The following is a 47,877-nucleotide window of genomic DNA, read 5'->3' on the forward strand; positions in this document are numbered from 1 at the left end:
GCGGCCACCGCCCTCACCCGGCGGAAATTTGACCCTCGTCGAACTGCTGATCGCTTACAGACGCGACTGCAAGCGGTCTATCAGCGCAGACAACACGATTGGCGACGCCAACTACAGATACCACCTGCACCAGTTGCTTCCTCGTCCACCACCGCAGCCGCCTCGCCGACCCTGCGCAACAACTCTGCCGCGACTGCGCCTGAGAACGTCGGAGCATCCGAGAAGCTCGGCGTCGTCAGATTGAGCGGAGTCCGCCACAGTCACTGCATCGCCACACCCTCGAGCCGACACCACGGTCTAATTCGCCCCTCTACGGACCTCCCTGCGGACCCGAGGCGACACGCGGTGGGGCGGGCGGGGCTCGAACCCGCGACCAATGGATTATGAGTCCACGGCTCTAACCGACTGAGCTACCGCCCCATCACCGCACTACCCCGCTCTCGCGGGACCTGGCGATGGTATCTCCACACCGCCGACCGTCCCCGCTCACGCTCCGGGGGAAGGTCTTCACACGCGGCCGAAGAGCTGCCGCACCCCACCGTTGCCATCGACGGCATACAGCGCCATCCCCAACAGATCCAGAATCCGTTGCGGTGCCCGCCCCGCAGCTTCCACCGATCCAGGCTCGTCACGCACGACCAACACAAACGACACCGACTGATCCGCCTCGCTCGGCATCCGCCGCACGAGCTGCCCGATGGCGGTATCGACATCCAAACCCGGCGCGGAGCTCGCAGCCTTGACCTCCCCTCCATTTCCGAGTCCGCCCTCGGGATTGGCCGGTCTCGGTAAGAGTCCCTTCCACATCATCGACAGGAGCCAGTCCGCATGACCTCTGCGACAGAACAGCCCGGGCACGGCAGCAACTCGAACCCCCAGTAAGCGCCCTCTACCACCCCACTCTCGGAGTTCATGATCTCGAGGCCGCCCGCACGTGGTTCAGGCGGGTGTTCGAACTTCCCGATCTGCGGTGGGAGGACACCCTCGATGTCTCCCTCCTCGAACCCGACTATCCGATCAACTACTCATTCTTCATGTTCATCAAGGACTTTGACTTCGTAGTCTTGTGCCCAGAGCTCCACGCGCGAGGGTCACTCGCGGGACAATCGCGGGGCGGGCGTACCGGACGGAATGATCGGCATCGGCTGGTACACAAACGATGCCACGGCGTTGTTCGGGCGCCTCGCGCAGTTCGGCTTCCCCGCACACGATAAAAAGGTCGAGAGATCACCTCGTCGAATCCCCGGTGTCGTCGATCGCGCCCGACATCCTGGTTGGATTCACCTTTCCCGAACAGGCGGGGATGCGCCACGAGTTCGAAGAACTCGGGAAACGCCATCGGGACTTCCACGCACAGAAGGCCGATCCCCGACTTCGGCCCGGATGGACCACACCCGGGGTGGACCCAGCCGACCCCCTCGGAATCGTCCGCAGCAGCCACCATACGATCCTCACCCCCGACCTTGCGCGTGCATCGCGTCTGTCTGTCGACGCAGCGGGTGGACGCATCATCGGCAAGCAGCGGAACCATGAACCGGACGCCAGTACGACGTTCATGCAATTGGGCGATGCTGTGGTGGAGTTCGCCGTGCCCGACGCAGACACGATGCACGAAAAGCGGGTATCCGAGGGAAACGATCACTACCTCGGGATCAGTCTGGAGGTCGCGAACCTGGACAACGTGAGCGCCCACCTGTCTTCGGTGGGCCTGACACCGCGTCGCCCAGACCGCGACGTGGTCACCATTGATCCGGACGACGCCTTCGGAATGCAGTGGCGGTTCATCCGCACGCTTCCCTACAAGCAATCAGGGCGCACTCGTGCCGGTCAACTTTTACCGGTTGCGCGCCGAATTTGGTGCTTGAGCAGGTTCAATCGCGGTCCATCTCCTCGTTTCCCGCACTGAGAGGGCGAGCCTATCGGTGGGGTGGTGACGTAGACGACCGGGATGCGATCGCCGGAGCGCACCGCACCCAATGGATCCGCGACGACACCCCAAGCAGTGACCGCCGCACCCGCCTCCAACCCGGCGACGTCATCATCCGGATCAGCGAGACGACACCTGGCTGCACCTGCCGGCCGTCGTCGACGCCGGCCCGGTCCGCATCCCAGACACCCGCCACGCCGTGGTCTACCGAATACGCGCCCGCAGCGATCTCGAGCCCCTGCCCGTAGCCGATGCCGCGCACGCCCTCGCCGACCGCGGTCATCCCAATCCGCGCCCGCACCTCGACCACCGCGTCGTCTCCCCCGGCCTGCGCGCCGCGCTGCTGCGCCTGTGGAAGCTGTGACCAGCCCCTGGAACCGCTGATCGGACGGCCGCGCCCCCGGGGATGGTTGATCGCGCTCTCTGTCTCGGGGCCGGCGACGGCCCGGACCGCGGTGGTCGATCGGCACGGTAGTCAGGCGTTGTCTATGTCATAGCCTTCCTCACGCGCGATGATGACCGTGACCTCCGCGAAGGTGATCACGCCTCGGATCAGGTCGACGAGCAGATCCTTGTCCCGATCGCTCATTTGCCGGCCCTCGATGGCCATGATCGGTTCCATCGCGGCCACAGCCGCGCGGGCCTCGTCCTCGGTCTTACGCGGGGATGTCACAACCACCAGCACATCACATCTCACCGACCGGCAGGCGAGGCGACGGTGCGCTCCCCTGGGTGCGTCGGTGGCCGGTGGATAGCGTGTGAGCGTGGACGAGGCGAGACTGGCGATCGAGGATGCGGCCCGTACGGCGAACTTCGGCGAGGTGACTATTGACGACGGTCAGGGCGATCACCTCCGAATTGAGCGTGCTCAACGCACCGGCCAGCGTCCTCCGGTTGTCCCGGCTGCACTCCCCGGCAACGATCAGGTCCTCCGAGCGGTCCGTCCGGAACGGCCAGTACCTCGTTGAGGTCGAACCGCACCGCCTCGACCTCGGTCTCCAGGTTCTTCATGGCCTACTCGACCCGATCGAGCTGTTGGCGGTATATCCCGACCAGGATCGGTTAACACATCACATCTACACGCAGGCTGACCTCACCGCAGTTGATCCCGTGAGCCTGTCCTGGACAGCAGTTCACCGGATCAACTGGGTTCATCCCAGGCCGCGAGACTCCTATACCGTAGTGGCGTGGAGTTTTTCCGCCGGAGAGCGGCTGTAGAAGTCATCTGCAGCAGATGCCGGCATCTCGATGCCATATCGGTTCTGCAGTTCATCGGTCATGGCCATGAGCTTGGCCATGTCGTATTGATTGATGTTGCGGTGCGTCTTGATCAGGTTGTCGTTCTTCAGTACTGGGTTGTAGTTCATAATTTCGTCCCGGAACTCCTGCCCTTCGCCTGTCATCAGCCGCTTGGCGTCCCATACTGCAAGCTGAATCAGGCGGTCCCAAGTCATGTATGTGAGGCCGGGGAAGTGCACGGCTCCGGCCGCGTACAGCCCCTCGACCTTACTTGCGATAGTGCCAAGGTGGAATTTGGGTGATCCCTCGTCCCGGTCGAGGAGCTTGGGGTCGAGCCACGGAATGTCGAAGACGTACCCCGTTGCGCAGATGATGAGGTCGACCTCGGCAGAGGTGCCGTCGACGAACTGAACGGTCTTCCCGCTGATCGACTCGATGTCCTGATGCGCCTGGAGGTGTCCATGTGCAATCTGGTACGGCACTTGGTCATTCATGATGTAGTGCGTGGCGCCAACTTCGTGATCCGGCTTCTGCAGACCGAACGACGTAAGGTCTCCAACACTCTCAAGGGCCAACTGCATGGCTTCGGCCTCAGTCAACTCGCTGAGTGGAGTGACTGCTTGGGGAACCTTGCCGGTACGGCTCAGTAGCTGCATGATCGGCTGGCCGAAAAGGAGTTTCGGGAAGAAGTGGTATCCGCGGCGCACAGAGAGATGAGCAATCTTGCCCGCTATTGCGGCGTCGCATGCGATATCGACGCCACTATTGCCCGCGCCGATGACCAGGACCCGCTTACCGACAACCTGCTCGATTCGCTTGTACTTGTTGCTGTGAAAGACCTCACCCTCGAAATTCTGGAGACCGTTGATCGCGGGCAGGTAGGGGGTGCGCTGGAGGCCGCAGGCCCACACGACACCGCGGTACAAAACTTCGGCTCCGTCCGAAGTCTTGACGACCCAACGTTGCCCTTCGTCAGTCTCGACCGGATAGGCCTCCGTTACGTCTTTTCCGGTGATTACGTACTGGTCGAGATCGTGGTCGCGCGCGAATGCGCGTATGAAGTCGCAGACTTCGTGCCATGCGGGGAAGACCGCGAGGCCTTCCGGCATGGGATAACCGACCATGGCGCTGCTGGCGCGGTCCGAGATGAAGTTGCATGACTCGTAAACCGGGCTGGTTGGGTTGTCGATGTTCCAGATTCCACCGACGGCGTCGTGTCGCTCGAGGATGTCGATGTCTAGCCCGCCCCGCTTGAAAGCACGGGCGGCGATCAGACCATTTGGTCCGGCGCCAACGATTGCGAAGCGATTCTCTCGATTCTCCACTGGTGTTCCTCTGCTGCTCTCGCGTTTGATGCCATTGTTCGGGTCGTGGTCGGCGTGTGGTTCAGCCGAAGTCGTAGTAGTCGGTCAGGCGACTGCTTTTGAACGTCATGAAGGTGACCAATTCGAGGGTATGAGCTCGCCCTTCATTCCGAATCCGGGAATGTTAGCCAAGAGGGGTACCGCTCCGCACGTGACGCAATACGATAGTGGGCTTACCTACCTGCCTGATGAGCGAGCGTTCGCTGATTCCCCTGCCTGGCAGGCAGGATCGCAGGGAAATCCTTCATCATTTGGGTGGCTGAGGCGGCGCCGGTGTGGTCGACGTCGCCTGACGTGTGTCGCATGCGGATCTTCTCGTCGAGTAGCTCAGTGAGGCACTCGTAATCACTGGCGCTACACGCAGTGGCACAAGTATCTGCGAGCTTCTGCGGCCTAGTTGCGGGATGGGTGTTCATCGGCCTCCTTGTTGCTTGCCGGCGCCCTCGTATCAACCGACCGACTGTTTGAATAACTTTAGCGTCGATCACAGAGAATGGAAAGGCACTTGATGAGGTTCGGCGGAGAAACGGATGAGGCTGCTCCCACTGTGCGGACGTGCGCGGGTCCTAGGTGCTACAAGCGTATGCCCGGATTCCTGACCGGGATGAAGCATGTAGACCGGCCAGTATGGGTTGCGGCTGCGGCGTCAGAGCCCGGTAGCGATCCTGATATGGGACAGCCAGATGCGAGGCATGCCCTACACCTAATGTCCTGACTGGAGGTACCGGCGCAGGACAACCTGCACCTCGTCAGTCCAGTAACTCCACAACACGGCCACCCCCTGGCCGCCCGCCACGCACATCGCCTGGAATCTCTACCCTCCTCCCTGGACATACAATCCACGAATCAGCATTCCGACGATGCGTGCGCCGGACCTTCCGAAGAGGTTCCCGAGTGCGAGGGCGCCGCCGTGCGGGTTGACCTTCTCGATGGGACGCCGAGTGCGCGATAGGTAGGTATGACGCTCGCGGCGAATGCCTCGTGGATCTCGACACTGCCGAGGTCCACGACTCCGAGGCCGGCTCGTGCAGAGCACGACGTGCTGCGCCGATGGTAGCGATCCCCATGATCTCGGGCGAGATCGCGTGCAGCGCAATACCGACCATTCGTGGTTTAAACGATGAGCGACGCACTCTGCAGTCCCGTCGTCGACGAGCGTCAGGCCGGCTGCCTCGTCGCTGGACGGACACGAGTTGACGGCGGTGGCCCGACCACCCTCACGAAACACCGGCGAGAGGCCCGCCATCTTCGACAGGGTGGATCCGGCACGAGAGCTTTCATCGGGGTCGAATACCGTCCCGTTCTTGCTCGCTGGGAAAGATCCCATCATCCCAAACCATTGAATCGCGTGCTATCAATGCGAGTTCGTGACTCCGTTGATACCACGGTGCCACATGGGGATGGTTGCGCGCCGCCGCCGGCAGTATTGGACCTGATATGCGCGGATGCAGCACCTACCGTTATCCGAATAACATCGCAAGTCAGACCTCTTCAAGAGATCGAGCCTGTTCAACGATCCGCTTGATCGCTTTCAGAGTTGCGGGAATCCCGGACAGTGCCGCGTCACGCCGCACGCCGAGTTGAGCTTCGGCGTCGTCCCCGAACATCTCCTCGAATACCTGGAAACCCGCCGGCTGGACGGCCCACGATTCGGTAAGCGACGTACCGTCCCCCTCGGGCATAAGGCGATAACTCCAGCGGACTACGTTGCCCATCACCAGCCAGGCGAACTCAACCGGTTCCTCGGCGCTGACCACCAAGGACTCCGTCTCCCAGATCTTGCCGTCTGCCTCGTTCCGACCATGGAACCAGGCACCGACCTCGAGACCGGTCGCGGGTGCCTTCCACCACGCAGCGCGACAGACCGGACTCCATTCACCTGTTCGTTCGATCTGGGCCACGACATCCCAAACCTGCTGCGGGGTGGCGTCGATGTGGATCGACTCGGAATGGGAGTAGTAGCAGCGATCACGAGTAATCCGTGACATCAACCAGAACCTTTCTTTCACGTCCCTAAGCCCCGCTGTTCCGGAGCCAACGAAGCCGCGGCCTGCGTCGTCGACGACGGCCCGATTTCGGCGAGCAGTGCCGGATACGCCCGATGTACTTGGGTTGCGACTGCAGATGCCACAACTGCCTTGAGGAGGTCGCCGGGAAGGAAGGTCCCGTTCGCGACGACCGCTGCCCACACCGTCAGATCGGTGCGTAGCACCATGCCGGCGATACCGAACACGTACAACACCACGATGCCGCCCAGAACATTGATCGCCACGCCCGGAATCAACCGGTAGCGGGGCAGCATCCGCACCGACAACCAGCCGATCACGGCAACGACGACGGTTCGAGGACACGCTTCAGGCTTACTGACAAAAGGACACCGAAACTCGTGGCGACCGCCCATGGAGGATCAGGTCCCCGAGGACACCTACCTCACATCGACGACGCGATGGTCGTTTACGACAGTCGCTCGATAACCATCGCCATCCCCTGCCCACCACCGACGCACATCGTCTCGAGTCCCAAGGTTCCGTCACGCGCGCTCAGGTTGTTCAGCAGTGTCGCGGTGATCCGCACGCCGGTCATCCCGAACGGATGACCCAGCGCGATGGCACCGCCTGCCACGTTGAGTTTGTCTTCGTCGATCTTCAGGTCGCGTGCCGACGCAATCACCTGGACGGCGAAAGCCTCGTTGATCTCGACGAGGTCGATGTCATCGATGGTCAGGCCCGCTGTTGCCAAGGCACGCCGCGATGCTTCAACCGGTCCGAGTCCCATGATCTCGGGGGACAACCCGGATACACCGGTTGAGACGATCCGCGCGAGCGGCGTCAGTCCGAGTTCCTTGGCCTTCGTATCGGACATGATTACCGCTGCGGCAGCGCCGTCGTTCAGGGGGCAGGCGTTGCCGGCGGTGACGGTTCCGTCTGGTCGGAAGACGGGCTTCAGCCCACTAATCTTATCGTAGGTGGTCCCAGGCCGAGGGCTGTCGTCGGTGTCGACAATCGTGCCGTCGGGCAACGTCACCGGGGTGATCTCCCGCGCGAAATGACCTGTGGCGATGTGCTGCTCGGCGAGGTTCTGGCTCCGCACCGCCCAGCGGTCCTGTTCTTCACGCTTGATGCCGGCGAGCTGGGCGACGTTCTCCGCCGTCTGACCCATCGACATGTAGACGTCGGGCTGCAGACCTTGGGCTCGCGGATCGCTCCATGTCCGTCCACCGGCCGCGAAATCGTTGGTGCGGCGCTCGGCGTCGGCGAAGAACGGATTGTGCGTGTCCGGGAACGAATCCGGGCTTCCCTGCGCTGCGCGGGTGACCTGCTCAACACCTGCGGAGATGAACACGTCCCCCTCGCCCGCCCTGATGGCGTGCAGCGCCATCCGTGTGGTCTGCACCGAGGAGGCGCAGTACCGGTTGACCGTCGTTCCCGGTATCGCGTCATGCCCCAACCGGACAGCGACGCTGCGAGCAATGTTGAAACCCTGCTCACCCCCGGGCCATCCGCATCCCAGCATGAGATCGTCGACGGCGCGGGGGTCGAGTTCGGGGATCTGCGCCAGCGCCGCGCCCACCATCTGAGCGGCAAGGTCGTCGCCGCGGATGTCGACGAGCGACCCCTTTCCGGCGCGACCGATCGGCGAGCGGGCGATGGCGACGATGACTGCCTCAGGCACTATTTGTTCACCATTTCCGTTGAGTTGAAGGCGGCGTTGAAGTCGGCGTTGAACCGCTGGATAGCCCCCTTGAGGCCGTGCTCCTTGATCCAGGACTGGAACTCGTGCACCTCGGGGGTCACGTGCAGCAGAGCATCGGTCTCGGCACCCATCCGCATGTAGCTGAGCAGACCGGAGGTCTCGGCCGCGCGGTTCACCGCTTCCTTCTTGAGCTTGAGGAGCTCGAGCGGGGTGCGGGCAATGGAATGCGCGGTGCGACGTACGTGCTCGTCGAACTCGTCCGCCGGAACGGACTCCGCGGCCCAACCCCATTCGGCCGCTGTCTTGCCGCTGATCGTGCGTCCGGCGTCGAAGCTCATCAGTTTGGCGCGCTTGGGTCCAACGAGGTGCTCCCACAGCGGCGAGATGTAGCCGCCTCCGAGCGGCAACGCGGGCGACGCCATGATCTTCGTGTCGTCGGCGACGATTGTGATGTCGCAGAGGGATGCGAGCTGGGTTCCGCCCGCGGCGCAGACGCCGTGGACGGCCGCGATGACGGGCTGGGGCTGGCGCCAGATCTGGGTGAACCGTTCGACGTTCGACAGCAGGCGGTCACGGTCCTGAATGGCGGTGCGCTCGGCGGCATAGCCGACCTCGGAGGAGTCCGGTGCGATGTCGTAGCCCGAACAGAAGGCGCGTCCGGCGCCGCGGAGCACGATGACCCGTGCATCGCTCCGCGCGAGCTCCTTCAACGTGGATTCGAGCATTTCCAGTAGCAGGTCGTCCATGGCGTTGAGGCGTTTCGGACGGTTGAGCGTCAGCCAGACGACATGGCCGTCGTGCTCGACGAGAAGAGGGGCGTCGTTCATGGGACAGATCCTTCGGAAGACTAGGCGACGAATGCGAGTGGGCGAATGGGGGAACCTGTGCCGCCCTTGATGCGGAGTGCCGAGGCGACGAAGAAGAACTCGTCGATGCGGTCGGCGGCCAGCCCCTCGAGCGACAGGGACTCCATGATCGGAATGCCGCAATCGACGAGCATGTGCACGTGGACGTCGAGTGCGGGTGTCGTGAAGCTGGGCTTGTGCTCGAAGTTGACGGTGTCGCTGCCAACGGCGCGCACACCGCGTTCGGACAACCAGCGGGCGCCCGAGAGGGAGACGCCCGGCAGGCCGGTGCCGATTCCCAGGTACTTGTCGCTGTCGGACCAGTACTTCATCCACCCGGTGCGGAAGATGACGATCGAGCCGGGTTCCGGAGCTTGGCGGTCCGCGAACCAGGCGTCGAGTTCCGTGGCACCGAATCCGTCCGCCGGTGTCAGCTCCCGGCCGAACAGCCGCTCGCCGTCCACCAGATGTCCGGGGCCGATCAGCGGCGGCAGTTCCTCCACCGATCCGACGGAGACCCCGTCGTAGGATCGCTGCTTGTCGTCGACTTCCCGGCCGCCGAAGATGCATCCGTCCAACGAGATATGTCCTGGCGCGTCCACGTGGGTGCCGACGTGCGCGCCCATCGTGAGCATCTCCATTGCCGACGAGATGCCGCCCGGGTAAGGATGCTCGCCGTGCTTCTTGACCAACGCATACGAGAACGGCGGATGCGCGGCGTGATGAGTCATGCCCGTCTCGAGCAGAACTGCGAGGTCGTATGCGCGGGTGCTGCCCTGGGGCCAGTCGACCGTGCCGTCCCAGGTGCTGCCGCCCCAGTTCTGTTCGTGTCGTGTCGCCACTGCGACCTCTTCCTTCTGCGTCATCGGACGGCCTCCAGGATCTTCTCGATTGTGTCGGGTATCTCGCCGGCCACTGCCGGCTCGGCTATGGCGAACGACACCGGGCACGAGCGGTACGCCGCTTCCAATGCGGATACCACCTCGGCCCGATCTCGTTGCGCGAGAGCACGCACCGGTCCACCGAGCCTGGCGGGGAACGCAAAGCCCTCGGTGAGTGCGACATCGATGTCGGAGGCGCGCTCGGCGACGCCGGCTTCGACCAGTCCGGCGGCCGCGCACACCATCGACGCCAACACTCGGTCGCGGATCTCGTCGCCGGACACGGGCCGGGCGGTGACACCTGCATCGGCGCGCGCCTTCTCGATGATCGCGTCCACCCGGGGATCGACGACACCGCGTTTGGCGCCGTCGGGATAGTCGTACCACCCGGCACCGGTCTTCTTGCCCAATCTGCCAGCTTCGCAGAGTCGGTCCGCGATGTCGACGTACCGCTGCCGCGGGTCGCGGGTGTCAGCAAGGCGTTTGCGCCGCGCCCACGCGATATCGAGACCGGACATGTCGGCTACCGCGAAAGGCCCGATCGCGAAACCCAATTCGATCAGCGCCGCGTCGACCTCGGCCGGCGACGCACCGTCCTCGACAAGGAACTCTGCCTGCATGCGGTAGTCCGCATACACGCGATTGGCCACGAAGCCGTCGCCCATGCCAGCCGGTATCGGGGTCTTACCCAATCGCGTCGCGAGCGCCGACAGCACCGCGAGCGTGCGCTCGTCGGTCGTCGCCGTCCGGATGATCTCGACGAGGGGGTTGCGGTCGGGTGGATTGAAGAAGTGCAAACCGGCAAACCGCCCGGGCACGGTGAGAACCGATGCCATCTCGTTCAGGTCGAGATAAGACGTGTTACTGACAATCACAGCAGTCTCGCGCAGGTGCGGTTCGACCTCACGCAGCAGCGACTTCTTGACGTCCATGTCCTCGAAGACCGCGTCGATGATTACGTCGGCGCGGCCGAGATCCGCGGTCGAATCGGTGGCCGTGATTCCGTTGCGATCCGCCACACGGTCGAGTGCGGCACGATTGCTGTCGAACACGATCACCTCGTACCCGCGGGCGCTGAAGGCGCCGGCGAGCGCGGCGCCCATGGTGCCGGCACCGGCAATGCCGATGGTCGTGATCTGCGGCGCCGGAGTCCGGGACCGTACCGCTTTGGCGGCGCGACGTTTCGCGAAGAACAGGTACCGCAGGTTCGCTGCCTCATCCGTGACTCGCAGTGCGTCGAAGAGGGCGCGCTCGCGTCGCAGGGCTTCCCTTCCGTCGAGGGACGCTCCGGCGCAGACCATGTCGACGGCCGCGAGCACGTTCGGTCGCGCCCGCTTGCTTACTGCCGCTCTGGCGGCATCGACTACGGTCTCGTCGGATTCGGGTGCCGGTTTGTCGACGAGGCGGTTCTTGGTTCCGAGGGTGGCCGCGCGTTCCACGGCCCTCGCGAGCAGTATGTCGGCCGGGACGACCTCGTCGAGCAGCCCCAGGGAGAGCGCCTCGTCTGCCTTGACCCGGCGCGCCGACGCCACCAGGTCGACGGCAGAGGGTACGCCCACCAGCCGTGCGGTGCGCACGGTGCCGCCCGCACCGGGCAGGATGCCGAGGGTGACCTCCGGGAAGCCGACGACCGTCGTTGGATCGCCGATCCGAAGGTCACAGCCCAGCGCGAGTTCCAGGCCGCCGCCGAGCGCGAGGCCGGTGAGCGCGGCGACGACGGGGACGTCGAGGTTCTCGATCCGGGCGATCACGTCGGGGAGTTGCGGGGCCTGCATCGGCCGGTCGAACTCGGAGATGTCGGAGCCCGCGTAGAAATGTGTGCCCGCCGACGCGAGGACGACACCCGTCAGTCCGCGCCGGGCGGCCACGCGGTCGAGCGCATCGGCGAGGGCGCTGCGCATCGCGGTGTTGCCCATGTTGACGGGCGGGTTGTCGATGGTGAGCACGGCGACGCCGTTGGTTTCTTCGATCTCGACGATCACGGTGCGCGCCCGTCGATCAGTTCGAGACCGGTGCGTTCGCGCAGCGACTGGAGATCGCTGCCATCGAATATTTCCAGCACGCGTGCCCCGTCCGGGCCCGTCTCGAACAACGCGATGTCGGTGTAGACGCGCTCGACGCAGCCCGGTCCGGTGAGCGGATACGTGCAGTTCCGCACGAGCTTGCACTCCCCTGCTCGGGAGAACAGATCCATGATGACGAACACGCGTCGCGCGCCGGCGGCGAGGTCCATCGCACCGCCGACACCGGGGATGACGGAGGGATTGTCGGTGCGCCAATTCGCGAGGTCGCCGCGGGTCGAGACCTGGTAGGCACCCATCACGCACACGTCGAGGTGTCCGCCGCGCATCATCCCGAAGGAGTCGGCATGGTGGAAGTACGAGGCGCCGACGGTCTCGGTGACGTAGATCTTGCCGGCGTTGATGAGATCCGGGTCCTCACTGCCCTGCTCGGCCGCGGGGCCCATGCCCAACATCCCGTTCTCGGTGTGGAGGATGACCTCACGGTCTTCGGGGATGAAGTCTGCTACGAGAGTGGGGATTCCGATGCCCAGGTTAACGTATGACCCGTCGGGGATGTCCTGCGCGACGCGGCACGCGATGTCTTTGCGAGACAGAACCATGTCAGTGTTCCTTCGGGGAGGAGTCGCAGATGATGCGATCGACGAAGATGCCGGGGGTCACGATCGCTTCCGGATCGAGGTCACCCACCGGTAGCATCTCGTCGACCTCGGCGACGGTCAGTGTCGCGGCGGTGGCCATGACCGGGCCGAAGTTGCGGCCCGTCTTGCGGTACACGAGGTTGCCGAACCGGTCGGCGGCTCGCGCCTTCACGAGGGCGACGTCGGCGAACAGTGGCTTTTCGAAGACGTAGCCCTTGCCGTCGATCTCCCGAACCTCTTTGCCCTCGGCCAGCTCGGTGCCGTACCCGGTGCGGGTGAAGAACCCGCCGATGCCAGCGCCCGCTGCCCGGATACGTTCGGCGAGCGTGCCCTGGGGTACCAGTTCGAGTTCGATCTCACCGGCGTTGTACAGCTCGTCGAAGATGGTCGACCCGATCGCCTTGGGGAACGAGCACACCACCTTGCGTACCCGCTTCGCGGCGAAGAGCTGGCCGATGGCCTCACCTCCCGCGCCGGCGTTGTTGTTGATCACCGTCAGGTCCGTGACGCCGGCGTCGAGGAGCGCCTCGATCAACGCCACCGGTTGTCCGGGCGGCCCGAAGCCGCTGATCATGACCGTGGATCCGTCCTCGATGCCGGCTATCGCCGCTTCGGGACTTCCGACCTGCTTGTTCATCTCACAACTTTCACTCGGGGCGGGCGACGGTGCGCCGGCGTCATCATTGCTCTGGTAGTCGTTCCGTCCACGTCAGGTCGCGTTGACGCCGCCGTCGACGAAGATCGCGGAGCCGACCGGCCGCCAGCAACGCGGCCTGGCGGCCCATCCCGCTCTCGGCACCCGTGACGAGCAGGCTCCTGCCCGATGGGTCGATGCGGGCGTACGCAGGTGGGACGGCGCTCATGGCGATGCCTTTCCTTCGTCGGAGGGCGGTAGGGGTGGATCGATCAGACCGAGCTGTAATGCAAGAACTGGTGCGGTGTCTCCGGGAGGATGTGCCCCATGCGCTCACGCTTGGTCTGCAGATAGTGGACGTTGTGGGCCCCCCAGTGGACCGGCGCACCGACCCGGCGTCGGACCTCGATCCCGAATCGTTCGAGGGCCTCCACCTTCTCCGGGTTGTTGGTGATCAGATCCACCGACTCGATACCGAAGTAGCGCAGGATCTCCGCGGCGAAGTCGTATTCACGCGCATCGACGGGAAGCCCGAGGCCAATGTTCGCGTCGACGGTGTCGGCTCCCTGCTCTTGCAGCGCGTAGGCAGCGAGCTTGTTGGCGATACCGATCCCACGCCCTTCGTGACCACGCAGGTACACGAGCACACCCGCGCCGGCCGCGGCGACCGCCCGGAGACCGTCCTGGAGCTGCGGGCCACAATCGCATCGGCGCGAGCCGAATGCATCGCCCGTGAGGCACTCACTGTGCACGCGAACCGTCACGGCGGTGGCGAGCGGGGTCTCGAGTCCGAGGGCGAGCGCGACGTGCTCGACGCCCGAGGCCCGGTCACGGAACACGTGTGCGGTGAAGGTGCCGAAGTCGGTGTCGATGTGCGCACTGGACACGGGCGCGACGGTCACATCGGGCACCGACGCGACCGGCGCGCCGTGCCGGCGCCGGTAGGCGGCGAGATCGGCCACCGTGACATACGGCAGGTCCCAGGCGGCGGCGAACTCGGTGAGCGTCGGCCCGGACATCGGGACGCCGTCGTCGCCGACGAGCTCGGTGATCACTGCTGTCGGCTCGGCCTCGCCGGCCAGCGACACCAGGTCGACACTCGCTTCGGTGTGGCCACGGCGCACGAGAACGCCGCCGTCCTGCGCGATGAGCGGAAACATGTGGCCCGGACGGGTGAGACCGGACGGCGCGGTGCCGGGATGTGCGAGCGCCCGGGCCGTGGTGGCCCGGTCGGCCGCGGAGATACCCGTCCCCGCGTCGACAGCGTCGACGGTGACCGTGAACGCGGTCCCCATCCGGTCCTTGTTCGCCGCGACCATCAGCGGGAGATCGAGTTCGCGGGCGCGCCGCGCGGTCATCGGGGTGCAGACGATTCCGCTGCCGTGCCGAAGGAAGAACGCCATGGCGCGGTCGGTCATCGCGGCGGCGCTCATCACCAGATCGCCTTCGTTCTCGCGGTCGTGGTCGTCCGCGACCACGACCATCCCGCCCCGCGCGAGTGCCGCAACAGCCGTTTCGACCGATCGTTCCGAATCCATGTCCTCCGCCTTCCTAAGGGAGTCGGCGGTGACGCCGAAACCACCAACCGGTCGTTTGAACTGTAGCTTGCGTCACTCGGTGTGACAACAGGTCGGCCGGGTCACGCATTCACACGCTGCGATCGACGCGCTGAGAGCACCGCCAGCGCACCGACGACACACACGCCCATCACGAAGAGGGCAGGCGAGAGGGCATTTCCAGTCCGCTCGACCAGCCACACGCACACCACGGGCGCGGTGCCACCGGCGATCACCACGCCGATGTTCCAGCCCAGCGCGGTACCGGTGTACCGGACCTCCCGGTCGAACAACTCCGGGATCGTCGAATAGCCGGCCACCTGCAGGAACGACGAGTTCACCATGATCACCAGGAACGCGATGCCGGCGACGAGCAGACTGCCCACACCCATCAGCGCCATGGCACCTGCGGTGACCACGAAGAATCCGGCGAGACCGATACCCGCGAGCGCGAACAGTCCTATGCGGTCGCCGAGCCGACCGGTCAGCAGCATGAGGAACGCCGCGATCGCCACCACCACGGTGGTGGTCCAATAGACGGCGGTCTTGGGGTAACCGAGTTCGGTGATCAGGTGGATGCTCAGGTACGTCAGACCGAAGTATGCGGAGCCGTTGACCGCGAGGCTGATCCCGGCGGACTGTGCCAGGGGCCGCCGCCAGTTCTTCAGCACCTCGGCCACCGGCGAGGAGGTGGGGCGGACCGTGTCGCCCGCAGGCTGATGGACGAGCGATCGGCGCAGCGCGAGGCAGATACCGGCGAGCGGCAGGGCCAGCAGGAACGGGATCCTCCAGCCCCAGGTCGCCATCTGTTCGTCGGTCGTCAGGAACGACACCAGACCGGCCACCGCGGACGCCAGCGCGAATCCGAGTGTGGCACCGAACGGATTCATGGCGCCGTAGCGGCCGCGTCGACCTTCGGGCGCGGCTTCGGACACCAGCGTTGCGGCACCGGCGACCTCGCCGCCCACGGAGAAGCCCTGCAGTAGACGCAGACACACGAGAGCCACCGACGCGGCGGGGCCGATCGCGAGTGCCGTCGGCAGCATTCCGATCGCCGCACTCGACAGGCCCATGCAGAGCAGCGTCGTCATCAGCGCGGCACGTCTGCTGACGCGGTCCCCCACGTATCCGAACACGATTCCGCCCAGCGGGCGGGCGGCGTACGCGGCCGCGAATACCGACAGGGTCAGCAAAAGCGAGCTGACGTCGTTGTCGGACGGGAAGAACAATGGGGCGACGATGACGGCCATGTAGCCGTACATGCTGAAGTCGTATCCCTCGATCATCGTGCCGACGCCGCCCGCGAAGGCGGCGCGCCGGCCGCTCATGGCGCCTGTCGGTACGGACGCTGCCGGAATTGTTGTCTGATCCATGTCGATGTCCTCGTGGCGAAGGGAACTGGGTGCAGTGTCGGACGTCAGGACCGGTCGGATTCGGCGAGTCCGGAGACGAGATCGCGCAGTGTCAACAGATGGCGCAGGTAGAAGTGCAGCCCCATCTCCCAGGTGAACCCCATGCCGCCGTGTACCTGGATGGCGCGCTCGGCCACGTCGACGGCCTGTTCGATCGCGTGCACCGAGACTTCGAACGCCCGGGCCTGGTCGGCGGCCGCCCAGAGTGCGGCGGTGTCGGACTGTTCGGCGGCGATGTGGGCGTCGGCGAGGATGTGTTTGACCGCCTGGAACGATCCGATGGGCTTGCCGAACTGCTGGCGCTCGCGGGTGTATTCAACGCTGACGGTGACGAGGGTGCGCGCGATGCCGGCGGCTTCTGCCGCCCAGAGCACCGCCAACTCCCGTGCGGCGGTGTCGGTCGATGCGGTGATCCCCGGGATCTCGGCGGCCTCGAGCGTCGGCGCGAAGTGCACCGCGGAAGACTCCGGGACCGGTCTTACGGCGCCACCGTCGAACGAGTCGAGGACGCTGATGTCGGCACGCTGACCGAACGGCACCATGCCCCACCCGGCAGTCGTCTGCGGCGTCGGCACCGACAGCGTGACGGGGCCGTCGTACTCGCGGGCCGCCGCGCTGTGCCTGCGCGCGACGAGCGTGACCACCAACGGTAACGGCACACAGTAGGCTCCCCAGACCCGCACGACCTCGACGAGGTCGCGGAGCGAGAGTCCGTCCGGGCCCGAGTCATCGGCGATCTCCACCCAACCGGCTCGGACCAGCGCGTCCCACGGGACAGGTGACCCCGATTCGGCGAACGTGGCGATGTTGCGGCGACCGACGCTCTTCTCCAGGATCTCGCGGAGCCCCTCGGCCGCAGCGGTTCCCATGTCGGTCGCTTCGGTGATGGATACGGTGGTCATCGCGGCAGCCCCAGAACTCGTTCACTGATGATGTTTCGTTGGATCTCGGACGTGCCCGAGAAGATCGATGCCGATCGACTCTCGAGGTACTGGTATCGCCAGTGCTCTCGGTGGGCAGCGGTCGAGAACCGGAGACCGACCTCGGTGATCTCCTGCCACAGCTCACTCCACAGCACCTTCAGAATCGATGTGGCCCGGACGAACTCGGTCTCGTCATCCTCGAGGTGCACGGCCTTGGAGATCTGCCAGCGCACCAGTTCGGTGCGGCGATCGAGGTCGGCGAGAACATCGGCACGACGCGGATCGGCGCCGCACATCGTGAGGAGCAGGTCCATGTCGGCCCGCATCTCCACGTAGCGACTGGCCGCCTCGACACCGCCGCGCTCGTTCATGAGGGTCGTCATCGCGACCCGCCATCCGGAGCCTTCCTCGGCGATCAACTCGTCGTCGGAGACGAAGACGTGGTCGAAGTGCACCTCGGCGAAGTGGGTGCCGCCGGAGATCTGCTTGATGGTGCCGATGTCGACACCGGGCTGATTCATGTCGAGCAGGAACATCGACAGGTTCTTGTGCCGGGGGGCGTCCTGGCTGGTCCGGGCGAGCATCAGGCACCGATCCGAGTACGCCGCGAAACTGGTCCAGATCTTGCGGCCGGTGATCTCGTAGCCACCGGCGACCTTGTCCGCGCGGCAGCTGACGCCGGCGAGATCGGATCCGGCGCCGGGTTCGGAGAACCCCTGGCACCATGTCTCGAGTCCCTGCAGGATCGGCGGCAGGAATCGTTCCCGCTGCTGCTCCGTTCCGTGGGCAATCAGTGTGGGTGCGGTGAGGATCCGGCCGATACGAGCAAGTCCGTCGGGAGCCTGGGCCTGCGCGGCCAGCTCGCTGAATGCGACCTCCTCGGCGAGACCGAGGCCCTGACCGCCGAATTCCGTGGGCAACGACAGGCCCGAGTACCCCGCCTCGTACAACTGGCGATCCCATTGGCGTCGGATGTCGATCGCCTCGTGCTCGTCCAGCGTCCCGCGATGTTCGCGCCACCTGCGTGGAACATTCTCCTGCAACCAGCTCCCTGCCGCCTGCGCGAATTCGGAGCCGGAGGCTGCTGAAACCTTGTGCGTCACGTGCTGACACTCCGTTCATAGGCCGGGGACACATAATCTCCCAAACGATTGGTTGATAAACTAGGTGAGGGTTCGATAGTGTGTCAAGGGCCACGTAAAATGCCCACCAAACGTATGGTTGCATCACCACAGTTGAGGGGATCCCAGTGCCAAATAGCTCGAACTCGACCACCACGCCTCGTACGAAGGGCGAGCGCCGAAATCGCGACGCCGAGGTGATGGATGCCGCGGTCCGGATCTTCTACGAGAAGGGCTACTCCGGCGCGTCCCTGCAAGATGTGGCAAACGAGGTGGGTGTCCTCAAGGGCAGCCTCTACTACTATTTCGATTCCAAGGAAGATCTACTGCTCCGCATCATGAAGGAGTCGCACGTCCAGTCCGAGACGATCTTCGAGAAGGTGTCGGCCAAGGGCCTCGACCCGCTCGACGAATTGGACGAGATCCTGCAAGAACTCATGCAGTGGTATCTCGACAACGTCGAACGCGTCGCGATCTACTTCAACGAGGGACGACGCCTCACCGGTGAGCGCCTCGAAGAGGTCGAGGCTGCCGGACGCCGCTTCGAACAGCACTTGTATACGTTGCTCGCCCGGGCCAAGAAGGACGGTGCGATCGGTGATATCGACCTTCGCCTCTGCATCCGATTCATCCTGGGCGCACTGAACAGCGTGCCGACGTGGCACAAGCCCAGCAAGCAACGCCGCCCCTCCGACAAGGCCATCACCCGGCAGTTCGCCGAGATGACCATCAAATCCATGAGCCCCTGAGCATTCCCTCCCGAAAGACGGCCATGCCCCACGTCACCATTGCCGAGTGCGTCGACGAGCACGCCTCCCGCCAGCCGGATCACCTCGCCCTCGTGTCACCAGATGGGTGCACGCGGACCTATGCCGAACTGTCGCACACCGCGCGCGCCCTCGCTCGGTCACTGACACGTCTCGGTGCCGCGCCCGGGGACCGCATCGCGGCCCTCGTCGACGACGGCATCGAGTACGTCGAGTTGTACATTGCGGCCGCTCGCCTCGGCGCCGTCGTGGTACCGATCAACACCCGGCTCACCCCGGCCGAGGCCTCCGTCCTCGTCGCGGACTGCACACCGCGCATCCTCGTGTGGAGCGCGAACCACTCGAACATCACGAGCGGACTGCCCGTAACCGACGCGGTGTCGGTGGTGATCGGCGCGATTCCCGACGACGCCCCGATCGGCACCGTCCGGTTCGACACCCTCGTTCGGGAGGGCGGCACGCTACCCCAGGTCACGGTCGCGGTCGACGCCGATGACGCGTTCATCATCGGATACACCAGCGGAACCACCGGCAGACCGAAAGGCGCTGTCATGACGCACCGCAGCGTCGCCGCGATCGCCGAATCGAACAATCGGGCGTACCGACTGCCCGAACGGAGCGTCTGCGCGCTCACCGGTTCGATGTCCTTCGTCGCGACGGTCCCGGCCCACGTCCTCACGCACCTCCGCTTCGGTGGGATGGTCGTGATTCTCGGAAAGTGGTCCGTCCCGCAACTCATCGACATCATCGAACGCTATCGGGTCACGTTCACCTACATACCGTCCCCGCTCATCGACCAGTTCGCCGGCGAGGCAGCGTCGTCACCCACCCGTATCGCGAGCCTCCGATCCGTTCTGCACTCCGCGTCGAAGGCGGGGCCCGACAAGTTGCGCACGCTCTACGGTGTTCTGGGAGACACCCTCATCGAGGGCCTCGGCATGACCGAGAACTCCGGTGGCCTTGTTACCGCCACCCGTCCCGGAGACTTCGAGCCCACCGGCCCCGCCGCAGATCCGTTCGCCTCGGTCGGGCGGAGTGTGGAGGGAACCGAGCTCAAGGTCGTGGACGAGAACGGGGCCGAGCTGCCACGGGACGGCTCCGCGATCGGCGAAATCATCGTCCGCTCCTCGTCCCTCATGCGCGGATACTGGAACATGCCCGAGGCGACGGCTGCCGCTCTCGTCGACGGCTGGTATCACACAGGCGATCTCGGCAGCATCGACGCTGCGGGATTTGTGTACGTGAGCGACCGGCGGACCGATCTGATCGTCAGCGGCGGTATGAACGTCTACCCGTCGGAGGTGGAGTCCACCGTCGCGGGTCACCCCGCTGTGGCCGAGTGCGCCGTCGTCGGTGCACCGCACCCGAGGTGGGGGCAGTCGGTGGTGGCCGTGGTCGCCCTGCACGACGGCGCTGCTCTGACCCTCGCGGAACTGCAGGATCACTGTCGGCGCACCCTGGCGTCCTACAAGAAACCGACGCGACTCGAGATCGTCGAATCCCTGCCGCGGACGACGAGCCTGAAGGTCCGGCGGAACGTGGTACGCGATCTGGTGCTCTCGGGGTAGCCGACCGCGCAGCACCTCTCGCACCGGCAACACCGCGGAAACCCCCGAGCGTGGCTCGGGGGTTTCCGCGGTTCCGGATACGTTGTGTCTCAGTGGTTCTTGCAGGCGTCGAGCGACCATCCGGGCTGTGCGATGGACAGCGACGTGACACCGCTCGCGCCGCGGGCGATGTCCTGGATGGTCCGGACGATCTCGTTCCCGCTTCGCCTCGGGTCGGTCCGGATCGGGCCGGCGGCGAGCATGGCGTCGACCTCTTCGTCGGACGTCATGAATCGCATCAACAGCTCTTCGTCGCTGATGCCCGCTGTGAACTTCGAACGGATCTCGCCGAGGGTTGGTTGCGGGCGGACCCAGCCCTGGAATTCCTTCGCTCGCGCGGAGTCGAGGATTTTGTCCATCACCGCGGGATCGACGTCACGGATCAGCGGACCGTAGTGGCCCATCGCGTAGCGAATGACCTCGTCCGGGATCAGCTTGTACCGCTCGCCGGTCACCACATTGAGAACCGCCTGGATACCGACGAACTGGCTGAACGGCGTCGCCATGATCGGGGACGCCAGTTCCTGACGCACCCGGGGAATCTCCTCGAGCACCGCGGGGAACCGATCGGCCATGCCGTGCTGCTGCAGCTGACTGATCAACGTTCCGGTCATTCCACCGGGCAGCTGATGGTCGTAGATCCGGGGGTCGTATTCGGCCGGTACCGACGGCTCGAATCCCGCATCGCGCGCCGCCCACTCGAAGTTCGCGGCCACCGGCGCGAAGGTCGACTTGTCGAGGCCGTGGGTGTGTCCCATCGATTCGACGATCGTGGTCATCGCCTCGGTCGAGGGCAGCGACGGCCCGTTGGCCATGGGCCGGGACGCGGTGTGCAGGATGGTGAATCCCGCCTTGATTCCCTCGATGTAGTTCAGCGGTGCCAGGCCGGTGGTGTTGTGGCAGTGCAGCTCGAGTGGAATCGAGCCGGTGGCGGCGCGGATCGTCGGCAACAGGGTCGCTGCGCGCTCGGGTTTTAACACCCCGGCAGCGTCCTCGACGTAGATCGTCTGCACGCCCTCCCACGACGCCATCTCCTTGGCCCGCTGGGCGAAGAAGTCGTCGTCGTGCGCACCGGTCAGTCCATACATCACCGCCGGGACGGCGATGCCACCGTTGTCGTGAATCACCTTCGCGAGCCGATACATCGTCGGCATGTCGTAGAGGCAGTCGTAGATCCAGAAACTGGTCACGCCGTGCTTGATCAGGGTCTGGATCCACAGGTCGATGATCGAATCGGGGGTGTGGTTGAAGCCGATGACGCTGATGGTGCGCATCCCGCAGCGGACCACGTTGTTCTTCAGGCCCTGGGTCAGGAAATCTGTTGCCGCCCAGGGATCGTCCTTGAACGTGCGCAGCAGCACCGTGAACATGCCAGGTCCGGTCAGGTCCACCACCCGATAGCCTGCACGGTCGAGGTGCTCGAGGGCGTCGGCTGCCTGGTGGGGGCGCATCTTCAAACCCCACAGGCTCTGCTGGCCGTCCCGCAGTGTCTGGTCGACGAACTCGATCGTGGTCATGAGATCTGCTCCTCCCAGGTGGGCAGGAATTCGTTCTCGAGCCACTTGGTGGTGACGGGACTGTGTTGGAATGCCTTGTCCGCCATCAGCGCCGAGTGTAGGGACACGGTGGTGGGGACACCTTCGATGCGGAGCTTGCTCAGGGCGCGTCCCATCAGGTCGATTGCGTCCTCTCGGGTATCGGCGTGCACGATCAGCTTCGCGATCATGGAGTCGTAGTACGGGGGGATCGTGGCACCGGGGAAGGCATAGGTGTCGACGCGGATACCCGCGCCTTGCGGCGCGACCCAGTGGTCGATGCGGCCGGGACGGGGCAGGAAATTGTTCCGTGCGTCCTCGGCGTTGATCCGGCATTCGATGGCGTGTCCATCGAGTGTCACCTCGTCCTGAGCGAATGACAGCGGAAGTCCTTGCGCCACGCGTAGCTGCTCGCGAACGATGTCGATACCGGTCACCATCTCGGTGACCGGGTGTTCGACCTGCACGCGGGCGTTGACCTCGAGGAACACGAAGTCGTCGCGTTCGGTGTCGACGAGGAACTCCACGGTTCCTGCTCCGACGTATCCGAGGCCCTTCGCGAGATCAACGGCGGCGTTTCGTACGCGTTCGAGGAGGTCCTGCGGGAGCCCGACGGCGGGCGCCTCCTCGACGAGTTTCTGGTATCGGCGCTGCGTGGAACAGTCCCGTTCGCCGAGGTGACAGACGTTGCCGTCGGTGTCGGCCATGATCTGCACCTCGACGTGGCGGGCGAACTCTACGTACCGCTCCAGGTAGATGGTGCCGTCACCGAACGCTCGCTCGGCTTCGTTGCTCGACCGCGAGAAGTGCTGTTGTACATCTTCCCGGCTCCGGATCACGGTCATGCCGCGGCCACCGCCGCCGGCGGAGGCTTTGAGCAGCAGCGGATAGTCGTTCAGTTCGTCGGCTGCGACGAGTGCGTCCTCCACCGTCAGCAGGCCGGCCGTGCCCGATCCCGTGGGGATACCCAGCTCGTTCGCGGTGCGGCGGGCGGTAAGTTTGTCGCCCGAGCGGCGCATGACCTCGGCCGGAGGACCGATGAACGTCACACCGTTCTCGGCGCAGGCTTCGACGAGATCGGTTCTTTCCGAGAGAAATCCGTAACCGGGGTGGATGGCGTCGCAGTCTGCGAACAATGCGGCCGCGACGATGCGGTCGACGGAGAGGTAGCTGTCGGATGCCGAACTCGGGCCGATCACCACGATCCGGTCTGCAAGTTGCGCTGCCAGGGAGTCGCGGTCGCAGTCGGAGACGGCGAGAACACTCTCGATTCCCTCGTCGAAGCATGCTCGAACGATACGTACCGCGATTTCGCCGCGGTTGGCGATCAGTACTCGACGCATGTTCTCACGCGTCCCGGGGCGCGATGGTGAACAGCGCGGTGCCGAACTCCACCTGGGTGGCGTTGTCCTGGTGGATGGCGACGATGGTGCCTGCGACGTCGGCGGTGACGTTGTTCATCAGCTTCATCACCTCGATGATGCAGAGGGTATCGCCGGCCTCCACCTCGGACCCGATCTCGACGAACGGTGGCTGCCCCGGCTGCGGCGTCTTCCAGAAGACCCCGACGCTCGGTGCGGTCACCACATGGCCGTCGACAACCGCTGCGTTCGGTGTCGGCGCTGCGGTGGGCGCCACAGGTGCTGCGGGTACCACGGGGGCCGCGGCGACCGGCGCGGGAGGGGTCGCCGGCGCGGCGGCCGGTGCCGCTGCAGCGACCGGCGGTGCCGTGGCCCCAGTGGTCGGCGCCGATGCGGGCAGCAGATCGACGCCGTTGCGTCCGAGGGCGATGCGTACATCGCCGACCGTCACGGCTGCCTGATCCCATTCGGAATCTTGCAGTGCGAGGACGATCTCTCTGATCTCCTGATGAGTCAGGCTCATAGTGCTTCTCCTGGTACCTATCCCGGTCGTCGGGAGTTTGTTGTGCGAAGTCGTTGTCGTGGCTCGACTGACGGTCAGTTGAGGGCGGTCGCGAACGCTCCGTAGGCGCCCTTGCAGAACACCAGTGGCGGTACGTCCGGCGCTGCCTCGATCGAGTGGACCTTTCCGAGCACAATCATGTGATCGCCTGCTTCGTATTCACGCCACAGTGTGCAGTCGACCCAAGCGACAGCGCCGCCGAGGCCCGGGCCGCTCGAGCGTGGCTCCCAATCGACGCCTTCGAAGCGGTCGATTCCCTTGCGGGAGAAGTTACGCGTGAGGTCCGCGTGATCTTCTGCAAGCACGTTGATGCAGAAGCGGCCTTCGTTCCGGATCGGAGGCCACGTGCTCGAGGTATGCGCGACGCTGAAGCCGACGAGTGCCGGATCGAGCGAAATCGAGGTGAACGAATTGCAGGCCATGCCGGCCGGTGCCCCGTCGACAGTGGATGTCACCACCACCACACCGGTCGGAAGGTGACCGAGCACGCGCCGGAATTCAGCTGCGTCAATGATCGGCTGGTTCATGTCTTGACCCCTTCGGCAACGTGCAGGAAGCGATGTATTCAAACGATTGGTTGGTAGATTCACTGTATGTGATCCCGACCTCACCAGTCAACGGGGGTTATGTGATCGCGACCGCGTTCGCCGGTGAGCTCACCGCTCCCTCCAGGGGCAGCGGAGCGGCGGTGAACAAGAAATCCCAGCGTCCACGATCCGCACAATGAGACGCCAGAGCGTCGAAGTCCAGCAGTTCGGCCAGGACGAAGCCGAGCGCCGGAATGAGTCGGCGGTGGAGCGACCCGTCCTCACGATTGCCGGGCGCGCTCTCGACGGCGGGGTTGTCGGTGCACACCGCCGCGAATCCGGAATCCCACAGGAAGCGTGCCATCGGTTCCGCCGCAGACAGGCCGGAAAATCTGTCGCCTGCAGTGGTCATGTCTTCGCCCGCTCCCTTGCGGGTGCGGTACTCCCCCACCCAGCCGGTGCGGACACACAAGATGTCGCCTCGTTCGAAGGTCACGCCCTGCGCCTGCGCAACCGCTTCGAGATCGGTCACCTGCAGGATCGAGCCGGCGACAGGGTCCCACTCGGCGCCGGTCTGCTCGAAATGCCCGGCTACATCGAGCAGGACACCCCGGCCGACAATCCCGTGCTGCGCCCAGCGGTGCACGCTCAGTGCACTGTGGGCTTCGGCATCGTCGGTGATCCCACCGAAGTAGCCGTGCTCGCGGGCACGTACATGGCCCAACCCGTCCCACTGTGACGCCGACTGCGGATTGAACGAATCGATGTTGTCCTCGTAGGTGTTCCGCCCGGCCTCGAAGACCTCATGCTTGACACTCGGTCGCCCGAACAGCGGCGGATCGAACGTGGTCAGCGGCAGGGACAGGCCGAATGTCTTGCCGCTCGACACCGATCGCACACCGCGGGTGACGGACCCTTCGTCGAGCCGGTCGAGCGTCCCGAATTCCTTCGGCAGCTCCTCCCAGCTGTGCCGGATTCCGAGATTCCCGAGCTCTGGCAGCTCATCGTAGGGTAGTTCGCACCGATCAGCCATTTCAAATACTCTTTTCTCGTTTCGAACCGCAGGAATGATGTCGACCCGCTCTGCCAGCGAGCATTTGGCAGAGCGGGCCGACATCCGTGTAGTGAACAATTCAGTGAAAGGCGGCGTTTCGGGTCAGACCTGCACTTTCGCCGCCGTTGAGGGTTGTTACTGCACCGTGTGGTTTCTTCGATCCTCGGCGCCAATCATTGTTGATGCACCGAGCTCACACGGACTTCGACCGACCCGTCCTCGTCCACCCGCGAACCGGGTACTCGGTGAACCGGACGGCGAGTTCGCCTCGCCCTTCTGCTCGGCGATCGACGAACCACCGTCTACCCTGCCTGTCAGTTGTAGATGTGTTCAGCGAACAGAGGTGGGATGAGAGCCAGTTCGTCGTTGGTGGACTTCGGGTCCAGGTAGTTGCCGAGCTCGCCGATCGCCTCTCCGTTGTCCCGTAGGTCTTCGGGGGTGTGGTTTGGATCGAACCACCCCTCCGCCACCACGAACGCAACTCGGGCGACTTTCCCCGACGAGGTGCTGAAGATCTCGCCGCTCACCGTGGTCGATTCGTGTGCGAGCCACAGAACGGTGGGCGAGACGATCTCCGCCGGCCCCATCGGGATCTTGCCGCTACGAAGTTCTCCCTGCCAGTCTTCGGACTCACGCTCGGCGCCGCTGAAGAAGGCATCCCTGTTCATTCGTGTGATGGCCATCGGCGCAATGGCATTCACGCGAATGCCGAGCTCTTCACCTTCGAGCGCGAGACTCTTGGTCAGACCGGCGATCGCCAGCTTGGCTGTCCCGTAGTGACTCAGTTGCGGACACCCGGCGAATCCCGCGTTCGAGGTGGTGTTGACGATCACTCCCCGACCCTGCGCCCGGAACACCGGCCATGCCGCCCGGGACATGAAGTAGGTCCCGTCCACGGTGACCGATTGCATGCGGTGCCACTGGTCGTCGTTCAGGTCCCCGAAGAGTCCGTAGGAGATGATGCCGGCGTTGTTGACCAGGACATCTACTCGACCGAACGCCTCTGTCGCGGTGGCGATCACGGCGGCGGCACCCTCGGCGTCGGCGACGCTGTGGGTATCGGCCACCGCGGTCCCGCCGGCCGCGGCGATTTCGTCGACGACGGTCTGAGCGACGCTGATGTCGGCGCCGTCACTGCCGGATTCGACACCGAGATCGTTGACGACCACGTTCGCGCCACGCGCCGCGAACTGCAGTGCGTGCTCGCGACCGAGGCCGCGACCGGCACCGGTGACGACGACGACCTGCCCGTCGAAGCGCATCCGCGTACGACCGTTATCCATAGTCGTGGTACTCCGTGACGAGCCCGTCCTGGACGGTGAACCGGGTGCACAGTTCCAGTCGTACCGTCTCCCCGGTCTGCGCCCATCCCGGGACGTCTGCGATCGCAGTGGCCACCCATGTCTGTTCGACGAGCACCGTGTTGTCGTCCACGACGTGCAGTGCACGGCGGTTCTCGAAGTGCTTGTCGGGGAACGCACCGGCAAAGGATGCGAGCAGGTCGGCGAATGCCTGCGCGCTGTCGAGCTTGACGCCCCGGTTGTGGTGCTCGAGCGTCAGGTCGGGGGCGGTCACCTCGAGGATGGCGGCGACGTCTCCGCTGTTGTACGCCTCGATGAACTTCTCGACGACGGGGACCGCCGCCGAGGTCCGGGCGTTCGATGTCTGTGTGGTCATCGTGGAACTTCCTCTCGTCAGGTGTTTCGGTGGAGTGGTGCCGTCACGCCAACTTCGGCGCGACCTCTTCGGTGAGCAGCTGGAGGGAGTAGTTCCACGGCTTGACGTCGTCGAGGTAGTCGTGGCCGTAGACCAGCGTGGTGCCCCAGCCTCCGGTGGCTTCGCACACGGTGCTGAGCTTCTCGGCGACCGTGTCGGGCGAGCCGACGATCCAGACCTTGTCGACGATGTCCTCGATGGTGACGTCCGCCATGTCCATGTCGGGGAGCATCGCCTGGAGCAGGCCGAACTGCTTGTAGACGGGGATGAGGTATTCCTGCCACGCCTTGCCGATGCCGCCTTCGAGGGCCAACTTGCGAGCGTCGGCGTCGGTGTCGGCGACGATGACGTCACGGACCACGCGGAAGTTGTCGCGGTCGACCGTGATACCGGCTTCGTTGGCTGCCTGCTCGTAGGTGTTCCAGTGGTTGGAAATGGCGGCCTCACCGGCGTACACGGAGAGTGCGTTGTAGCCATTGCGGCCCGCGAACGACAGCGACGGCGAGTTGGGGCTCAGGCCGGCGAGTCCGATCTCGACCTTGCCGCCGTACGGGGCGGTGCTCCGGTACTCGTGGTGCTCGTCGTTCTCGGGGTAGCCGGCGCTGTAGAACTCGCCGTCGAACTGGAACGGCTTGCTTTCCCAGACCTTGTTCATGATCTCGAGCGCCTCGGTGGTGCGCTTGTGGTTGGTGGACATGTCCTTGTAGCCGCGCAGCTTCGCGTCGCTGGGGTAACCGCCGGAACCGATGCCGAGGATGTAGCGGCCCTCGGTGACGTGGGTCATCCAGGCGACCTGCGCCGCCAGGCTGGCCGGGTTGTGGTACGGCAGCAGGTGGGCACCGGGACACAGCTTGATGTTCTGCGTCTGCCGGGCCGACGCCGCGATGATGAGCTCCGGATTGGTGATCGACTCCCACGACATGGTCGCGTGCTCGCCGATCCAGTACTCGGTGAAACCGAGACGGTCGCACTCGATGGCCTGATCGACCGCAAAGTCGAACACCTGTCGAGGGGTGCGCTCCGGGCGCATGAACGGGGTCTGGAACATCGCAAACTTCACGGGTTTACCTTTCGGCGAATGGTCACGCTCTTGGTGTGATGGCCACCATACCACCAAACGATCGGTTGACAAGAGGCCTCGGAATATTTCTGAATCTGTGGGTCGATCATCGATCATGGATGAATTCAATTGGTGAGCAACGTGTTAGGACTTGACCAACGCGCCACCCCCTGCGACCCTCGAAAGGGCCGCAGCGGCCTTGGTGCAGGAGTCAGTCGGCCTCGGCGTACTCCGAGACCACTCCGGGGAGTTCGTGCCGACCGTGAATACCGAGCTTCACGTAGACGCCTTGTAGCCGATTTTCCACGGTGCGGACCGAGATGGACAGTTGAGTGGCGATGGCTTTGTTGGATCGACCTGACGCGGCCAGTAACGCGGTTTCCTTCTCCGCCACAGTAAGTTTCGAGCTCCAGTCGGCGCTGCTCAGCGACAGCGTGACCGGGTTCTCACACTTGCCGGCCAGGACGTTCGCGCGCAGGCGGCACGCGGTGGCGCGTCGTCGATCGCCGCGTTCCTGCCAGATGGGGGCAGCATCCGACGCCGCCTCCGCGGCGAGCAGTGTCGCGCCCATCATTTCGAAGCGCTCGCTCACCTCGCCCAGTTCCTCCGGGTCGGCGGAGTCGAGAGCGTGGATGTGTGCCACACGCGCCACCACGAGTTCGCCCTCGATGGCACGTGACAGCGAGGTGCACAACTCGCGGGCACGACGCGGTGCGCCGGTGCGAGCGAGGCTGTGCGCCGCCGCGATCGCACCGACCAGATCACCGATTCTGCTCCCCTCGGCAACCGCACGCTCGAAGTCGGCGTGCGCTCGCCGAAGGTCGCCGGACAAGGCGTTCACCCAGCCCGACGAATGAATCGGATCGACCCCCATGAACCACGTGGACGGCGATCCGGAACTATCCAGATCCGCTAAGTATTTCTTTCCCTCCAGCGGAGCCCCCGCCATGGCCTGCGCCACGGCCAGGTAGTAATAGCAGAACTGGACGAACTGGGGACGTCCCAGTTGCCGGTAGATCGAGATCGCGGTCAAGAGCAGCCGGATTGCGCGGTGCGGGTTACCGCACTCGGTCACGGTCTTCGCGCGTTGCCAGCAGAACAGCGCCTGCGCTTCGATGGCCTGGTGGTCCACTGCCGCTCGATATTCAGTCCGGCTGATCTCCTCGGCTCGATCGAACCGCCCGGCATGGGCATGCGCTTCCGCCTCGTAGAAACGGTGCATGCACGGGTACCAGTCCATCGGCTCTTCCAGCTCGAGCTGGACACGATGGCCGAGGGCCGCGGCGTCAAGTGCTTCGGCGATGCGGCCGGCGCGTGCGAGGCTGTAGGCCCCGGGCATGCAGGCCCACACCAGCGCGGACCCAGTCGCCTCGGGTAACAAGTCTTCGGTGACCGCGACGGCGCCGGCGGGGCCTTCCTTGCCGAGGATCAGCGCGATGCGGCGGGCCGCGATGTCGTTGACGTAAGAGGTACCGGCTAGAGCGCGCTCGGCCTCGTACGCAACCTCGAGTCCCTCGTCTACGGTGCCCGCGTAGATTGCACGGTGGTCCAGTCTGGCGACCGCGACGCGGAATACCTCGTCGGCAGTGCTCGCGGAGTCGGCGAGCGACGAGAGCAGGCGCGCCGACTCCCGAGTATTGCCGCGCAACCCCGCGAGTTGGGCACGAAGAATGCGTGCGTCGAAGTTCGTCGGTTTTTCGTTCAACACTGCCGACACCATCCGCTCGGCGAGGCCGAAATCGTAGTGCCACCGCGTGACGTGCGCCGCCGCCAGCATCGTGCGGGGGTCCCCGCCCCCACCGAGCAGGCGCCATTCCGCGGTTCTCATGAGTCGCTGGTCGGTTTGCGGCCCGCCGTGCTCGAGGGTGTCTGCCAGCCGCCGAACCAACTCCCGCGACCGCAGTAGTGGCAGGCTGCCACGGAGCACCTCGCTGTAGAGCGGGTGCGCTGTGCGCAGTTGGATGTCGGAGCCGCCCATCTCGGTGACCACCAGACCCTTCTGCTCGAGCTGGTGTGCGCACTCCAGGGTGCTCAGCCGTTCGATCTCGGGCAGGGTGAGTGGTTCACCGAATGCGAGGTAGGCCATCAGGGTGTGCTCGTCTGGGGTGAGGACACCGATGCGGCTGGTCACCAGCTCAACCAGCCGGTCCGTTGCCTCGAACTCCCCCTGTAGCCGCCAGATGCCGTTGTCGTCACGCAAGGTGCCGCGTTCGTACAGGCTGATCACCAGCTCACGCAGGAACAGCATGTTGCCCTGCACCTTGCCTGCGAGGTACGCCATGGTCGCATCGTCGACCGGGCCGCCGAGCGCGCGTCTGATCATCTCGTGGATGTAGCCGGTGCCCAGCCCTTCCACATCGAGGCGGTCTACGAGTTCGTTCTTCCACAGTCCCACCACATGTTCGGGGGAGGTTTCCTTGGTGCGGAAGGTGGCCAGGATGGTCACCCGGTCGGTATCCGCCAATTGGTAGAGCAGAGTCGCGGACATGTCGTCGACCAGGTGGATGTCGTCGACAAGCAACACGAGCCGCGCCGGCAGATACTGCTCGACCAGGGTGGCGGCGCAACGGCTGAGCAGATCTGCTCGATCGTTGACTGCGCCGCTCTTGCCCGCCCACGCCGTGGGGGGCAGGATCGGCGCGAACACCCCCAAGGGGATGCTCGAACTCGCAGTCGTGGCGCTGATGCGCACGGTTTGTACGCCCTCCCGGGCCAGCTCGTCGAGCACCTCACCGGCAAGACGGCTCTTGCCGACGCCGGCGGGACCCGCGAGCAGCACACTGCGCTTCGATCGAATCCGAGCGCACACGTCCTCGATCTCCGCTGCCCTGCCGATCAGCGGCCACGGGTCGGTGATGGATCGGGGTGCATTCTTCGACGTCATTGTCAGAAACCCACCCTTCGGGTGGACACAGCCTACTGTCGATTCCGTCTAGGATGCCACGGGCGCCGGTAGCGCCGCGAGGACCTCGCGTGCCCACTCCTCCGCAATCTCCTCGGGGTCGTCACCACTGGATGCGTCGTGTCGGGCGGTGTCGCCGACCTGCGTCGCGCCCAGTGTGGTCAGGATGGTGGCTGCGGTCTCGCCCGCCTGGTTGAAGGTGGTGTAGTAGCTGTCGCCGAGACCGAACACGGCGAAGCGAAGGCCCGTGAGGTCCGGCTTCGTTTCGGTCAGTGCTTCGAAGAAGTCCGCTCCGCCACCGGCGAAGTCGCCCTCACCATGGGTCGCGGTCACGAGGACGATGAGGTCTGCTCCCGCCTGTGACATTGCGTCCGGCGTCGTGTCCGCGAGGTCGTGAACCTCCGAGTCAACGGTTCCCGCGAGTACCTGGGAGATTGCCGTCGCGGTTGCTTCGGCATTTCCCGTCTCGGTCCCGTACAGGATCAGTGCGTTCATCTCTCCTCCTTGTGTCCGACGGCGTCGGATGGCGGGTTTTCGACGTGTGTCGGGGTTGTGCGTTCGTCCGTAAAAGTTCTGGCGAGGTCGAGCATCGTCGCGATGTCGGACACTTTCGTGCGGCACCGGCCGTGTCCTGGGCGCGTCACCTCGGTCGCATCGATCCGTCGCCACCCGGCGAAATCAACCGTGTCGGGGTGCAGGTCTGCCGCGAGCGCTGGCAGACCGACCTTCGTCGGCGTGATCGTCCCTGTCTCCACGTCCGCGACGATCCGCGCGCACACCATCTTCGCATCCAGGCGATTGGCCGGGATGCCACCGGTCGGTCCACGGCGGAACCATCCCGAGCAGTACAACCCGGAGTCCAGAAGGCCGCTGTCGAGGTCGGACAAGTTGGATTCGAGGTGGGTCCTGTCGACCTCGTGGCGCAGTCCGTACCCGAAACCGACGGCGGTCACGACACTGTCGGTCTCGATCACCTTCCCTGCCTGCCGGGACTCAGTGTCCGCAAGGGACAGCGTGCGGCCGGCCGGGGTGGACTCGATGGATTCCGGCGTCCACCCGAAGTGAAAGCTCACATGGACCCGTGGCGACGGCGGCACCGCGCGCCCGGTCGTCAGCTCGAGCAGTGCCTCGATCTTTGCTTGGATCTTCGTGTCCTCGTGACCGGTGTCGTCGACGGCATCGACGTCGAAAACGGCGTCGTTAATGTCCGCCAGCTCACGGATCATCACGCTGTCGAATTTAGCGGCCGAGGCCGGAGATCGTCCGACCACGTGGATGCGGTTGGGCTGCTTATCGATCCGCCGCGGGTCCAGGTCGCTACCGGTGAACGAATCACGGTGTTTGGCCAGGAGCCGAAGGACATCCACGGCCACGTTGCCGTTGCCGATGATCGTCGTGGTCGCTCCGAAACGCGGCGCGAAAGAGTGCTCATCGGGGTGCGAGTTGAACCATCTCATGACCTGACCGGCCCCGTAGACGCCGTCACCGTCGACGCCGGGGAGGGGGCGATCCGCCCCGAGCCCCGCCGCGACTACCACGATGTCGAACGCATCCTGGAGCTGATCGATCGAAACATGCTTTCCCACTTCGACGTTGCCGATGAAGTGCACGCCGCCGTCGGTGAACAGGCGATCGAATTGCCGAGCGACCGCCTTCGTCCCCTGGTGGTCCGGGGACACGCCGTAACGCAACAATCCGTACGGGACGGGGAGTCGTTCGAAGACGACGATCTGCGCCGCCGCCCATCGCTTGCGCAGCATCTGCGCGGTGTAGCAGCCGGCCGGGCCGCTGCCCACAATGGCGATGGACGGTTCGAGCTCGCCGATCGCCCGGGATCGGAGTTCACTCATGCCAGTCGCTTACCTTCAGGAAAGACGATCGGCACGTGCAGCATGCCGGCTACCTGGCCCATCAACCACTCACATTCCTTGTTCGGGTCGAGCGAGAACTCCGGAATACGCTTGAGGAATTCGCCGATCGCCACGCGTGCCTCGACGCGGATCAGATGTGCACCCAGGCAACGGTGGATTCCGTGCCCCAGCGACAGGTGCCGATTCGGCTCCCGCTCGATCACGATGTTGTCGGGAGAATCGAACATCGAGCGATCACGGTTGGCGACCGCGAACCACAGCATGGCCGTCTGGCCCGGCTTCATCGTGACGTCGCCTACGGTGACCTCTTCAGTGACGAGACGACCGACCATTGCGGGAGCGTAGAAACGCAACAGCTCGTCGACCGCACCGGGGATCTGTTCGGGGTGGGCGATGAGGCGGCGACGCAGTTCAATGTCCCACGCCAGGCGCCAGAAGACCGAGCTGAGGAAGCGTGCGGTGTTGTCGATGCCGCCAAGTAGCAGGATCGTGAAGAATCCGATCAGGTCGTCTTCGGAGAGGCTTTCACCGTCCACTTTGGACATGATGACGCGGGACATGATGTCGTTGCCCGGGTTCTCGCGGCGCTCGGCGATCAGAGCGCGGGCGTGCGCTACCAGCTCGCCGAAGATCGCGGCGCCTTCCTCCGGGTTTTCCACGTGTGTGATGGCCCAGACCCACCGGCGGTAGGTGTCGCCGTCCTCGGGCGGAAGGCCGAGGAGAATGGCCGTCAAACGGGCCGGGATCTCGTCCGCCAGCCAGGTGGCCGCGTCGCCTTCACCGCTTTCGATGCGCTCATCGATCAGGTCGTTGGTGGTTTGACGCAGCTGCTCGGTGAACAGGTCGGTCGCCTCCGGTGAGAACGGCTTCGCCACGAGCTTGCGGTACTTCTTGTGGATGGGGTCGTCCTGCCCGGCCAGCATCAGCTCGAATTCGCCGGTTTCGTAGCGCGGAAACGTGACGCCCTTGTTGGAGAAGGCCTTGGTGTTCTGAATGACCGCCTGGGCTTCTTTGTATCCGGCGACTACCCAGTGCCCACCGTAGGCCTCACTCCATCCGATGGGGGTGCTCTCGGCTTCGTCGCGCAGCGCCTCGAAGAAGGCGTGCGGCGTGCCGTCGGGACCCAACGGGGTGTGGTAGTGATCGGCGTTCGTGAACAGACTCGTCGTAGCGACTGTCGCAGTCATCAGTGCAATGTCTCCTGCCTTGGGACGGGTCACGATGTCCCCGAGCTGGCGGACGTCGCGGCGCTGGTATCAGCAGGCGTGGCGGGTAGGACACCGGCCACTGCCTTCACTCCACTGTGATGGGCATCACCGTGCAGGTGCAGAGTAGTGACTACTTGACTTTCCCGACCGCCCCTACCCTTGCGGTCTTTGACGCGGTGACCGAAGTTGTGTGGTGCATGCCACACATCGGCCTGTGAGGCTGAGCGTGGCAGCCGACATCGTCATTCCTCGAACCAAGGAGCAAGATTTCTATGACCGGCAGACTCGAAGGCAAAGTCGCTCTTGTCAGCGGCGCAGCTCAGGGCATGGGCGCCGCCCACGCTCGTGCAGTGGTCCGCGAGGGCGGACAGGTCGTCATCGGCGACATCCTGGACGACCTCGGCAAGCTGCTCGCGGACGAACTCGGCGAGAACGCGGCCTTCGTCCACCTCGACGTCACCAGCGAGGACGACTGGGCGAATGCCGTCGCGACCGCGGTCAGCACGTTCGGGAAACTCAATGTGCTGGTGAACAACGCCGGCATCGTCAACTTCGGGTTCCTCGAGAACTACTCGTTGGATCAGTGGAACACCATCTTGAACGTCAACCTCACCGGATCCTTCATCGGTATCAAGGCTGCCCGTGACGAACTTGTTCGCTCTGCGCCGGCGTCGATCATCAACATCTCGTCCACGGCGGGTCTCACCGGTAGCGCGGGCCAACATGGTTACGCGGCATCCAAGTTCGCGCTGCGTGGTCTGACCAAGTCCGTTGCCGCCGAACTCGGTGGCAAGAACGTGCGTGCCAACTCGGTACACCCCGGTACGGTCAAGACTCCATTGACCGAAGGCATGGATCTGTCCTCGCTTGCCGCCCCAATTCGGCGGATCGCTGAGGCCGATGAGGTCGCGAACCTGATCGTCTACCTGGCCTCGGACGAGTCGTCGTACTCGACCGGCGCGGAGTTCGTCGTCGACGGCGGCCTCGTGAACTGCGCGGGCGCAGTCGTCGACGAGTAGAGCTCACGGCCCGTCAGAGCCACAGCACGACGTCCGGACGCTCGACCGTCCGGATGTCGTGCTGTCCGCCGTTGCCGGCCTGGAGGCACGCCAAAAGGCGCCGCCGAGGTAGTGCCCGGCGGCGGCTCTAGGTGCAGTCTCAGGTGTGGTCGCGCTCGAGGCGGTCGATGATTCTGCGGACGCTCAGCATCTTGCGGAGCGGGAAGTGCAGTCCGACCTCCCAGGTGAATCCGAGACCACCGTGCACGTGCACCGCGATCTCGGCTGCATCGATGCACCGATCTACCGCGAAAAGCGCCCCGCGGAACGCGTTGTCCTCCCGCTGCGATCCCCAGATCAGTGCGGTGTCCGCCGCTTCCACGTTCACGGTCGCGGTCGCCAAATTGTGCTTGACCGCCTGAAAGGACCCCACGGGCCGGCCGAACTGTTCGCGTTCGATCACGAAGGTCAGTGAGTCGGCGAGTAGGCGTTCCGCCCCACCGAGGACCTCGGCCGCGAGAACGAGGGCCACCTCACGGGCCGCCTCCGTGGTGAACGTCGTGGCGACGGGGGTGTGGACACCGCGGCCGACCAGGTCCAACCCGTCGACCTCACCGGTGGGTACCTCGGTCACTTCACCCTCGATGTCACCGAGGGCCGAGACCACGACGATTCCGTCGAGCGCACCGAACGGGACGAGGGCACCATCGCCGAGCGGCAACGCGAAGGTGACCGGCCCGTCGACCTCTCGTGCGGCCGCGGACAGCCGTTTGGCCAGCAAGCTCGGCAGTAACGGTTGCGGGATGCTGCCGTACCCCCAGGCCTTGGCGATGGCAACCAGATCTCGTGTGCTCGCGCAGGTGTCGTCCTCGACAATTCCGGCCAGATCCCATCCCGCGTCAGCGATGGCCGCCCACGAGATCGGCGGTTCAGGCTCCTCCACGTATGTGGCGATGGGAGCGTGCGAGGTGGCGCGTTTGACCAGGTCTTCGATACCCTCCGCGCCCATCGAGCCGTACTCGTTCGGCAAGGTCGTCATCGCGTATCGCGATTCCGGGTTCTTCTTCTGTTCGACGGTGGTCACTTCGGAAGTCCTAACACTCGTTCTGCCAGAATGTTTCGCTGAATCTCGCTGGATCCGCCGTAGATTGTCACGGCGCGGGATTCCAGGTACTGGTAGGACCAGTGCTTCTGCTGGACCACCGGCGCGTGCCCGACACCGAGTCGGGTCACGTCCTGCCACAGCTCGCTCCACATCAGCTTGAGCACGGCGCCGGCCCGTGCCAACGCTTCGTCGTCGCCGACAGACTCCAGATCGGCGACCTTCATCAACTGCCAGTGGACCAGTTCCGTCCGAATGTCCAAGTCCCTCAGCCGGGAGGCGTATTCAGGTTGATCACCCAATACGTCGAGGAGGGCATCGACATCGGATCGGATTTCGACGTACCGCGCGGCGGTCTCGATACCCCCACGCTCGTCACCGAGCACCCGCATCGCGACCTTCCACCCGTCCCCGTCGTCACCGACCCGGTCAGAATCGGGAACGAAGACGTTCTCGAACCTGGTCTCGGCGAAGTGCACGGCCCCGGAGATCTGTCGGATGTCACTGATCGAGACACCGGGCTGTTCCATGTCGACGAGGAACATCGACAGGTTGCGGTATCGGCCGGCATCAGGCTGCGTCTGCGCGAGAACGAAGCATCGGCGTGCATGCTGGGCAAACGAGGTCCAGGTCTTGTTGCCGTTGATGAGGTAGCCGCCGTCGACGCGTCGGGCCTTGGCCTGGATGTTCGCAAGGTCCGACCCTGCCTGCGGCTCGGAGAAGCCCTGGCACCATACCTCTTGCCCGTTCATGATCGACGGGATGTATTGGGCCCTCTGCTGTTCGGTGCCGACCGCGATGAGCATCGGCGTGACCAAGGATTTCCCGACCCGGGCGAGCCCGTCCGGCGCCTGTGCTTTGCCTGCCAGGACGTGGAAGACGATTTCCTCGGCTAGTCCGAGCCCCCGACCTCCGTATTCCGTTGGGATGGACAGGCCCGAGTAGCCGCCCTCCCACAGGGTGAAGTCCCATTGCCGGCGGACCTCGTCCATCTCATGACTCGTCAGTGTCCCCCGAGCCTCTTTCCACCGGGAGGGAACGGCGGTACTCAGAAACTCCTCGGCGTCGGACGCGAAACGTTCTATATCGCGGATGGGCTCGAGAGTGCTTGTCGTCATTTTTCCATCCATCTGATCGGTCCGTGCGGCTGTCGGTGCCGTGTGGATCAAGTCCTCTGCAGCTATGGTCATGTCGTCGTCCGGGCAGCCCGCACGCTGAACTTCGGGGTCGAGACGGCGAACGAGGTACTCGCGGCCGGAGCGTCGATGAGATCGACGAGGGACTCGACGATGTTGTTGCTGCTGCGTCGACGATCGACCCGCAGCGGCCCCTTCGCGATCATGGCGTCCACTTCTTCGTCGGACATCATGAATCGGATCAGCAGTTCCTCATCGGAGATATCCGGCGCGAAACGGGCGCGGATCTCCTTCAGCGACGGATCGGGGCGCTCCCACGACTGCAACTGCTTGGTACGTGGGTTGGACATGATCGTGTCCAGTACGTCGGGGTCGATTGCGGAGGGCACCGGACCGTAGTGACCCAGAACGTAATGGATGACCTCGTCGGACACCATGGAATAGGGCTTTCCGGTGACGATGTTGAGCACCGCCTGGACACCGACGAACTGGGAGAAGGGCGTGGCCATGATGGGTGAACCCAGCTGCACGCGCACTTGGGGGATGGCCTCGAGAACCTCCGGGAAGCGGTGGCCCATGCCGTGTCGCTCGAGCTGGTTGATCAGCGTGCCGGTCATGCCACCGGGCAGTTGGTGGTCGTACATCCGAGGGTCGTACTCGGCGGGCACACCGGTTGCGCGGCCGGCCTCTCGCGCGACGTGCTCGAAGTGCTCGGCGACAGGTGCGAACGTGGACGTGTCGAGGGTGTGTCTGCGGCCGAGGTGCTCGACGATCGTGGCCATCGCCTCGGTGGACGGCAGCGACGGGCCGTTCGCCATCGGACGCGATGCGGTGTGTATCCGCGTGAATCCGCTCTCGATACCGACGATGTAGTTGTGCTGGGCCATGTTGGTGGTGTTGTGGCAGTGCAGCTCGAGTGGCATGTCGCCGGTCGCCTGCCGGATTGCCGGGAGCAGCGTGCGCGCGCGTTCGGGTTTGAGGATTCCGGCGGCGTCCTCGACGTAGATCGATTCGACGCCCTCCCACGACGCCATTTGCCGCGCACGGTCGGCGAAGTAGGCGTCGTCGTGCACGTCGGTGAGTCCGTACATGATGGCCGGGACGGGTTGCCCGCCGGCGTCCCGCACGACGTCGACCTGGTGCTTCATCAGGTCCATGTCGTACAGGCAGTCGTAGAGCCAGAAGCTGGTGGAACCGTGCTTGATCAGCGTCTGGATCCACAGGTCCATGATCGCCTGCGGAGTGGGAGCGAAGCCGACGCAGCTCAGGGTGCGCAGGCCCGAGCGGAGTTCGTTGCCTTTCAGGCCTGCCACGAGGAAGTCGAGTGTCGCCCAAGGATCGTCGCCGTATTCACGGAGCAGGACGGTGAACATGCCCGCGCCGGTGAGGTCGATGGTGCGGTACCCGGCATCCTTCAGGTAGGGCAGTGCGCCTGCCGCCTCGTATGCGCGCAGCCGCATGCCCCAGAGGCTCTGTTGCCCGTCTCGAAGGCTCTGCTCGACGAAATCGATGTTCACGTGGGTGTCCTTGTCCTTCTTGGTTGGTGGCGGTGGTGCGGCCCCTGTTACGACGCGATCGTGACGAGCGGGGTTCCGTATTCCACGGGGTCACCGTCGGCCGCGGCGATAGCGGTCACAACGCCATCCGTCATCGCCTCGATGGGCATCGTCAATGTGAGGACCTTGACGTTGCCGAGTACGTCCCCAGCCGTCACGTTCTGGCCGATCTCGACGAATGGCGCACCGCCGTTCTGGGACACGCGCCGGAACACTCCTACGCTCGGGGAAGCGACGACCTGCTCCGAGCCGCCTACCGGGGGGACTGCACCGGTCGGCGGAGCATCGGGGGCAGGCGCCGAGCGCTCCGGCTCGATTGCCACGGGCGGTGCGGGCTCCGCGGGCGGTGCTGGCGCTGCGGTGGGCGCGGACGCGGGCAGCTGGATGCCGCGTCGTGCCACGGCTATGTGGACATCGCCCACCACGACCTCAGCCTGGTCGAACCCTGCATCCTGCAGCGCCGTCAGAATTAGCTTGATGTCGGCCGAAGAGATCTCCACAGCACTTCCTTTTCTAACAACCGGTTGGTGGTGAAACCAGGCTAGGCGTGTTGCGCGTCACGTGCAAGTACCAATCGCGACCTCGGGACCGCTCGGGGTAGCTAACGGCCGGGTTGAGACGGCCACGAAGGAGGATTCGACAGCCCGTCGCACACGGCTTCCGAGTGCGCACGTGCCCCGCACGGCGGACACACCGCCTCAGGGCGCGAAGCCGGCCCGGACAGCCCCGCGGCATCGCCACCGAATGCCGGTCAAGACCGGGGCCGCTTACACGATCGCGGTCGAGAATCGACCCCTCGATCCCAGGGTCGCGGCACATGAAGCGATACCGGGGAAACCCGGTCATGCGAACCAGTTTGCACTCGCGCCCAGCCCGATCACGGGAGGAGGCCCACCCCCGCGGCGGATCGTCAGGCGCGGTGTCAGCACCTACACGATGCCCAGTTGTCAACCGATCGTTTGGTGGTATAGTGAGGACCGTCACGCGAAGCCTGTCGTAACAAGTGCACCGACCCGGTCCCCCAGCCCGAATCGCAAGGAGATCTGATCGGCGCGCCGCCCCCAGGCAGGCCGCCGTCGAACCGGAGTAGACCATCCATGAGTCTCACGAGTGTCCACCCCTCTGCGCCATCGCTCGAACCTGTCATGGCCGACCACTCCGAACTCCGTTCCGCGCTGGGGTTCTTCCCTTCAGGAATCGCGGCCCTGTGCGCGACGGTCGATGACAAGCCGGTCGGATTGGTCGCGACGTCCTTCTCGGTCGGCGTCTCGTACGACCCTCCGCTGGTCCTGTTTTCCATCCAGAACAGTTCACGGACGTGGCCGTGTTTGCGGACCGCCGAGCGCCTTGGCGTTTCGATACTCGGCGAGGGTCAAGACCATGTCTGCAGACAACTCGCCTCTCGCACGCGGTATAGGTTTGCTGGATTGGAAACCATTCGCACGGAACATAATTCGCTACTCCTGCACGGTTCCGCGCTGTGGCTCGATTGCGAGATTCGGCACAGATACCAACGGGGGATCACAGTATCGTCGTGCTGGAAGTAATGGCGATGAAGGTGGCGGACGACGTCGCCCCTCTCGTCTATCACCGTTCCATGATCCACAGGGTCCCCGCACCCTCGCATCACCACCAGGACCGATCATGATCTCGTCTCCGTCCCGCCCGCCACGCGTCGCACTCGCCCTATCCGAAGCGGCGGGATTCGCCACGACGAGAACGTCCATCTCCGGCTGTACACCCACCGACTGGACCGACCTCACCGCGGACACGGGTGCACCCGTGAGCACACCCGCGGCTGTGCGCATCCAAGCAGCGGACCTTCGACAGGCTCAAACGACGACAACCGCCTGCGGTTGACCGAGGCACAAGGGGGCCGCGATCCGCAGGACCTCATCGTTCTGCTCGATCTCGAGTTCCTGATCGCTACCGACGCTCGCACGGCACGCGCCGAACTCGCACTGCGGAACTCCGGTTCGCGCACCCGGACCACTCGGCGACCGTTCGCTACGTCGGTACACCTCGTGGGCTGGCGGGCCTGATCTCAGATATCCGTGCGGCCTCCGTCGCCGACGGCGTAACGCTGATCCCGCTGGTAACCGGTGCGGGCGAGGATCCGGCAGGCGGTGACGGGGCCGACACCGAGAATCTTCGGTAGCCGGGTCCCGCAGGCAGCGAGCTCGCTCTTGATCCGGGCGGTGATCTCCTCGATTTGGAACCGGACCCGCCGAATGTCACCGTCCATCTCGAGGCCGACCTTCGTGCGCATCGCATCGGCCGGGGTGTCCGGCTCGAACCGTTTGAGCGTGGCGGCGGCATCCTCGGGGTCGAAGTCCCGCTTGATGCCGCCGGGCACCAGCTCCCGCAGCAGCGCGTGCAGCTGATTGATCACACGACCGTGGTGCTTGAGCAGGTCAATGCGACGTTCGTCAAGGATGCGCAGCACGTCGGTATGCCCTTCGGGGGCGACCGGCCGGAAGTCGCCCTGACTGAACGCGACGCACGCCGCGGCGGCGGCGTCGATCCGATCGTTCTTACGCCGGCCACCCCGGGCGAGTTCCCGTACCCGGGCGGTGGCGGTCGGGGCACGTCGACGACGGCCTCCCCTTTGTCGATCAGCACTGGTTGAGGTGGTGGCCGAGGCCGGAGGCGTTCTCGACCGCCCAGATGCGGTCGGGCCACTGTTTGGACCCTGTCACGCGGGTCGAAGCCGATCACGATCACCGTGTGTGCCTCTTCCGTGCTGGTGGACGGGGTATTCGTGGCTGGCATTCCGACTTTCGGTCACCGCGGGGGGTGATGTTCCTGTGTTGAGCCAAGCCGCGAACGGAGACCGCGGGAAGAGCAGAACCCTCTGTGAGCCAACCCCTCGGCCGGTCGGATGTCGGAAGCGACCCCGAGCCAGTCCCACGGTCCCCTACGGCACGTTACGAACCCGTCGGTTCGAACACGAGACCGCCACGCCGTACTCGTCGGAAGCGCCGGCCGTTGGCGTTGCCCTGTAGCTTCGACGCCTTCTTCAGTGCGCGGAGGGCCCAGGCTCGGTGCCACCATGCGTTGGGTAGTCAGCCAAACGTGGCGCTTGACACGTTACGAACGCGCGCCTTAACGTTATTAACCAGTCGTTTGGTAGATCTCGTGGATCGTATGTGCGATGAATGAAGGAGACCCCTTCGAAACACAGCGTGATGTCGGGCCGACCGTCATCACGGAACTGAGCGCCGCCGGGTTCGATGACACGGAGGAAATCGGGCATGGCGGCTTCGGTGTGGTGTATCGGAGCCTCGAAAGCGGCCTCGGCCGCACAGTGGCGGTAAAAGTTCTCACCGCCGACCTCGACGAGGAAAACCGCGCGCGATTCTTTCGCGAGCAGCACGCCATGGCCATACTGACTGGCCACCCCAATATCGTCGATGTTCTCCAGGTCGGTGGTACAGAGACCGGTCGTCCCTATCTCGTGATGCCGTACCACGAGAGGGGATCCCTCGACGAGCGGATCCGGAGTTCTGGCCCCCTGACCTTGGACGAGTCGTTGCGGCTCGGCGTGAAGATGGCGGGCGCGCTCGAGAGCGCACATGGGCTCGGGATCGTGCATCGCGATGTCAAGCCGGCAAACATCCTTTTCACGAACTACGGTGAGCCCGCCTTGGCGGATTTCGGCATCGCGCACGTGTCGGGCGGATTCCAGACCGCCACCGGCACTGTCACCGGTTCGCCAGCCTTCACGGCCCCCGAGGTACTCAAGGGTGATCGCCCCGGGCCGGCATCGGACGTCTACGGGCTCGGTGCCACCTTGTTCAGTGCGCTCACAGGGCATGCCGCCTTCGAGCGTCACAGCGGTGAACAAGTGGTCGCGCAGTTCCTGAGGATCGCCAGTCAGCCGGTGCCGAACCTGCGGGAGAACGGAATCGGCGACGACATCAGCGCCATTGTCGAGCGGGCGATGTCCCGCGACCCTGCCGAGCGGCCCACCGCAGCGGCACTCGGCGAAGAACTCCGCCTGCTTCAGGCTCAGCACGGGTTCCCTGTCAGCGAAATGGTTCTTCGCGTCGAGACGGTGTCCGGCCAGCTGAGTCCCCCGACGGAATTGACTGCAGAGCACAAGCCGGTGACGGTGCGGCCGAGTAGCGCAGTACCGCGTGCCGAGGGGAATCTTCCCGCCGAACTGACCAGCTTCGTCGGACGTCGTACCGAAACAGCGGAAGCGAAGTCACTGCTCGCGGTGTCTCGATTAGTCACCTTGACCGGTATCGGTGGTGTCGGTAAGACCCGTTTGTCCCTGCAGGTAGCCCAAACTGAGCGACGGCATTACCCCGATGGGGTATGGCTGGTCGAGTTGAGCGAGCTGCACAACGACGCGCTCCTGGTCGACGTTGTCGCGGCCAGTCTGGGGGTGCGGGACCGCTCGGGCAGACCACTGCTCGAGGTGCTCACTGCGTTCCTACGCTCGCGACAGCTGCTCATCGTTTTCGACAACTGCGAGCAGGTGATAGCGGGTAGCGCTGAGTTGGCGGACAGGTTGCTGCGGGAATGCCCCGAGGTGCGCATTCTTGCGACCAGTCGAGAGCCGCTCGACATCGGCGGAGAGTCGGTCTTACGGCTGGCCCCCCTGACTGTCCCCGATACTGATCATGCCCATGGACTGCGCGATCTACCCCGGTACGACTCGGTGCGACTTTTCATCGAACGAGCCGAGACAGCTGTGCCGGGCTTTGCGCTCACGGATAACAACCACGAGGCAGTGGCCTGTATCTGTTCGCGGCTCGATGGTTTACCGTTGGCGATCGAACTGGCGGCGGCACGGCTGCGGATGATGTCACCAGAGCAAATCCTGCAGCGGCTGACCGACCGGTACAGGCTGCTTACCCGAGGCGGGCGAAACGTACCTAGCCGGCAGCAGACCCTGCGATTGTGCATTGACTGGAGTTACGAACTATGTACTCCGATCGAACAACTCGTTTGGGCTCGCCTGTCGGTCTTCGCAGGGACCTTCGAACTCGCTGCCGCAGAGGATGTGTGTGGAAACAGTATCGAGCCCGACGACATCCTCGATGTGCTGTCTTCTCTCGTGGACAAATCAATCTTGATCCGCGAGGAAACCCGTGGGGTGATCGGCTTCCGGCTGCTCGAGACACTGAGGGACTACGGTGGGGAAAAGATCCAGCAGACCGGTGAGTACGAGCAGCTGCGCCGACGACACCGCGATTGGTACCAGCAGTTAGCCCGCGAGGCGGAGAAAGGTTGGATCAGCCCATGCCAGCTTGATTGGATCACTCGTCTAGAAAGCGAACAATCGAACCTTCGCGAAGCGCTGACATTCAGCCTTAGCGACGACGACGATAACCAAAGTGCCCTGCGCATGGTCACTGCACTGCACCCCTTCTGGCTCACCCGCGGGCTCCTCGGAGAGGGACGCTACTGGCTCGACAGCGCACTGGCCCGTTCACCTGGAGAGCAATCCATCGAACGCGCGAAAGCGCTCTACGCCGACTGCATGCTGACCGAACTGCAGGGCGATCTCGAAGCAGCATCCGACCCCATGCGGGACGAACGAGCTCGCTTCGGACAGTCGGCAGATCCGCTCGCCCACGCCCACCTCGCCCACGCCGATGGTCTGCTGGCGCTCTACAACGGCGAACTTCCACTCGCGCAATCCCGCCTACTGGATGCGCTCGCCGTGTTCGACGACGGGTGCGATCCATGCGCGCAGGTGGAAAGCCTGCTGCAGCTGGGCTGGGCATACCAGCTGGACGGTAAAGCCGTGCGGGCACTCGAGTTCTGCGAGAAGGCACTCGCGCTCACCGAGTCCAGGGGCGAAGCGGTGTACCGCTCGTATGCGCTGTTAGCGACCGGCGTTGCCGTGTGGCGCCAAGGTGATCGATCCCGTGCGACACGGCTACTCGAGGACGGACTCCGGCTCACCAGGATGAGAGATGACCCGCTCGTGACCGCAGCGTGTCTGGAGGCACTGGCCTGGATCGAATCCGCCGACGGCCACGCTAACCGTGCAGCCGTACTGATGGGGGCGGCAACGGCGCTTGGTCAATCTGTCGGTAGTCCTGCGGTTTTGATCCCCGGCCTGGCTGTTCACCACGATGATTGTGAAGAGGGCACCCGGCGGGCTCTCGGCGCGGGGGTCTTTGAGAAACTACGTCGCAAGGGCTCACATTTCGACGCTGACGCAGCCATAGCGTTCGCGCTCGGCGAGAAGGTACTGAGTACGCCGAAAGTAGAGCTCACCAAGCGCGAGCAACAGGTCGCTGATCTGATCGCTCAGGGGTTGACCAACAAGCAAATTGCTGGCCAGCTGGTAATTTCTCCACGCACCGCGCAGGGACACGTGGAACACATCCTGAGCAAACTCGGATTCACCTCGCGCACTCAAATCGCGACCTGGCTCGTCGAACATACTCGAGACGAGACCGACTAACGCCTGCCCCGCCGATACCCCGCCGCGGTTATCCCGAGTCGCCGCCGTCTCCGACGGCCTTCGGACCAAGACCCGGGCGTTGACACGCGACGCAAACCGAGTTCCGGTGCCTTCTACCTCATCTCATCCATGCATCTCCAACCTTGGCCACCGCGGCCGCTCGGGAGCATCAACAGCTGCCTCCAGTTGTCACCGGTAGTTGACGACTGTCCCGAGGTCGTGCGTCGTCGAATCCGGCTGCACGGCGGGCGGACTCTGCACACACATCTTCCGCCCGATCGTTGCCGCCTCGCCGACAACGAACGCGACAGGAACTGCGACCACCACCGACGCGAGGGCGATACCCGCGTCGACCGCCAGTCGTAGAACCCCGACACCATCGGCAAGGCGCTCCCGAAAACCCATATGTACGACCGCCTTCCTGCGATTGCACTATTCTACCGATCGTTTGTCAGGGTACGCGACGCGCGCATCACGAGGATCAGCGGGTCACAGGCGTCGATCAGGATCAACGGACAGAAGATCGGAAGATCATAGGCTCTACCCGGCCGCGGTCGTGGACTCCGACCCGATCGCGTTCCCCCACACCCGCACAGCGGTGGCATACCAACTGCGCACGCGCATCCACCTGGAACCACTCGCGGTAACCGACGCGCAAGCCCGGCTCACCGACCTCGGACAGCACGTACGCGACACCTGCGCCATGCTGCACAGCTTCCTGACCACCCACCCGAGCGACCGACCCTCCGAACGGGTCCGATCGGCCACCTTCGAGCAGCTCACCGACTACCTCCTCGACGCCGTCACCGCAGCACAGACCGCCGGCGTCCCCGAACAACGCATCTTCGACAGCATGTGACCACCGTCGACCCATCCTTGTCCGGCCGGCCCCGAACCTGGAGGTCCTGTGCTGTGGTCTCGGCTTCTTGACACCGAGACCCGGACCCAACACCGCCCACCAGAGGACAGGAACACAGATGTGGATTCTCTGGATCGGCGCCCTGCTGGTCGTCGGCGGCTCGACCGGTCTGGTCAGAGGGTGCACTACCCTCGCGCGCATCCTCTGTGCGCTTGCCGCGGTGGCCTTCGTCGCGGTTCTGGTCTCGGGTGTGCATTCGCTCCCCGGGTTCCTCGCCTTCGCCGCCGCCGTCTCGGTCACCGGCGGCCTTGTTGCGGTCACCGCACCCCGCAGCGAACGCCGGAACGCCGAGCGGCACACCGATTGATCGAGTGGGCCCATCGCGGTGGCGTCAGCGCACTCGCCAGATCCTGACCCGCGGCCGGTGTCCCCACCAATGGCGATGAACGTAGTGCCCGACAGCGACATCCCTGTTGTGTCGCACCGACTTTGCCTGCACCCACGTGTCAGTCGCCGATAGGTGTCCACGTGCGCGTCGCCCCTCGTGTTGCGGTCTCACGCACACCGGGCACGCGCTCGGCGCCACCGCGAGAGCTTGGTCCACTCGCGCCCGGAATCGACTGCGATCCCGGCGGACAGCGCGGACCACACGTCCGGCACATCGAAGTGCCCACACTGGTACATTCAGAAGCTGTCGGAAACCACGGTGGAGGCTGCGCTGGCCGCGTTCACCGAACCGGCACCGATCTCGGAGTTGCTGGCGCAGCAGGGCTGGATCGACGCCGCGTACTCCGCCGACAGTGTCGCCGAGATCGTCGCCCGGCTGCGTGGCAGCGGTGTCCCGGAGGCGGAGAAGGCGGCCGAGCAGGTCGTGTCGAAGTCGCCGACCGCGTGCGCGGTCACCCTGAAATCGCTGCGCCGCGCCCGGCAGGCCGGCAGCCTCGAGGACGTCCTCGACGACGAATTCCGGGTGTCCGTCGCCTGCCTGAGCTCACCCGACCTCGTCGAGGGCATCCGCGCGCAGGTCGTGGACAAGGACCGCAACCCGCACTGGTCACCCGCCACCATCGACGACGTCGACGACACCCGGATCGACGCGTTCTTCGCGCCGCTCGGCGACCTCGAACTCGGCCTGACGGCCCCGCAGCCGCAGCACTGACCACCAGCCACAAGCGTCCAGGAGGGACTGCTATGAGCACTACCGTCGGATTTCTGGGACTCGGCCACATGGGTGGTCCCATAGCGGCCAACCTCGTCAAGGCGGGGCACACGGTGGTCGGTTTCGACCTCGCGCCCGCCGCTCTCGAACAGGCAGTGAAAGACGGTGTCACCGTCGCCGATTCGGCCGTGGAGGCGGTGCGTGAGGTGG

The 47,877-nt window shown here is 64.8% G+C and carries 45 protein-coding genes, 1 tRNA gene and 3 pseudogenes; 14 read left to right on the forward strand and 35 right to left on the reverse strand.

Annotated elements, in window-relative coordinates; translation table 11 throughout:
- Positions 1-110: 110 nt before the first annotated feature.
- Positions 111-203: pseudogene (locus G9373_RS30645) on the forward strand (DUF4193 family protein); the annotation flags it as partial.
- 143 nt (positions 204-346) lie between these two features.
- On the opposite strand, the gene G9373_RS30650 reads toward G9373_RS30645, so the two are convergent.
- Positions 347-420: transfer RNA gene (locus G9373_RS30650), tRNA-Ile, on the reverse strand.
- An 87-nt stretch (positions 421-507) separates the two neighbouring features.
- A pseudogene (locus G9373_RS30655) lies at positions 508-747 on the reverse strand (hypothetical protein); the annotation flags it as partial.
- Positions 748-1,399: 652 nt separating this feature from the next.
- On the opposite strand from G9373_RS30655, the gene G9373_RS30660 reads away from it, so the two are divergent.
- Both G9373_RS30660 and G9373_RS30665 read left to right on the forward strand, forming a co-directional pair.
- Positions 1,400-1,906 (forward strand): hypothetical protein, encoded by a 507-nt coding sequence (locus G9373_RS30660; protein WP_167118428.1) that lies wholly within the window; start codon positions 1,400-1,402, stop codon positions 1,904-1,906.
- Positions 1,907-2,126: 220 nt separating this feature from the next.
- A complete protein-coding gene (locus G9373_RS30665) occupies positions 2,127-2,291 on the forward strand; it encodes a hypothetical protein (protein ID WP_167118432.1) in 165 nt (54 codons plus the stop codon).
- 111 nt (positions 2,292-2,402) lie between these two features.
- Here the strand turns inward: G9373_RS30665 and G9373_RS30670 are convergent, their stop codons facing one another.
- The 15 genes and pseudogenes from G9373_RS30670 to G9373_RS48315 all read right to left on the reverse strand — a co-directional run bounded on the left by G9373_RS30670 (position 2,403) and on the right by G9373_RS48315 (position 18,239).
- The gene (locus G9373_RS30670; RefSeq protein WP_167118420.1) at positions 2,403-2,600 is read right to left on the reverse strand and encodes a hypothetical protein; all 198 of its coding nucleotides are present in this window, start codon (positions 2,598-2,600) and stop codon (positions 2,403-2,405) included.
- A 499-nt stretch (positions 2,601-3,099) separates the two neighbouring features.
- A complete protein-coding gene (locus G9373_RS30675; RefSeq protein ID WP_167118437.1) occupies positions 3,100-4,491 on the reverse strand; it encodes an NAD(P)/FAD-dependent oxidoreductase in 1,392 nt (463 codons plus the stop codon).
- A gap of 1,520 nt (positions 4,492-6,011) precedes the next feature.
- Complete coding sequence (locus tag G9373_RS30685; RefSeq protein ID WP_167118446.1) at positions 6,012-6,518, reverse strand: SRPBCC family protein; 507 nt, start codon at positions 6,516-6,518, stop codon at positions 6,012-6,014.
- A 17-nt stretch (positions 6,519-6,535) separates the two neighbouring features.
- Positions 6,536-6,862, reverse strand: a pseudogene (locus tag G9373_RS30690) (biotin transporter BioY); the annotation flags it as partial.
- 122 nt (positions 6,863-6,984) lie between these two features.
- Positions 6,985-8,202, reverse strand: coding sequence for an acetyl-CoA C-acetyltransferase (locus tag G9373_RS30695; RefSeq protein ID WP_167118450.1), 1,218 nt, complete (start codon positions 8,200-8,202; stop codon positions 6,985-6,987).
- Entirely contained in the window at positions 8,202-9,050 is an 849-nt protein-coding gene (locus G9373_RS30700) for an enoyl-CoA hydratase-related protein (protein ID WP_167118454.1), read from the reverse strand. The genes G9373_RS30695 and G9373_RS30700 overlap by 1 nt, the downstream gene beginning before the upstream one ends.
- A 20-nt stretch (positions 9,051-9,070) precedes the next feature.
- Positions 9,071-9,934: a cyclase family protein gene (locus G9373_RS30705; RefSeq protein ID WP_167118458.1), complete on the reverse strand. Its 864-nt coding sequence runs from the start codon at positions 9,932-9,934 to the stop codon at positions 9,071-9,073.
- Positions 9,931-11,931: a 3-hydroxyacyl-CoA dehydrogenase NAD-binding domain-containing protein gene (locus G9373_RS30710; RefSeq protein ID WP_167118461.1), complete on the reverse strand. Its 2,001-nt coding sequence runs from the start codon at positions 11,929-11,931 to the stop codon at positions 9,931-9,933. The genes G9373_RS30705 and G9373_RS30710 overlap by 4 nt, the downstream gene beginning before the upstream one ends.
- Entirely contained in the window at positions 11,928-12,572 is a 645-nt protein-coding gene (locus G9373_RS30715; RefSeq protein ID WP_167118464.1) for a 3-oxoacid CoA-transferase subunit B, read from the reverse strand. The genes G9373_RS30710 and G9373_RS30715 overlap by 4 nt, the downstream gene beginning before the upstream one ends.
- Position 12,573: 1 nt before the next feature.
- Complete coding sequence (locus G9373_RS30720) at positions 12,574-13,248, reverse strand: 3-oxoacid CoA-transferase subunit A (protein WP_167118467.1); 675 nt, start codon at positions 13,246-13,248, stop codon at positions 12,574-12,576.
- A 43-nt stretch (positions 13,249-13,291) separates the two neighbouring features.
- A complete protein-coding gene (locus G9373_RS30725; RefSeq protein WP_167118470.1) occupies positions 13,292-13,474 on the reverse strand; it encodes a hypothetical protein in 183 nt (60 codons plus the stop codon).
- Positions 13,475-13,517: 43 nt separating this feature from the next.
- Complete coding sequence (ribA, locus tag G9373_RS30730; protein WP_167118474.1) at positions 13,518-14,783, reverse strand: GTP cyclohydrolase II; 1,266 nt, start codon at positions 14,781-14,783, stop codon at positions 13,518-13,520.
- A 101-nt stretch (positions 14,784-14,884) separates the two neighbouring features.
- On the reverse strand, positions 14,885-16,174 hold the full coding sequence (locus G9373_RS30735; RefSeq protein ID WP_167118478.1) for an MFS transporter: 1,290 nt from the start codon (positions 16,172-16,174) through the stop codon (positions 14,885-14,887).
- A 44-nt stretch (positions 16,175-16,218) separates the two neighbouring features.
- On the reverse strand, positions 16,219-17,115 hold the full coding sequence (locus G9373_RS30740; RefSeq protein WP_206032797.1) for an acyl-CoA dehydrogenase family protein: 897 nt from the start codon (positions 17,113-17,115) through the stop codon (positions 16,219-16,221).
- Positions 17,112-18,239 carry an acyl-CoA dehydrogenase family protein gene (locus G9373_RS48315; RefSeq protein ID WP_167118481.1) on the reverse strand — a complete coding sequence of 376 codons (1,128 nt, stop codon included), beginning with the start codon at positions 18,237-18,239 and terminating at the stop codon, positions 17,112-17,114. The genes G9373_RS30740 and G9373_RS48315 overlap by 4 nt, the downstream gene beginning before the upstream one ends.
- Before the next feature lie 146 nt (positions 18,240-18,385).
- Here G9373_RS48315 and G9373_RS30750 point away from each other — a divergent pair, with 146 nt between their 5' ends.
- Both G9373_RS30750 and G9373_RS30755 read left to right on the forward strand, forming a co-directional pair.
- Positions 18,386-19,006 carry a TetR/AcrR family transcriptional regulator gene (locus G9373_RS30750; protein WP_167118484.1) on the forward strand — a complete coding sequence of 207 codons (621 nt, stop codon included), beginning with the start codon at positions 18,386-18,388 and terminating at the stop codon, positions 19,004-19,006.
- Between the two features lie 23 nt (positions 19,007-19,029).
- Positions 19,030-20,592, forward strand: coding sequence for an AMP-binding protein (locus tag G9373_RS30755; protein ID WP_167118488.1), 1,563 nt, complete (start codon positions 19,030-19,032; stop codon positions 20,590-20,592).
- 89 nt (positions 20,593-20,681) lie between these two features.
- On the opposite strand, the gene G9373_RS30760 is transcribed toward G9373_RS30755, so the two are convergent.
- The 12 genes from G9373_RS30760 to G9373_RS30815 form a co-directional block, all read right to left on the reverse strand.
- Positions 20,682-22,148, reverse strand: coding sequence for a carboxyltransferase (locus tag G9373_RS30760; RefSeq protein WP_167118491.1), 1,467 nt, complete (start codon positions 22,146-22,148; stop codon positions 20,682-20,684).
- A complete protein-coding gene (locus tag G9373_RS30765) occupies positions 22,145-23,509 on the reverse strand; it encodes an acetyl-CoA carboxylase biotin carboxylase subunit (RefSeq protein ID WP_167118495.1) in 1,365 nt (454 codons plus the stop codon). Before G9373_RS30765 ends, G9373_RS30760 begins: the two co-directional genes overlap by 4 nt.
- 4 nt (positions 23,510-23,513) lie before the next feature.
- Positions 23,514-24,050 (reverse strand): biotin/lipoyl-containing protein, encoded by a 537-nt coding sequence (locus tag G9373_RS30770; protein ID WP_133987080.1) that lies wholly within the window; start codon positions 24,048-24,050, stop codon positions 23,514-23,516.
- 74 nt (positions 24,051-24,124) lie between these two features.
- Positions 24,125-24,616, reverse strand: coding sequence for a flavin reductase family protein (locus G9373_RS30775; protein ID WP_133988027.1), 492 nt, complete (start codon positions 24,614-24,616; stop codon positions 24,125-24,127).
- 97 nt (positions 24,617-24,713) lie between these two features.
- On the reverse strand, positions 24,714-25,649 hold the full coding sequence (locus tag G9373_RS30780; RefSeq protein ID WP_167118499.1) for a cyclase family protein: 936 nt from the start codon (positions 25,647-25,649) through the stop codon (positions 24,714-24,716).
- A 335-nt stretch (positions 25,650-25,984) separates the two neighbouring features.
- Positions 25,985-26,953: an SDR family NAD(P)-dependent oxidoreductase gene (locus G9373_RS30785; RefSeq protein WP_167118502.1), complete on the reverse strand. Its 969-nt coding sequence runs from the start codon at positions 26,951-26,953 to the stop codon at positions 25,985-25,987.
- Positions 26,946-27,347: a nuclear transport factor 2 family protein gene (locus G9373_RS30790; protein ID WP_167118505.1), complete on the reverse strand. Its 402-nt coding sequence runs from the start codon at positions 27,345-27,347 to the stop codon at positions 26,946-26,948. Before G9373_RS30790 ends, G9373_RS30785 begins: the two co-directional genes overlap by 8 nt.
- 43 nt (positions 27,348-27,390) lie before the next feature.
- Positions 27,391-28,446, reverse strand: a complete 1,056-nt coding sequence (locus G9373_RS30795; protein WP_167118508.1) for an LLM class flavin-dependent oxidoreductase — start codon at positions 28,444-28,446, stop codon at positions 27,391-27,393.
- Positions 28,447-28,657: 211 nt separating this feature from the next.
- Positions 28,658-31,330: a LuxR family transcriptional regulator gene (locus G9373_RS30800; RefSeq protein ID WP_167118511.1), complete on the reverse strand. Its 2,673-nt coding sequence runs from the start codon at positions 31,328-31,330 to the stop codon at positions 28,658-28,660.
- Between the two features lie 48 nt (positions 31,331-31,378).
- Positions 31,379-31,843, reverse strand: a complete 465-nt coding sequence (locus G9373_RS30805; protein ID WP_167118514.1) for a flavodoxin domain-containing protein — start codon at positions 31,841-31,843, stop codon at positions 31,379-31,381.
- A complete protein-coding gene (locus tag G9373_RS30810) occupies positions 31,840-33,198 on the reverse strand; it encodes an FAD-dependent oxidoreductase (RefSeq protein ID WP_167118517.1) in 1,359 nt (452 codons plus the stop codon). The genes G9373_RS30805 and G9373_RS30810 overlap by 4 nt, the downstream gene beginning before the upstream one ends.
- Positions 33,195-34,346 carry a cytochrome P450 gene (locus G9373_RS30815; RefSeq protein ID WP_167118520.1) on the reverse strand — a complete coding sequence of 384 codons (1,152 nt, stop codon included), beginning with the start codon at positions 34,344-34,346 and terminating at the stop codon, positions 33,195-33,197. The genes G9373_RS30810 and G9373_RS30815 overlap by 4 nt, the downstream gene beginning before the upstream one ends.
- A 353-nt stretch (positions 34,347-34,699) precedes the next feature.
- Here G9373_RS30815 and G9373_RS30820 point away from each other — a divergent pair, with 353 nt between their 5' ends.
- Positions 34,700-35,446, forward strand: coding sequence for an SDR family oxidoreductase (locus G9373_RS30820; protein WP_167118525.1), 747 nt, complete (start codon positions 34,700-34,702; stop codon positions 35,444-35,446).
- 139 nt (positions 35,447-35,585) lie between these two features.
- Here G9373_RS30820 and G9373_RS30825 read toward each other — a convergent pair whose 3' ends face one another.
- The 4 genes from G9373_RS30825 to G9373_RS30840 all read right to left on the reverse strand — a co-directional run bounded on the left by G9373_RS30825 (position 35,586) and on the right by G9373_RS30840 (position 39,719).
- Complete coding sequence (locus tag G9373_RS30825; protein ID WP_167118528.1) at positions 35,586-36,509, reverse strand: acyl-CoA dehydrogenase family protein; 924 nt, start codon at positions 36,507-36,509, stop codon at positions 35,586-35,588.
- Positions 36,506-37,645, reverse strand: a complete 1,140-nt coding sequence (locus G9373_RS30830; protein WP_167118530.1) for an acyl-CoA dehydrogenase family protein — start codon at positions 37,643-37,645, stop codon at positions 36,506-36,508. Before G9373_RS30830 ends, G9373_RS30825 begins: the two co-directional genes overlap by 4 nt.
- A gap of 68 nt (positions 37,646-37,713) precedes the next feature.
- Positions 37,714-39,180, reverse strand: coding sequence for a carboxyltransferase (locus G9373_RS30835; protein ID WP_167118533.1), 1,467 nt, complete (start codon positions 39,178-39,180; stop codon positions 37,714-37,716).
- 47 nt (positions 39,181-39,227) lie between these two features.
- The gene (locus tag G9373_RS30840) at positions 39,228-39,719 is read right to left on the reverse strand and encodes a biotin/lipoyl-containing protein (protein WP_133987107.1); all 492 of its coding nucleotides are present in this window, start codon (positions 39,717-39,719) and stop codon (positions 39,228-39,230) included.
- A gap of 645 nt (positions 39,720-40,364) precedes the next feature.
- Between G9373_RS30840 and G9373_RS48320 the strand changes: the two genes are divergently transcribed.
- The gene (locus tag G9373_RS48320; RefSeq protein WP_346842868.1) at positions 40,365-40,766 is read left to right on the forward strand and encodes a flavin reductase family protein; all 402 of its coding nucleotides are present in this window, start codon (positions 40,365-40,367) and stop codon (positions 40,764-40,766) included.
- 309 nt (positions 40,767-41,075) lie between these two features.
- The gene (locus G9373_RS30850) at positions 41,076-41,261 is read left to right on the forward strand and encodes a hypothetical protein (RefSeq protein WP_167118538.1); all 186 of its coding nucleotides are present in this window, start codon (positions 41,076-41,078) and stop codon (positions 41,259-41,261) included.
- Positions 41,262-41,263: 2 nt separating this feature from the next.
- On the opposite strand, the gene G9373_RS46865 is transcribed toward G9373_RS30850, so the two are convergent.
- Positions 41,264-41,611 (reverse strand): hypothetical protein, encoded by a 348-nt coding sequence (locus G9373_RS46865; RefSeq protein ID WP_240960828.1) that lies wholly within the window; start codon positions 41,609-41,611, stop codon positions 41,264-41,266.
- On the opposite strand from G9373_RS46865, the gene G9373_RS46870 reads away from it, so the two are divergent.
- Together G9373_RS46870 and G9373_RS30860 are read left to right on the forward strand one after the other, a co-directional pair.
- Positions 41,594-41,848: a hypothetical protein gene (locus G9373_RS46870; RefSeq protein WP_240960829.1), complete on the forward strand. Its 255-nt coding sequence runs from the start codon at positions 41,594-41,596 to the stop codon at positions 41,846-41,848. The two genes, G9373_RS46865 and G9373_RS46870, sit on opposite strands and share 18 nt — an antisense overlap.
- A gap of 525 nt (positions 41,849-42,373) precedes the next feature.
- A complete protein-coding gene (locus tag G9373_RS30860) occupies positions 42,374-45,649 on the forward strand; it encodes a protein kinase (protein ID WP_167118541.1) in 3,276 nt (1,091 codons plus the stop codon).
- 189 nt (positions 45,650-45,838) lie between these two features.
- Here the strand turns inward: G9373_RS30860 and G9373_RS30865 are convergent, their stop codons facing one another.
- Positions 45,839-46,054 (reverse strand): hypothetical protein, encoded by a 216-nt coding sequence (locus G9373_RS30865; RefSeq protein WP_133987113.1) that lies wholly within the window; start codon positions 46,052-46,054, stop codon positions 45,839-45,841.
- A 151-nt stretch (positions 46,055-46,205) separates the two neighbouring features.
- Between G9373_RS30865 and G9373_RS30870 the strand changes: the two genes are divergently transcribed.
- The 4 genes from G9373_RS30870 to G9373_RS30885 form a co-directional block, all read left to right on the forward strand.
- Entirely contained in the window at positions 46,206-46,508 is a 303-nt protein-coding gene (locus G9373_RS30870; RefSeq protein ID WP_167118425.1) for a hypothetical protein, read from the forward strand.
- Between the two features lie 118 nt (positions 46,509-46,626).
- Positions 46,627-46,875 (forward strand): hypothetical protein, encoded by a 249-nt coding sequence (locus G9373_RS30875; RefSeq protein WP_167118542.1) that lies wholly within the window; start codon positions 46,627-46,629, stop codon positions 46,873-46,875.
- Between the two features lie 258 nt (positions 46,876-47,133).
- The gene (locus G9373_RS30880; RefSeq protein ID WP_346842869.1) at positions 47,134-47,667 is read left to right on the forward strand and encodes an enoyl-CoA hydratase/isomerase family protein; all 534 of its coding nucleotides are present in this window, start codon (positions 47,134-47,136) and stop codon (positions 47,665-47,667) included.
- 32 nt (positions 47,668-47,699) lie between these two features.
- Positions 47,700-47,877, forward strand: a 178-nt coding sequence (locus G9373_RS30885; RefSeq protein WP_167118545.1) for an NAD(P)-binding domain-containing protein, incomplete at its 3' end; no start/stop codon positions are given.

The organism is Rhodococcus sp. A14 (assembly GCF_011603105.1).
Taxonomy (GTDB): Bacteria; Actinomycetota; Actinomycetes; order Mycobacteriales; family Mycobacteriaceae; genus Rhodococcus_F; species Rhodococcus_F opacus.

Excerpts from the sequence above, each read along its gene's own strand:
- G9373_RS30715 (WP_167118464.1), bottom strand. The coding sequence starts at position 12,572 with ATGGTTCTGTCTCGCAAAGACATCGCGTGCCGCGTCGCGCAGGACATC.
- G9373_RS30785 (WP_167118502.1), bottom strand. The coding sequence starts at position 26,953 with ATGGATAACGGTCGTACGCGGATGCGCTTCGACGGGCAGGTCGTCGTC.
- G9373_RS30705 (WP_167118458.1), bottom strand. The coding sequence starts at position 9,934 with ATGACGCAGAAGGAAGAGGTCGCAGTGGCGACACGACACGAACAGAAC.
- G9373_RS30780 (WP_167118499.1), bottom strand. The coding sequence starts at position 25,649 with ATGGCTGATCGGTGCGAACTACCCTACGATGAGCTGCCAGAGCTCGGG.
- G9373_RS30830 (WP_167118530.1), bottom strand. The coding sequence starts at position 37,645 with ATGACGACAAGCACTCTCGAGCCCATCCGCGATATAGAACGTTTCGCG.
- G9373_RS30725 (WP_167118470.1), bottom strand. The coding sequence starts at position 13,474 with ATGAGCGCCGTCCCACCTGCGTACGCCCGCATCGACCCATCGGGCAGG.
- G9373_RS30740 (WP_206032797.1), bottom strand. The coding sequence starts at position 17,115 with ATGACCACCGTATCCATCACCGAAGCGACCGACATGGGAACCGCTGCG.
- G9373_RS30805 (WP_167118514.1), bottom strand. The coding sequence starts at position 31,843 with ATGAACGCACTGATCCTGTACGGGACCGAGACGGGAAATGCCGAAGCA.
- G9373_RS30770 (WP_133987080.1), bottom strand. The coding sequence starts at position 24,050 with ATGAGCCTGACTCATCAGGAGATCAGAGAGATCGTCCTCGCACTGCAA.
- G9373_RS30865 (WP_133987113.1), bottom strand. The coding sequence starts at position 46,054 with ATGGGTTTTCGGGAGCGCCTTGCCGATGGTGTCGGGGTTCTACGACTG.
- G9373_RS30775 (WP_133988027.1), bottom strand. The coding sequence starts at position 24,616 with ATGAACCAGCCGATCATTGACGCAGCTGAATTCCGGCGCGTGCTCGGT.
- G9373_RS30735 (WP_167118478.1), bottom strand. The coding sequence starts at position 16,174 with ATGGATCAGACAACAATTCCGGCAGCGTCCGTACCGACAGGCGCCATG.
- G9373_RS30790 (WP_167118505.1), bottom strand. The coding sequence starts at position 27,347 with ATGACCACACAGACATCGAACGCCCGGACCTCGGCGGCGGTCCCCGTC.
- G9373_RS30810 (WP_167118517.1), bottom strand. The coding sequence starts at position 33,198 with ATGAGTGAACTCCGATCCCGGGCGATCGGCGAGCTCGAACCGTCCATC.
- G9373_RS30860 (WP_167118541.1), top strand. The coding sequence starts at position 42,374 with ATGAATGAAGGAGACCCCTTCGAAACACAGCGTGATGTCGGGCCGACC.
- G9373_RS30875 (WP_167118542.1), top strand. The coding sequence starts at position 46,627 with ATGTGGATTCTCTGGATCGGCGCCCTGCTGGTCGTCGGCGGCTCGACC.
- G9373_RS30755 (WP_167118488.1), top strand. The coding sequence starts at position 19,030 with ATGCCCCACGTCACCATTGCCGAGTGCGTCGACGAGCACGCCTCCCGC.
- G9373_RS30700 (WP_167118454.1), bottom strand. The coding sequence starts at position 9,050 with ATGAACGACGCCCCTCTTCTCGTCGAGCACGACGGCCATGTCGTCTGG.
- G9373_RS30820 (WP_167118525.1), top strand. The coding sequence starts at position 34,700 with ATGACCGGCAGACTCGAAGGCAAAGTCGCTCTTGTCAGCGGCGCAGCT.
- ribA (WP_167118474.1), bottom strand. The coding sequence starts at position 14,783 with ATGGATTCGGAACGATCGGTCGAAACGGCTGTTGCGGCACTCGCGCGG.
- G9373_RS48320 (WP_346842868.1), top strand. The coding sequence starts at position 40,365 with ATGGCCGACCACTCCGAACTCCGTTCCGCGCTGGGGTTCTTCCCTTCA.
- G9373_RS30685 (WP_167118446.1), bottom strand. The coding sequence starts at position 6,518 with ATGTCACGGATTACTCGTGATCGCTGCTACTACTCCCATTCCGAGTCG.
- G9373_RS30800 (WP_167118511.1), bottom strand. The coding sequence starts at position 31,330 with ATGACGTCGAAGAATGCACCCCGATCCATCACCGACCCGTGGCCGCTG.
- G9373_RS30765 (WP_167118495.1), bottom strand. The coding sequence starts at position 23,509 with ATGCGTCGAGTACTGATCGCCAACCGCGGCGAAATCGCGGTACGTATC.
- G9373_RS30760 (WP_167118491.1), bottom strand. The coding sequence starts at position 22,148 with ATGACCACGATCGAGTTCGTCGACCAGACACTGCGGGACGGCCAGCAG.
- G9373_RS30720 (WP_167118467.1), bottom strand. The coding sequence starts at position 13,248 with ATGAACAAGCAGGTCGGAAGTCCCGAAGCGGCGATAGCCGGCATCGAG.